Raw genomic sequence first — 57671 nt, forward strand, 5'->3', positions numbered from 1 at the left:
ACTTCAGCATCGACCGCTTCTTCGGCCTGCTGCCGTTCTACGTGCTCGGCCTGCTGCTCAAGCCCGAGCACTTCGACCTGCTCAAGCCCCTCTGGGTCAAGATCACCTCAGCGGTCGTCCTCGTCGGCGCCGCCGGGGTGGCGATCGTCATCGCGCCCCGCGTCCCGCTCGACCCGATCTACTTCCGCTACAGCTTCAAGGCCATGGACATGTCCTGGTGGCTGGGCTTCGGCGTGCGCGGCGCCGTGCTGGTCGCGGCGCTGGTCATGACGGTCGCGGTGCTCGCGCTGGTGCCCCGGGGCGAGACCTGGTTCTCCGACCTCGGCACCCGGACCCTGTACGCCTACCTGCTCCACGGCGTCGTGGTGGTCATCGCCAAGGACCAGGGCTGGCTGAGCTTCCCCTGGCTGTACGGCCCGCTGGGCGTGGCGGCGATCGCGTGCAGCTCGCTCGCCCTGGCCATCGTGCTGTGCCTTCCGGAGACCCGCAGGCTCTTCAAGTGGATGCTCGAACCCCGCCTGGTGTGGCTCTACCGCCGGCCGTCCCCGACGCCCGCCGCCACCGCCGCTACCACCGCACCGGCCGACGCCGCACCCGCCGCCAAGGAGAGTTCAGCGTCAGTTACCCGGTAATTAACCCCACACATCCGGTGATGACGGAACGAACACTCAGCATCTGGATATGCGGGTATGCGTTGCGACGATCGCTCATCACCCAGAGGACGCCCGGATCATGCATCGGCAGATCCGGTCGCTCCTCGACGCCGGGCATGAGATCACCTATGTCGCCCCCTTCACCGACTGCAACGTCACCCCGGATCCCGGGATCCGGGCGGTCGACGTGCCCCGGGCGACCGCCGGGCGCCGCAGGCGGGCGCTGAAGGCCGCCAAGGGGGCTCTCAAGCGCGGGGTGGAGGGCGCCGACCTGCTGGTCGTGCACGACACGGAACTGCTGTTCCGCCTGCCCAGGCGCCGCCCCGTCACCGTCTGGGACGTGCGCGGGGACGCCGGGACCGCCTGGGGCGCGGCCACCGACCTCCCCGGCCACCTGCGCCGGGCCCTGCCCGCGCTGGTACGCCGGGTCGAGGCCCGCGCGGAGCGCCGGGAACACCGCCTGCACCTGATCCTGGCCGAGGACTCCTACCGGGAGCGGTTCTCCGGCCCCCACCCGGTGGTGCCCAACGCCGCCTACGTGCCCCCGCTCCCGCCCGCGTCGCCCGGCCGCGACCGGGTGGTCCACGTGGGCCACCTCTCCGAGGCCGGAGGCGTGGCCGAGCTGATCGAGTCGGCCCGGCTGCTGCTCCCGTACGGGATCAGGCTCGACCTGATCGGCTCCGCCGACGTCCGGGTCAGGCCGCTGCTGCGGGACGCGCAGCGGGAGGGCCTGCTCGACTGGTACGGCTACGTGCCCAACCGGCACGCGCTGCGGATGGCCGAGGGGGCGATCGCCGGCCTGTCTCTCCCGCGCGAGGCGGCCGGTCCCCGGCCCGTACCGGCCAAGATCATCGACTACATGTCCCGGGGAGTCCCGGTGGTCACCACCCCCCTGCCCGCCGCGGCGTCCATGGTCGAGGGGGCCGCGTGCGGCGTCGTCGTCCCCTTCGGGGACGCCCCCGCGGTGGTACGCGCGGTGCTGGGGCTACGCGAGGACCCCGAAGGGGCGGCCGGGATGGGCGCGCGCGGCCACGCCGAGGCCCTGGCCCGCCACAACTGGCCGGACCACGCGGGCGCGTTCGTCGGGCGGCTGGAGGAATGGGCGGGCAAACCAGTGACGTCCGGCCTGGAGATTGGTGTACTGGAGGCATGGCACGCCATCTGATCCAGGGGCGCGAGGTCACCATGCCGGTCCGCGTCCGCGACGTCATGGTCTGCAGCGCGTCCTACCTGGTCCGGGCGGACGCCGCGCGGGCGGTGATCGCCTACTCCCATCTGGACGTCGCCGAGGTGCTGCCCCGCAAGGCCCTGTGCACGCTGATGTTCGCCGACTACCTCGACGGCGACCTCGGCCCGTACCACGAGTTCGGCGTCGCCTTCCTGGCCAGGCCCCCCGGCTCCAGCCACGTCCCCGGCGGGGGGCTGCGCGCGAACCTGTCCGAGCTGCACCGCACCGGCGCCGGGGCGTTCGTCCACTGGCTCCCGGTCGACCAGGGCTTCACCCTGGAGGCGGGCCGCGCCATCTGGGGCTTCCCCAAGGAGCTGGCCGACATCGACCTGCGCATGTCCTCCCCGTACAAACGGTGCATCGTCCGCAAGGACGGCCGCCTGGTGCTGGACCTGCTGATCAAGTCCGGCGTCCCGGTGCCGAGCACCGGCATGGCGACCTCCCTCGACGCCTACACCCATCGGGACGGCGTCACCCGCCGCATCCCCTGGTCGCTGTCCCCCCGCGGGGTCCGCACGCGTCCCGGTGGCGCTCTCATCCGCCTGGGCAACCATCCGATCGCCAAGGAGCTGAGCGAGCTCGGCCTGCCCAAGCGCGCCCTGGTGACGAGCACGATCTCTCATCTGGCCATGACCCTGGGCGAGGCCAAGGAGCCCTGAGGCTCCCCGGAGCGGGATCAGCCGTCGAGCTCCAGGAGGGGCAGCTCGGCCCTCGTCGGCAGGCCCTGCCAGTCGCTGGGCCCCGACGAGGCGAAGGCGGCGAGCAGGCCGCCCCTGCGCAGCCGGTCGGCCGGGTGGAGACCTTCCAGCAGCGCGCTGAGATAGCCCGCGACGAAGGCGTCACCGGAGCCGCCGGGATCGACCACGGGCGCGGAGAGGCTGGCGGCGTCGTGGCGGACCCCGTCGACCCGCACGCTCGCCCCCCGGGCGCCGCGGGTCACGATGACCTCGCGATCCCCGGTGAGCGCGGGCTTGACCAGGTCGAGCTCGGTCTGCCGGACGAACAGCACGTCGGCCGAGCAGGCCAGCACGCTGAGGATCTCCTCGGCCTCGCGCAGGTCGGGCCAGAGCTGGTCGTGATAGTCGATCGCCACCGAGACCGCGACCCCGGCGGTCCGCGCGGCCCGTACGGCGGCGTGCATGGCGTCGCGCGCGCTCAGCGCGGCGGTGATCCCGCTGACGTGCAGGACGCGGGAGGCCGCGATCCGGTCCACCGGGACGTTCCCCTGGGCGAGCCTGACGCCGGTGCGGTAGTACGTGGTCCTGGACGCCTGGCCGAGCCGTGACTCCTTCAGGAGGATCCCGGTCGGGGAACCCTCGTCCACCCGGGCGTCGGAGACGTCCACGCCCTCGCCGCGCAGCGCCGTGAGGATCCTGGCCCCCAGCTCGTCACCGCCGACCTTGCCCAGCCAGCCCACCCGGTGGCCGAGCCGCGACAGCCCGACCGCGACGGTGAACTCGGCCCCGGCGACGTCCAGCCTGGCCTCGTGCTCGTGGCGGATCCGGCCGCTGGTGACGACGCCGAACGCCTCGCCGAGAGTGTAAACGTCCACCGCGGATCGCAGGATCAGACGATCGGCGGGCGGCCGAGGCGCAGCATGCGCCAGGCGGTGTTCCAGCCCATGGGACGGCGCTCGCCCGCGGGCTCGCGGAGCCCCTCGGTGAAGCCCTTGAACCAGGCGCGCAGGGCGGGCCTGGAGCGCTCGCGGACCAGGGTCAGCACGATCCAGTTGAGGAGGTAGAGGCCGGCCAGCACCCAGGGCAGGTTGCGGCGGGCCAGCCAGACCCGGTTGCGGGCGTTGAGGCGGTAGAAGTCGGTGTGGCGGGTCGGGGGGACCTGCGGGTGGTACATGACCGTCTGGGCGTCGTACTCGATGCGGTAGCCCTCGCCGAGGAGCCTCCACGCCAGGTCGGTCTCCTCGTGGGCGTAGAAGAAACGCTCGGGGAGACCGCCGACCTGGAGGAAGGCCGAGCGGCGGATGGCGCACGCGCCGCCCAGGAAGGTGGTGACCGGCGAGGACCGCTCGGGGTCGCCCGCGCGCAGGCGCGGGACGTGGCGGCGCTGGCCGATGCCGCCGTCGGGGTCCTTCACCCTGAAGGAGACGACCGCGAGGTCGTGCTCGGTGGAGAAGCGCTCCCGCAGGTGGGAGACGAGCCCCATGTCGGCGTACCAGCCGTCGTCGTCGAGGAAGAGGACGACGTCGCCCGAGCACTCCTCGACGCCGCGGTTGCGGCCCGCGGGGATGCCCGCGTTGTGGCTCAGCCGCACGCTCCTGATCGAGGCCGACGACCCCGGTGGCACGGTGGCCGACAGCTCGGGAACGTCCGTGCCGTTGCCGACGATGACGACCTCGACGTCACCGTCGAGCTGGTTCAGCGCGGACTCGACCGCCCGGTCCAGCTCGGGGACCCGGTTGCCCATGGTGAGGATGACGCACGAGATCTTCAACGGGTCATCGTCCTGACGCGTCGAGAGCACGTACGGAGCATACTTTCATGACCACCGAGTCTGCTGGGCCGGGAATTCTGGCGGGGCTGGAGTTTCCTGGTGTACCGGAGTTTCCTGGTATACCGGGGGACAAGCGTATCGGAACCGCTGGCGAACACCTGCCAAACAGCGAGGTGTTCGCACTTACGACGCGCCCGGACGCCATCCGGTTCCTCATGAGAGCCGCCTGGACGCCAGAATGCTGATCAGATGCAGGATCATCTGCAGCACGGCGACGACCACGCAGGCCACCACGAGGATCCTCGTCGCCGCCAGCCCCCCGTTGATCGCGTCCCAGATCGCGGCGACCACGATGAGCAGGGACAGCTCGACCGCCTGCACGATCCGGTGGAACTTCAGCGCGGCGGCCGCCTTGCGTGCCAGGCCCAGCCCGCGCGACCGGAAGTGCTCGGCCGAGGCCTCACTCGCCGCGACCAGCCCGGAGCGGGCCCTGGCCACGTCGACCAGGTCGGTCTCCGCCTTGATCAGGATCGCGCCGAGCGCGGCGGCGAACCCGATCACGGTGTACCAGTCGGGCAGGATCTCCGACGCGCGAAACCCCAGCCCGATGAGGATGGCGGCCTCGGCGAAGTAGTGGCCCACCCGGTCGAGGTAGACGCCGGTGATGGAGGTGCGGCCGGTCCAGCGGGCCAGCTCGCCGTCGGAACAGTCGAGCAGCAGGTAGAGCTGGACCAGCAGGGCCGCCAGGACGGCCGCCCAGAGCCCGGGCAGCGCGAGCACCGCTCCGGCCAGCAGGCCGGTGAGAATCATCAGCCAGGTGGTCTGGTTGGGCGTGATCGGCGTCTTGGCGAGGAACCAGGTGACGTAGATCGACAGCTTGCGCATGTAGAGCGCGCCGGCCCAGTGCTCGCCGCTGTTGCGGTCCATGGTCGAGTGCGGCTGGGCCACCGCACGGAGCTCAGCGACCGACGGCCCGGACATAATCCTCCACCCGATCGCGAATCTCCGGCTCTGACAGACGCAGGTGCTCAAGGATCGTGTAGCGGCCGGGGCGCGTGGCCGGGGCCAGCATGACCGCCTCGGTGAACTGGGCCGGCGACAGCCCCACGTCGGTGGGGGTGACCGGCAGCTCGTGCCCGCGCAGGAAGCCGACGACCTGGTCGAGCCTCCGCGAGTCCTCGCGGAGGAAGAAACAGAATGCGGCACCTATCCCGGCGAGCTCGCCGTGGTTGGAGGTGCCGGGAAAGAGCTGATCCACGGCATGAAGGATCTCATGGTCTCCGCCGCTCGAAGGACGGGAGGAGCCGGCGACCACCATCGCCATGCCCGACAGGATGAGCGCCTCGGCCAGCACGGTCAGGAACGCGTCGGACTCGATCGAGTCGGATCTGCCGATCACCGCCTCCGCCGCGGTCCGGGCCATCGCGCAGGCCAGGCCGTCGATCGGCTCCCCGCGCTCGCTCGCGCCGAGCTGCCAGTCCTCGATCGCCGAGAGGTTGCTGACCACGTCTCCCGCCCCGGAACGGACCAGCGAGGGAGGCGCGTCGTGCACGAAATCGAGATCCACCATGATGGCCAGCGGCATGGGCACACCGAAGGAGCCCTTGCCGCCGTCGTGCGTCAGCGAGGCCACCGGCGAGCAGATCCCGTCGTGCGACAGGTTGGTGGCCACCGCCACCATCGGGATCCCGGCCAGCGACGCGGCGTACTTGGTCACGTCGATGGTCTTGCCGCCGCCGATGCCCACGACGGCCTCGTACGCCCCCTTGCGCAGGTCGGCGCCGAGCGAGATCGCCGCGTCAACCGAGCCGTCGGGCACCCGGAAGACCTGGGCCTCGCCGAGCGAGGTGGTGATCACCGAGGCGATCCGGTCTCCCTGGCCCGCGCCCACGGCCACGGCCACCCGCCCCGAGGTCGCCACCCTGCTGTCGGCCAGCAACGAGCCCAGCTGGGCGACCGCGCCCCGGCGCACCTCCATCGACAGGGGGGCCGGGAGCATCCTGGCTAGTATCGGCACGCGATCTCCCGCGCCTTGGCGAGGTCGTCGTGGTTGTCTACCTCGACCCACGGGACGTCACCGATCGGGGCGACGGCGATCTTCTCGCCGCGGGCGACGAGCTCCTGGTAGCCGTCCTCGTAGTAGAGCTGCGGGTCGCGCTCGAAGGTGGCCTGCAGGGCGTCCGCGAGGCGGTCGCCGATGCCCGGGCGGATGAGCGTGGCGCCGATGTACTCGCCGGCGGCGTCGGCCGGGTCCATCAGCTTGGTGATCAGCCGCAGGTGGCGGTCGCCGTCGAGGGTGACCTTCATCTCCTCGTCGGCGAGCTTCTTGACGTCGTCGACCGCGAGCAGGATGTCGGTGGTCGCCGGGGCGGAGAGCAGCGTCTCCTCCACCGAGACGGGGTGCACCGTGTCACCGTTGACCAGCAGCACGCCCTGGTCGAAGTATTCGCGCGCGCACCACAGGGAGTAGGCGTTGTTCCACTCCTCGGCCTTGTCGTTGTGCACGAGGGTGAGCTTCACGCCGTGCCGCCGCTCCAGCTCGGCCTTGCGCTCGTGTACGGCCTGCGCCTGGTAGCCGACGATGACCACGACGTCACGGAGATCGGCCGCCGCGAGGTTGTGCAGCGAGATGTCCATGATCGTGGTCTCGCCGTCGACCGGCACGAGCGCCTTGGGCAGTGTGTCCGTGTATGGCCGCAGACGTCGTCCGGCCCCGGCGGCCAGCACCATTCCCAGCAACGTGCACTCCTCATTCGGGTGAGAGCCTCCCGGCGGGCACTCCTAGGCCCCAAAGATTAGTTGCCTTCGGGCCCTGATCGTGTAATCGAGGGTTCGCCGGGCGTTCTCAATCGTGTGCTCCGAGGTCTGCCGCGTCCACCCCGACCCGGGGGGCGGCGAGCCAGCAGGTGACGCTCTCCCAGGAGAAAAGGCACCACAGGTAGAGCGCGAGCAGGGCGAAGACCAGCGTGACCTGCCCGGCGAGCCCGCCGAGGGCGATCAGCAGCATCCGCCCGTCCCACCCGAGGCCGGATGTGGCCAGCCAGGACGGGGGGTAGACCCGCTGCCTCAGCCGGTAGACGACGTCGTAGTGGTGGAAGGCCATCGCGCCGAGCAGCATGAAGATCAGCCACGGCGGCACGTCGTGCGCGAAGCCCACCGAGGCCACGAAGCCGTACTCGGTGAGGCGCAGGATCGGCGGCACCAGCCAGTCGAGGCGGCCGTCGTGCGGGTGAGAGCTCCCGAGACCGGCCAGCAGCAGCGCCACCGCCGGGGCGAACACCGCGAACCCGTCGCTGCCGGCCACGCCGACCAGCAGCAGCACCCCGGTCACGAACATCCCGACGATCGCGGGCGGCAGCGGCGGGAGCTGCCCGGCCACCAGGGCGCCCATGCCCCTCGACAGCACCCCGTCGTCCCGGTAGGCGACCACGGCGCTCCGCGGCACCGGCGCCATGTGCACGGAAATCATCATCACATCTGTTCTCCCACTCGCCCGGCGGGAGATCCGTCCCGCCGGTCACGGACCCCGCCGTGGCTCACCGGCTGAGCGACCTGCCCATCCGGCCGAAGAGGATGTAGAGGGCGGCGATCCCGCCCCAGGTCAGCAGCGCGATGAAGGTCACCCGGGCGTTGAAGAGGGCGGCGGTCACCGCGATCAGGGCCATCCGCTCCCCGATGGGCAACACGATGATCTTCTTGAACCAGCGGGTGGGCGACGCCTTCTCCATGGTCCGCGAGAGCCGCACGATCGCGTTGCCCGCCCCGGGCCCGGTGCCGTCCCCGGCGGCCGCCCTTCCCGGGGAGCCCGCCCGGCCGGCTCCGGCATCCGTCATCCACTCGTTCTCGATTCCCGAAGACCCGATTCCCGAAGACCCGGTCCCCGAAGACCCGGTCCTCGAAGGCTCAGTCCCCGAAGGCTCGCCCCCGGCGCTCACCGGCCCCTCCCCGACACTCACCGGCCCGTCCCCGGCACCGGCGGTCCCGTTCTCGCCCGCGCCCGGCGCCCGGCCCGCGTCGGCGCCCGCGAACGCGGCCCGCCGCTCCGGCGGGTGCGTCGGCACCGGACGCCTCGCGTCGCCCACCGGGTCGGCCAGCGAACCCGCCGCCCTGGCCCAGGCCGCGCCCACCCGGCTCGCGTCGGCCCGCGCGCCCGCGTACGAGAAGTCGATCATGTGGCGGAGCATCTGCAGGATCATCGCGGACACCGCCAGCGCCCAGATGCCGTGCGGGCCGCCGCCCGCGATGTCGATCCCGGCCGCGTACCCGATGGCGAGGCCCAGGTAGACGACGTACTCCTTGACCCGGTCGAAGGTGGCGTCCAGCCACGCCCCGAGCGGCGAGAAGGCGCGGGTGTAGCGGGCGAGCTGGCCGTCGAGGCAGTCGAGCACGAACGACAGGTAGAGCAGGACCGCCCCGGCGATCAGACCGGGCCGGGTGCCCACGGAGAACCAGACCGCGGCGAGCGCGGCGAAGCCGACGGAGATGCCGGTGACCGCGTTCGGCGTCAGGCCGAACGCGGCGATCGGCCTGATGAGGTATCTGGACCAGGAGCTCACCCCGTACGTGGCGAAGAAGCCGTCGCCGGTCTTGACCGCGGCGTCCAGCCGGGCCTCGTCCTCGTCGACCTCGGCCAGCCGGGGCACGGCCACGTCGGCGTCCGCCTGCCCGGTCGTCCGGTCGGCGCGCAGGCGGCCGAGCCTGGCCGCGCGCACCTGGACGCCGGAGCGGACCAGGCCGACCAGGAGCAGGCCGGGGGCCTCGCCGCCGTCCATCGGGCCGAACACGCCCGTCTCGGCGAGCTCGGCGAGCGTCTCGGCGGTCTCGGCGAAGCCCGCGAGGTCGGGGACGCCGACCTGCAGCGCGCCCCTGAAGGTGGCGTTGGTCTCGCCGGCATCGTGGAAGGAGGTGCCCGCGGCCACCACGGACCTGCCGTCGACCCTGACCGGCGGGCGCGTCGGCCCCGGGGCCCCGTCCGCGCCGCCCGCCTCTCCCACCAGCGCGCCGGTGTCGCGGGCCGGGTGCTCCACGAGCATGGCCAGCGCCTCGGTGTGCGCCACCAGGTCGCCGGCGACCACCAGCACCGGGCCGATGGACGAGCGGGCCACCTTCGCGATCCTGCGCAGGTCGTCGGCGAGGCCCCTCGACCCCTCGGTCCCGATCATGTGGGTGCCGCCGGGCGCGTGGATGATGTCGCTGGAACGGGCCACCACGTGCACGTCCCGTACGGGAAGCGTGGCGAGCTGGCCGGCCAGCCTGTCGAGAAGCGTCCCGCCGGAACACCGGAGGCCGGACGCCTCGGTGGTGGCGAGCACGACCGCGACCGCCTGTGAGGCGCCGGACGAGGCGATGGCGTGAGAGTCAGGCAATCCGGGCTCCTTCGTATCCGACGGGATAACCGTACGAATCGGGGAGTGCGCACTCAGCGTAGCTAGATCTTGACGGGATAGCACGGGAGCACGCCGGGCGATCGGGTACGCACCCGTTACGCTCGCCATATCCGAACTGTCAAAGGAATCTGATCGTGGCCGAACGTGAACCGCGTCCCCGAACCGTCGGTGTGGTCCTGGCAGGCGGCGTCGGCCGGCGCGTCGGCCACGACACCCCCAAGCAACTGCTGGAGATAGCGGGCAGGACGATCCTCGAACACACCCTCGCCCTGTTCGAGGGGGCACCGGAGATCGACGAGATCATGGTCCTGATGGCGCCCGGCTTCACCGGGGAGGTGGAGCGGATCGTCGAGCGCAACGGTTTCACGAAGGTCGGCAGGATCCTGGAGGGCGGCGCGAGCCGCCCGGAGACCACCTGGCGGGCGCTGCGGGCCCTGGGGACGCGGGAGTGCCTCGTGCTGCTGCACGACGCCGTACGCCCGCTGGCGGAGCCCAGGATCATCACCGACTGCGTCGAGGCGCTGAGGACCTTCTCGGCGGTCGAGGTGGCGATCCCGAGCTCCGACACGATCGTGGTGACCGAGCGAGGGCCGCACGGGGAGATCGTCAGCGACGTCCCCGACCGGGCCGGCCTGCGCCGCGTCCAGACCCCGCAGTGCTTCCGGCTCTCGGTGATCCGCGAGGCGTACGAGCGCGCCTTCGCCGATCCCGGCTTCGGCGACCGGCCGCCCACCGACGACTGCGGGGTGGTGCTGCGCTACCTGCCCGACGTGCCGATCCACGTGGTGCCGGGCAGCGAGAGGAACATGAAGGTCACGCACCCGGTGGACCTCTTCGTCGCCGACAAGCTCCTCCGGCTCGCCGCGAGCGACGTCCCCGCCCGTTCCGGCGCCGCCCTGCGCGAGGCGCTGGAGGGCAGGACCGTGGTGGTCCTCGGCGCGGACGACGCCGCCGGCGCCGAGGTCGCGGAACTGGCCGGACACCACGGCGCCCGCGTGTTCCCCCTCTCGGGTTCACCGGGCCTTCCCGGCATGCCGGACGGGGTCCGCGTGGACGACTTCCGGGCGGTGGCCGACGCGCTCGCCCGGGTCGTCAAGGAGACGGGCGGGATCGACTACGTGGTCAGCGCCGGGGGTGCCCCCTCGGGAAGGATCGACGCGGTGGACGACACCGCGATCGCCGAGACCGTGCGCGTGAACCACCTGGGCCCCGTCACCGTCGCCAGGGCGGCCCTCCCCCATCTGCGCGAGACGCGGGGGCAGCTGCTGTTCCACGCCCCCTCCCGCGCCGGGGACGGGGAGGGAGACGGCCTGCGCTCCTTCGCGGGAGCCGCCGTGGCCGGCCTGACCCGGGCGCTGGCCGAGGAATGGGGTGGGTACGGGGTGCGGGTCAACTGCGTGGCTCCCGGGCGGGCCGAGGCCACGGCGCCGCCGGGCCCGCACACCCCGCACACCGTCGCCCGCACCTCGCTGGACGTGCTCGCCTCCGGCGTCACCGGCCAGGTGGTCGACGCCCGGCCCTGACCGCCGGCCGCCCGTCGGACGTCCGGCCCGGACGGGGGTCAGCCGCCCGCGCGGCCGGGCTTGCCGAGCTTTCTCGGGCTGGTCAGGAAGCCCCAGCCCCACGACATGTGCATGGTGACGTAGACCAGCGGAAGCCGGACGAGCGCCGGGGCGGGCAGGCCGCTGCCGGTGACCGCGGAACCGGCCAGGATCGCCGCCAGGTAGCCGCCCGGGATCAGCAGGCCCGGCCAGAAGAACGGGGAGACCAGCAGACCCGCGAGGATGGCCAGCACGGCCAGGGGGGGCGCCAGGTAGCGCAGGTTGATCGTGCCCTCGTGGGTGCGGGCGACCACCCTGCGCCAGCGGCCGTAGTGGAAGTACTGCTTGGCGAGCGCCTTGAGGTCGGGCCTCGGCCGGTAGGAGACGCGCATCCGGGGCTGGAACCAGACCAGGCCGCCCGTCTCGCGGATGCGGTGGTTCATCTCCCAGTCCTGGGCCCGCTGGAAGTGCTCGTCGTAGCCGCCGACCCGCTCCAGCGCGGAGCGGCGGAACACGCCGAGGTAGACCGTGTCGGCCGGGCCCGCGGTGCCGCCGGTGTGGAACCGGGCGCCGCCGACGCCGATCTTGGACGTCATCGCGCGGGCCACGGCCTGCTCGAACGGCGTGACGCCCTCGGCCGCCATGACGCCGCCCACGTTGTCGGCGCCGGTCTCCTCGAGGGTCTCCACCGCGACCTGGAGGTAGTCGTCGGGGAGCATCGCGTGGCCGTCCACCCTGGCGATGATCGCGTTGCCCGACGCGGCGATGGCCGCGTTGAGGGCGTTGGGGGTGCGGCCGGTGGGGTTGGGCACGACGACCACGCGGGGGTCGTCGGCGGCGATCTCGTCGGCGACCTCCTGGGTACGGTCACGGGAGGGGCCGATCGCGAGCACGACCTCGATCGGTCCCGCGTACCGCTGCGAGAGCACCTGACGCACCGCCTCCCGCAGATGGCGCTCCTCGTTCAGCACCGGGATGACGATGGAGATGGGGGGCCAGACACGTGTCTCGGAAGACGACGCCGGCGCGGGCGAGTCGGGGAACTGCTTCATGGCGTCGCTCACGCTACTGTACGAACGGGTACCTCATCGACCCAGCTGGAGCCTAGGGGGCCATGCATGCGCGACCCGGAGGAGGATTCGGGTGTGCACGTGGGCGGCGACGCCTACGGAAGCGTTCGGGTGACCCCGAGGCGTGATCGCAGGTCGGCGAGGGGTGCCCGCACCAGGCGGCGCGGTCTCGTGATCGCCGGCGCGCTCTCGTGCCTGGTCCTGGGCAGCTCCGGGGTGACGTGGGCGCTGACCAACTACGCCACGACGAAGATCGAGTCCGTCGACGCGGGGGTTCCGGGGTCGCGGTCGAGCACCGGCGCCATGAACATCCTGGTGGTCGGCGTCGACAAGCGCGACAACCTCACCCGCAAGCAGCAGAACCAGCTCAAGCTGGGCCGCGAGACCGGCGAGCGCACCGACACCATGATGGTGATCCACGTGTCGGAGGACCACCGCAAGGTCACCGTGGTCAGCCTCCCCCGCGACACCTGGACGACGGTCCCCGGCAAGGGCCTGCACAAGATCAACGCCGCCTACCAGCTCGGCGGGCCGAAGCTCGCGACGCGCACGGTGCAGACCGCCACGGGCCTGACCCTCCACCACTACGTCGAGGTCAACGTGCTGGGCTTCATCGAGGTGGTCGACGCCCTCGGGGGCATCTCGGTCTGCACCCCGGTCCCGATCAGGGACCCGAAGACCGCGCTCGACCTGGATCCGGGCACCTACTCCTTCGGCGGCGTCGAGGCCCTCGCCTACGCCCGCACCCGCGCCACCGCCCGCTCCGACCTCGACCGCATCGACCGCCAGCAGCAGGTGATCTCCGCGCTGCTGAACCAGGCGCTCAGCGGCGAGACGCTGACCAACCCGATCAGGCTCGCGTCGTTCGTCGACACCACGCTCGACACGATCCGGGTGGACGACGCGCTCCGCGGGGACCTGCTCGGCCTGGCCGACCAGCTCAAGGACGTCTCCACCGACGACGTGGCCTTCGCCACGGTCCCGCTCGCGGACGTCGACTACAAGACGCCGACCGGCGAGTCCGCCGTGCTCTGGGACAAGGAGGCGGCCAAGGAGCTGTTCCGCAGGATCGCCGCCGACGAGACGCTGGTCAAGCCCGCCAAGTCCGCCAAGCCCGGCAAATCCACACCCACCCCGGCGGCCTCCCCCTCGGCTCCCGCGCTGACCGTCGCGCCCTCGCGGATCGCCCTCAGGGTGCTCAACGGCACCACGATCACGGGCCTGGGCGCGCAGACCAGGGCCGACCTGCAGAGAGTCGGCTTCCTGGTCCCCGAGACCCCGGGCAACACCCCGCAGAAGGACTTCGAGAAGACCGTCATCCGGTACGGCCCCGATCGCGAGGACTCGGCGCGCACCGTGGCCGCCGCGCTGCCCGGGGCGGAGCTGCGCCCGCTGGAGAGTCTCGGCGGCAGGATCGAGGTGGTCGTCGGCCGGAAACACGCTCCGGCGAAGAAGGTCACCGTGAAGGAGGCGCCCGCGTCGCCTACCCCGGTCGCCACCCCCACCGCAACTCCGACGGCAAGAACAGCAACGGACAACATCTGTAAAAAGTGAGTTATGCGCATAACAGCCTTCTGCCAGGGCAGCTAAAAAGGCACGGAGGTGATGATCGTGATCTCGACATTCGATGTTCAGACATGGCGCAGCGGCACCTGTGTGGTCGTGCAGGCGACGGGCGAGCTGGACATGGCCGTCGCTCCCCGCCTGCGCGCGGAGATCGACCGCGTCCTTCAGGAGGAGGGAACCCCGAACCTGGTGATGGACCTGACCGGGGTGCCGTTCTGCGACTCGGTGGGGCTGGGGGTCCTCGTGGGCACACTCACCCGCCTCAAGGAGGCCCACGGCCGCCTCATCCTGGTGGTGAGCCCCGGCATGATCACCCACCTGTTGACGATCACCAATCTCGACCGGCACTTCGAGACGCGGGACAGCCTGCGCGAGGCGCTCGACACCATGGCCCCGAGCCACTCCCCGGGCTGATTTCTCCCAGGTCAGACCGGTTTTCCCAGCCGGACCACGCCCCTCCGGCGTCACTCGGGAACCGGCTTTCCCACACGTTCGCCCCCCTGCGCGGGCGAGGCTACAAAGCTGTTTCCTTGAATAGCTGGCACATATACAGGTTGGCATCTACACTTCGCTTCGAAGCTATACGATCACGGAAAGCGATGATTCGCACCGTTAGGGAGTATCGTGGCTTCAGGTCGTCAACCTCCTCCGCGCCCGCATGACGCGAACGGGGAGACGGCGATCTGAGGCCAGGCGTCCGAGCGACACCCCCTGGCCGGATACGTACATTCACGTGAGCCTGCAGGGAAGTGGGCGATGAACGCACTTCAACTCACGAGCGAGCACGCGCACGGCTTCGTGGTCATCACGGTGGCCGGCGAGCTCGACCTCGCCACCAGGCCGGACCTGTCGGCCTTCACCCAGCACGTCATCGACGTGCGCCCCGGAACGGTCATCATCGACCTGGCCGGCGTCACCTTCATCGACGCCTGCGGCCTGAGCGCGCTGATCGCCGTCAAGCGTTACGCACGCGACCACGAGACGCCCCTGCTCCTGGCCGGAGCCCCGCCGGTGGTCCTGAAGCTCCTGAAGCTGACCAACCTCGACGCGTCCTTCACCGTGATCTCCCGCACGGGGGCGATGTCCCCTCCCCCGGGCTGTTCCGAGGCCGCCTCACCCGCCCAGGCGGTCTTCCCCCTCGCCGAACGTTAGACGCCGGCCCCGCACCCACCGGAGCGGCCACACGGGCCGCTCCCGCCCCGCCCCTCGGCTCCCGGGAAGGCCCGAACCCCCGGGAGCCGTACGCGGGCGCCCCGCCCCGGTCAGGCCGACTCCCTGATCACCAGGGTCGGCTCGAAGATCCGTGAGGTCACCGGATGGCCGGGCCGCTCGATGTGGGCCAGCAGCAGCCGTCCCATCTCGGCGGCCATGTCCTCGACGGGGTGGCGGACGGTGGTGAGCGGCGGGCGGCAGGCCAGGGCCGCGCTGCTGTCGTCGAAGCCCACCATGGCCACGTCGTCCGGCACGCTGCGGCCGTGCTGGCGCAGCACCAGCAGGGCGCCCTGGGCCATCAGGTCGTTGGCCGCGAAGACGCCGTCGATGTCGGGGTGCTCGGCGAGCAGCCGTTCCATCGCCACCTCTCCGCTGTGGAGGGTGAAGTTGCCCTCGGCCCAGGGGATGTAGGGATGGCCGTGGACGGCCATCGCCTCCTGGAAGCCCGCCAGGCGGTCCTGGCTGGCCGGGACGTCGAGCGGGCCGGAGATGGTCGCCAGCCTGCGGCAGCCCCGGGCGACGAGATGGTCGGCGGCCAGCTTGCCCCCGGCCCGGTGCCCGACGTCGACGTAGCTGATCGGGATCGGCCTGGCCGGTCTGGCGAAGAGCACCGCGGGCAGCGAGGCGTCGGCGAGCAGCTTGGGCAACGTGTCCTCGGCGCTGATGGAGACCAGGATGGCCCCGTCGACGTTGCCCCGGCGCAGGTAGGCGATGACCTGGTCACGGGTCTCGGGGGTGTCGGCGAACATCAGGATCGGGTAGATGCCCAGCGGGCGCAGGAAACCGACGACACCCCCGGCCACGCGCCCGAAGAACGGGTCGGCGAAGACATGGCCGGGAAACGGGCTCTCCTCGCTGCTGCCCGCCCCGGAGACGATCAGGGCGATCGTCCCGGTGCGCCGGGTGACCAGCGAGCGCGCGGCCTGGTTGGGGACGTAGCCGGTGAGCGCGATCGCCTGCTTGACCTTCTCCTGGATCGCGAGATCGACATTGCGGATCCCGTTGATCACGCGAGAGACCGTGGCGCGGGAGACTCCCGCCGCCCGCGCCACATCCTCCAAGGTGGGGGGTGCCGACACTCGCGGTAGGCCTTCGCTCATAGGGCTTTTATAGCACAGCGAGAGAGCGCTCTCCCGAGGTCTCCCGCGGGGGCGGCGGCTCCGTGCCGAGGAGCACCTCGGCACGGAGCGGCAGGTCGGCGGCCGAGCGTCCGGCGAGCACCGTGAAGGCGCCCTCCTCCACCCGCCAGGCGTGGTGCTCGGCCGACCAGTGCCGGAACGCCCGCGCCGGGACGTCCACCGTGACCTCGACGACCTCGCCAGGACCCGCGTCGGCGAGGGCGTAGCCGGCCAGCCAGCGCGCGGGGCGGGCCACGCCCGTCTCCGGCCCGGACAGGTAGACCTGGACGACCTCGCGACCGGCGCGCTCGCCGGTGTTGCGCAGCCGTACCCGGACGGGCAGCGGGCTCTCCGGGAGAAGGTCCCAGGGCACGGAGACGTCCTCGTAGGACCAGGAGGTGTAACCGAGGCCGTGCCCGAACCAGTACGCGGGCGGCGCGGGCCGGCGCAGCCAGGCGCGGTACCCGATGTCGAGGCCCTCGGTGTAGGCGAGCGTCCCGTCCTCGGGGACGGTGGAGACGAGCGCCCTGTCGGCCCAGGTCGTGGGCAGCCTGCCGCCGGGCTCGGCCCGGCCGAACAGGACGTCGGCGAGACCGTGCCCCGCCTCCTGCCCGGGGAACCAGCTCAGGAGCACGGCCGGCACCTCCTCGCGCCACGGCAGGATCATGGGGCCGCCGGAGTTGACGACCACGACGGTCGCCGGGTTGGCCGCGGCCACCGCGCGGACCAGCTCGTCCTGGCGTCCGGGCAGCTCCAGGTGCGCACGGTCGGCGCCCTCGTTCTCGATCTCCTCCGTGGAGCCGACCACCACGACGACGGCGTCGCAGGTACGGGCGAGCTCGACCGCGGCGGCCAGTTCCTCCTCGTCGGCGCGCCGGGGCGGGTCCGCGGCCAGGACGGAGGCGATCCCGCTGCCGGGGTCGAGCCGCCGCCGGGAGACGAGCTCCACGTCCCGGCCCGCCGTCACGGGGAACCGGGCGCGCCGGTACGGCGGGGACAGGTGCACGGTGGCCGGGTCGTCGGTGTCACGCTCCACCTCCTCGTCGACCAGGACGTGGCCGTCCGCCTCCAGCAGGACGTGCCCCCAGCCGGCGACGGCCAGCTCCCACGGCCCGTCCACCTCCGGGCGCAGCAGGGCGCGGATCTCGACGGTGACGGCGGCGTCGATCCGCGCGGGCTCCAGGATGCGTCCGGTCAGCCGGTGCTCGGCGTGGATCTCCGCTCCGGCGCCGTCCAGCAGCCGGACCAGGACGCCGGGCTCGCCGGTGAGGGGGTCGCGGGCGTTGTCCGTGCCCAGCGGGGTCGGCCGGTCGTCGAGGTGCGGGCCGGGGCGGTGGAGCACCTCGGCCGTACCGGACAGCGCCTCGCGGATGCCGTCGAGGGGGGAGACGACGGACTCGGGGTAGACGCCCGCGCTGCCGCCTCCCTGGATCCGGGGGACGGCGGCGTTCGGCCCGAGCACGGCGACCCTGCGCAGGCGCGCGGGGTCGAGGGGGAGCAGCGAGTCCTCGTTGCGCAGCAGGACGGTGCTCGCGGCGACGGCCCGGCGCAGCAGCGCTCGGGCGAGGGCGCGTTCTCCCCGCTCACCGCCGTCCGCCACCGCTTCGACGCCGACGCCGATACCGCTGTCGACGCCGACGCCGATGTCGACGCCGATGTCGCTGTCGCTGTCGCTGTCGCTGTCGCCGGAGCCTCCCCGCCCGGCCGGGCTCTCCCGTTCGACCGGGCCTTCTCCCTCGGCCAGGGCTTCCCGTTCGATCTCGGTGGGGTCGCCCCGTCCGGCGGGGCCGGGGATGACGGGAGGGACGGCGGCGAGGTCCAGGGCGCCGACGCGGGAGGCCAGCCGGAGCAGGCGCCTGACCTTGTCGTCGATCGCGGCCTCCGGCACCTCTCCGGCGCGTACCGCGGCGACCAGCGCCTCCCCCCAGGTGCCCTGCGGCCCCGGCATCGCGAGGTCCTGCGCGGCGCGGGCGGCGGGAGCGGTGGAGCGGACGCCGCCCCAGTCCGACACGACCACCCCGTCGAACCCCCACGCCTCCTTGAGCGGGTCGGCCAGAAGAGGGTTCTCCGACATCGTGGTCCCGTTCACCCCGTTGTAGGCGGACATGACGACCCAGACGCCCGCCTCCACCGCGGCCTCGAACGGCGCCAGGTACAGCTCGCGCAGGGTCCGCTCGTCGACGCGGGCGTCGAGGGTGAGCCGTTCGGTCTCGGAGTCGTTGGCGACGTAGTGCTTGGCGGTGGCCGCCACCCCGCCCGCCTGGATGCCCCGGACGCAGGCGGCGCCGATCCTGCCGGTCAGCAGGGGGTCCTCGGAGTAGCACTCGAAGTGGCGCCCGCCGAGCGGTGAGCGGTGCAGGTTGAGCGTCGGGGCGAGCAGGACGTCCACGCCCTTGCGCCGCGCCTCGCCGGCGAGCAGCCCGCCCAGCAGCTCCACCAGCTCGTCGTCCCAGGTGGCGGCCAGTGCGGTCGCGGAGGGCAGGGTCAGGGAGGTGCTCCGCTCGTCCCAGCCCTCCCCGCGCACGCCGACCGGGCCGTCGGAGGTGACCATGGCCCGCAGCCCGATGCCCGGCTCCGCGTGGGTGGACCACACGGTCGCCCCGGTGAGCAGCCGCACCTTGCGTTCCAGGTCCAGCTTCTCAACCAGCCGGTCGAGCTCGTCGATGCTCACGTATGTTTCCCTTCGCTGTCGGAGAGCGCTCTCCAGTACGTCACGGCGGCCCCGTGCTGTCAATGTCCGGGAGACGGCCGGGAGGTGTCCGGGAGCGGACACGCCCGGGGCCTGCGTACCGGAGAAGACCCGTGTCGGGAAAAGCACGTGCCCGGCCCCGGCCCGCGGGTGCCGGAGTCCGGGGCACCCGAGGCCGGAGCCGGGCACGTGCGGTCAGGGGAAGGTCAGGGAAGCTCGAAGTTCTCCGTGAGGGCGGCGCCGCGGTGCGGCTTGTACAGGTCGTAGCCGCGCGGGTTGCACTGGAGGCCACCGTTGATGCAGTGGGTCACCAGGGCGTCCAGGATGGCGGGGTTGTCCCAGGCGTTGAAGAAGTCGTAGTGCCAGGTGTAACCGCGCCCGCTGGCCAGCCGCGCCTGTGACAGGTCACCACTGGCGGGGAAGGCGATCTTGAACTCCAGCATCGGCACCGCCACCGGGTGGCTGGGCGGGCAGTAGCCGGCGGCGGGGTAGGACATGTGGCTCTTGTGGTTGGCGCTGTCGAGGTTGACGCCGTCCCAGCAGCTCGGCGCCTGGTAGCGGACGTTCACCTGGCTGCCCGCCACGCAGGAGGTCGGGATGTCCCAGCTCTTGGAGATGTCGCCGCACTCGAAGCCCTCGACCGCGCCGGGGGAGTCGCGGAACTCGGCCAGCGTCGCGGTCGGGCTGCCGACGACGAAGCGCAGGCCCTGCGGGAAGGGCTGCACCTCCCAGTAGTTGAGGATGCCCGACTTGTAGTAGATGACCTGGTTGCCGGTCGGCTCGATCAGCTGGCTGCCCTTGTAGAAGCTCGGGAACCAGTAGGCCGACCTGTCGTGCGGGTTGGTGCACGAGGTGGCGCCGCCGAGGAGCGAGGACTGCGTGCTGCTCGCGTTGGTCGTCCTGTTGCCGACGAAGGTGTGCATGTGCGAGGCGCCGGGCAGGCCCGGGTAGATGATCGGGTCGTCCGGCCGGTTCGCCGTCGGGGAGCAGTTGGCCTGGAACTCGTGGTGCGTCACCTCGTCGGTGAACGTCGGCTTGGGCCTCGGGGTGACCGGGGAGCCGCCGGTGCCGTACACCTTGAACTCCCACAGCGAGTAGCCGTAGCCGGTGCCCCTGGCGGTGCCGTACATCCGCACGTACCGGCCCGAGCCCGAGACGTTGAGGGTCTGGGTGCCGCCGGTGCCGGTGGTGGTGGAGTAGACGTCGGTCCAGGAGGAGCCGTTCGCCGAGGTCTGGATCTTGAACGACCTGCCGTACGCGCCCTCCCAGCCGAGGACGACCTGGGAGATCGTCGCGGTGGCGCCCAGGTCGACCTGGAGCCACTGCGGGTCGGCGGCGGCGCTGGACCAGCGGGTCCCGTTGTTGCCGTCGAAGGCGGCGCCGGCGCCGTAGCCGCCTCCTTCCGAGGAGGAGGCGGTCGCGGGCCGGCTCTGGGAGATCAGGCCGTCCGCCGCGTTGGCGGGGGAGATGATCGCCAGACCGGCCGCGACCAGCGCGGTGAGGGTGGCGGCGACCAGTCCCAGGCGGAATCTGACGGGACTTCGGGATGGGCGCATTGCCTCTCCTTCAGTGGGGGGTGGCCGCGGGAACGGCACAGGGAGAGCGCTCTCCTACGAGGTTGATCCCCTCTGTCGGGAGTTGTCAAGACGCCGGACAACCCAATCCCGAAACTCGCCGTTCACATCACCGACACGGGGGCGCACCCGCCCTCTCGTCTCCGACGCGTCAGCGGACGTGCGAGAAGGTGGGCTTTGAAGGCATATGTCCATTGGGAAGAAGTTTCCGGTACGTGAGCAGCGCGTTTCGACCTCGCGAGAAGAAGGGCCTTGACACCGCTCGACCCCCGGGAGCACCCTCGGTTACGGAGAGCGCTCTCCCCCCTCGCCGTCCCCTGGCGGGCATCCCCCTTTCGAGGAGAGATCGTGTATCCAGCTCGTAGTTCGGGCCGCTTCCGGTTGGGCCTGGTCATCGCCGCCCTGGCGGCACTGGTCCTGTCCGGCCTGGCGTTCACCGGCCCCGCGGCGGCGGCCGACGGCCTGCTGTCGCAGGGCAAGACGGCGACGGCCTCGTCGTCCGAGGGCGCCGGTTACGTCGCGTCGCTGGCGGTCGACGGAAACCTGACGGGCACCCGCTGGGCCAGCGCGTTCAGCGACCCGCAGTGGCTCCAGGTCGACCTCGGCGAGACGGCCACGATCAGCCGGGTGGTGCTGACCTGGGAGGCCGCGTACGGCAGAGCCTTCAAGATCCAGACTTCGGCGAACGGCTCCTCCTGGACCGACGTCTACTCCACCACCACCGGCACCGGCGGCACCCAGACCCTCGACGTGACCGGCTCGGGCCGGTACGTGCGGATGCACGGCACCGCCAGGGGCACCGGCTACGGCTACTCGCTGTGGGAGTTCCAGGTCTACGGCAGCACGGGCGGCCCCCAGGAGCCGGAGGAGCCCGAGGAGCCCGGCACCTGGACCGAGGTGTGGCAGGACGACTTCAACGGCTCGGCCGGCACCTCCCCCTCGGCCGCGAACTGGATCCTGCGCACCGGCACCTCCTACCCCGGCGGCGCCGCGAACTGGGGCACCGGCGAGGTCGAGACCATGAGCGCCTCGACCGCCAACGTCTCCCTCGACGGCACCGGCAACCTGAACATCAAGGCGATCAAGGACGGCGCGGGCAACTGGACCTCCGGCCGGATCGAGACCCAGCGCACCGACTTCGCGCCGCAGCCGGGCGAGCTGCTCAGGTTCAGCGCCCGGCTCAAGCAGCCCGACGTCGCGAACGCCCTGGGCTACTGGCCCGGCTTCCGCGCGACCGGCGCCGCCTACCGGGGCAACTACAACAACTGGCCGTCCGTCGGCGAGACCGACATCATGACCGGCGTCAACGGCCGCAACCAGCTGGCCAACACCCTGCACTGCGGCACCGCGCCCGAGGGCGTGTGCAACGAGTACAACGGCCGCACCAGCGGTTTCGCCACCTGTGACGGCTGCCAGACCGGCTACCACGAGTACGCCCAGGTCATCGACCGCACCAAGACCGACGAGGAGATCCGCTTCTACCTCGACGGCAGGCAGACCTGGGTCGTGCGCCAGAGCCAGGTCGGCGTCACCGCGTGGCGGGCGGCCGTGCACCACGGCTTCTACCTCCGCCTCGACCTCGCCATCGGCGGCTCGCTGCCCAACGCCCTCGCCGGGACCACGACGCCGACCGCCGCCACCACCTCCGGCGGCGTGCTCAGCGTGGACCGGATCTCGGTCGCCAGGCAGGCCGGCACCGTCCCGGCCGCGATGACCGACCCGGCGACCCCGGCCGGGCCGAGCATCGTCAGGGTGACCGGCACGCAGGGCAACTGGCAGCTCCAGGTGAACGGCGCCCCGTACGTGGTCAAGGGCCTGACCTACGGCCCGCCGCAGGCCGCGGCCGACGGCTACATGCGCGACCTCAAGAACATGGGCGTCAACACGATCCGCACCTGGGGCGTCGACGACACCCACACCCCCGCGCTGCTGGACAGGGCGGCCCAGCAGGGCATCAAGGTCGTCGTCGGGCACTGGCTCAACCAGGGCGCCGACTACGTCAACGACACCGCGTACAAGAACAGCGTGAAGAACGAGATCGTCGCCAGGGTGAACGCCCTCAAGGGCCGCCAGGGCGTGCTCATGTGGGACGTCGGCAACGAGGTCATCCTCACCATGCAGGACCACGGCCTGCCGGCCGACGTGGTCGAGCAGCGGCGGGTGGCGTACGCGAAGTTCGTCAACGAGGTGGCGCAGGCGATCCACGCCGCCGACCCCAACCACCCGGTCACCTCCACCGACGCCTACACCCACGCCTGGACCTACTACAAGGCCCACTCCCCCGCCCTCGACCTGCTCGCGGTCAACTCCTACGGCGCCATCCACACCGTCAAGCCGGACTGGATCAGCGGCGGGTACACCAAGCCGTACATCGTCACCGAGGCCGGGCCCGACGGCGAGTGGGAGGTTCCCAACGACGTCAACGGCGTCCCCGACGAGCCGACCGACCTGCAGAAGCGGGACCAGTACACCGCCAGCTGGAACGCGATCAAGGGCCACCCGGGCGTCGCGCTCGGCGCGACCGAGTTCCACTACGGCCTGGAGAACGACTTCGGCGGGGTGTGGCTCAACACCACCACCGGCGGCTGGCGCAGGCACGGCTACCACTCGCTCAAGGCGGCCTACACCGGGCAGCCCTCGGCGAACACTCCCCCGGAGATCACCTCGATGACGGTCGGCTCGCAGACCGCCGTCCAGGCGGGGAAGACCTTCACCGTCGAGGTCGCCGCGACCGACCCGAACAGCGACCTGATCCGCTACAACCTGATGTTCAGCAACAAGCACGTCAACGGCAACCGCGGCTTCGACAACGTCAGGTTCGTCCAGACCGGCCCCGGCAGGTTCACGGTGACCGCGCCGGAGCAGATGGGCGTGTGGAAGGTGTACGTGTACGCCTTCGACGGGCACGGCAACGCGGGCATCGAGCAGCGCTCGTTCCGAGTCGTCCCGCCGACCGTCGCGGGCACCAACGTGGCGCTCGGCAAGCCGACCACCGCCTCCTCCTACCAGGCGACCGGCGACGGCGGCCCGTTCACCGCGAACCGGGCCACCGACGGCAGCTTCACCTCCCGGTGGGCCAGCGAGTGGGCCGACCCGCAGTGGATCCAGGTCGACCTCGGCGCGACCACCGCGATCAGGCACGTCCAGCTCGGCTGGGAGGGCGCCTACGGGAAGGCGTACCAGATCCAGACCTCGACCAACGGCTCGACCTGGACCACCGTCCACTCGACCACGACCGGCGACGGCGGGTTCGACTCCGTCGACCTCACCGCGTCGGCCAGGTACGTCCGGGTGAACCTCACCCAGCGCGGCACGGCGTACGGCTACTCGCTCTGGGAGTTCGGGGTCTACAGCTAGGCGCGCCGGTACGTCCGTGGGCAGGAGGCGGGGGCCTCCTGCCCACGGAGGCACGGTCTTTCCGAGATGCGTAGACGCGCGACCCTTCCGAGGTACACGAAGACCCGGCCCGGGAACCTGCTCCCGGGCCGGGTCTTCGCGCCTTCACCCGGTCGGCGGCCCTGCAGGGGCGTCTCAGGACGAGCTTCGCGAATCTACGGCCACTCACCAGCAGCCGCGCGGCGACGTCCGCGCCGTCGGTGCGCACCGCGCCGGAGAGGAACCGGGCATGGGCCGCCACGTCCGGCCGGAGGGTGCGGCCGAGAGCCTCGGTCAGTGATCCGTGGCCGGCGCGCCGGGCGCGTGCGCGGTCCCGGCTCCGGGCTCGGCGATCCGTCCCGCCCAGTAGTGCTGGGGAATGACGACCTGGGGCGCCCCGGCCCGCGCGTCACCGTGGTGCACGACCGCGGCGACCCGCCGGAAGAGCGCCTGCTGGTTCACCTCCCCGATGGGCAGGCAGTCGGGTTCGTCGTCCAGCGGCGCCAGGTCGGCTCACCCGCGCAGCACGACCGCGCGGCGGCCGAGCGCGCGGGCCGTCTCGATCATCGTCTTGCCGAGGTCCCGCGGAGCGCGGATGCTGCCGAAGCCGAGATGGACGTGGCGGACCGAGCCCTTGGCATCACGGCATTGCCGCCGACCGTGTCAGAGAGTGCTTTCCGCTGCCGGATAAAGCAGGACATATCAGGATAAAAACAGAAGCAACAATGGCGGCATGGCGTCGCGGAACACAACGACTCGAAACCTCCGGCACGTGGATCGATCTTGATAGTCACCCTTCCGTCAGGAGTTTCCCCGTTCGTCGATCAAGACAACAGCCACATCAACCTCAAACAGCGCTTATAGGGATGAAGAGGCGTGCGAGGGTAACGAACAAATCTCGTATCAGATCCCGGAAAGAAAGCGGGGCTTCACCTCGCACCGACCTATTACAGTCGACCACAGATATGCCGTCACGCCCCGCGCCGGGCTCCTCCCCCGTTCCCGCAGCACGAGGATGTCAATGATCGAGATTCCTCTCCCCACCCTCCAAGAACGGAAACTGAACCTCAGGTCCCTGGACGCGGTGCGATCCGAGGATTTCCCGTCCGCGCCCCGTGACCGAGACTCCCCGCCCCTCGGGGAGCGCCCTCCGCCCTCCAGGGAGCGCGTTCCGTCCCTCTCCGGCCGGATCAGCCTCGGCGGCCCCCTTGCGGTGCAGGTCACCCCCGACTACGTGGCCGACGATCCGGGCCTGCGCGCGTTCGTGGAGCAGGAGTACGAGCACGTCACCTACCACGTGGTGCACCTCTCGATCAGCTTCGCGGCTAAGCCCAGAACACCGCGCCTGTCCACCGCCGACGTCAAGCTGGCGCTGTCCTCGGCATCCGCCTCCGTCGAGCCGGTGGCGTGGTCGATGACGCCGCAGCAGGTGACCGACGTGGCCCAGGTGGAGCGCAGGTTCACGCTCGGGCCTCAGCTGAGCCTTCTGGGCGCCGACGTGAGCCTGGGCGAGATCGGGCGGACCACCTCCAGGCAGCGCACCGACGTCTTTCTCCAGGCACGGAACGAATTGCGCTCCGACCCGGAATGGACATTCACCAGCACCAAGACCATGTCACTGAGCGGTTCATACCGCCTCGTTTTGATCGTACGGGGAGCTCGGGAAAGCGCGACCGGTATCGACGTCACGATAAATGCCGCCACCGAGGGAAATCTGCTCCGCTGGTACGGGCGGACGCTTCCCGATCCCCTGCGGCTCGCGGCCGTTCTGTGATCACGGCGCGTCCGCGCCGGCCGGGGACGAGACCACCACGCTGAGAAAGAAGTGACCGGGTGAAGGACGAATTCACCTCAGAGGAGATCACCGAACTCGCCGGCGCGTTCTCGCTCGGTCCCAAAGCCCGGTGGCTGCTCAGCAGAGCCGGGTTCCCGCCCGCCCTGATCCCCTCGATGAGAGACGTCAACGGTGGCGACTTCTGGTGGGCGGGACCTCTCAGCACGCCCCGGGAACGGTTGAGGTGAGCCGTCACGGCAGGCTCACGCAGCTGCTGCACACCCAGCTCGCCCTGACCGAGGACCTGTTTCTATCCAGCACCTCGGCGACCAGCTCCTCTACCGGCGGCACACCGGCGAGGCCCCCCGGCCGGTGACCATGATCCTGGACACCACACCGCCCACGTACGGGGCACCCGAGCAGACCCTTCGCCTCGTCGCGCACCTCATCACCGTCACCCTTTGGGAGTACGGCGAGCAGCCGGTCCTGATCTCGCTGACCAGACCGGGGGCCGCGCTGAAACTCGCGGACCGCGCCCAGCTCGCGCACCTCTGGTCGACCAGGACCCTCGACCCGCCGGGTCCCGCGCTCCCCGTCGCCGTCGACCTCGCCCGGAGCACCGGCAATCCGATCGTCCTGCTGGCCCACCACCACAGCCCCGACCACACCTACGAGCCCGGACCGGACGAGCGGCTGATCACCACCCACCACCCCGCGGAGCCCGCGCCGCACGCGGCCACGCGCCCCGGCCACGTCCACCTGCCGCCGGACCCCACGGAAACCGAACTCGGCAGGGCCGTACGCCTCGCTCTCGCCCCCACCGCCCTGGACCGGTGAGAGCGGGCTCGCAGCGTCGCACGACACCGGTCTGCTCAGCTCATCTCCTCACTTCCGTACCGCACAGGAGCCGAACAACGGTTGTCCTCCGCCATTGCGCCATGCGGTTCTCACCAGATCCGATGCGCCCTTCTTGGTTCCGGAGTCCTTCGGGCCGCTGAAGGCGATCGCGTTTCTCAAGTCCGCCTCGGCCTTCTTTCGCTCGCCGAGGGCGACATACACCTTTCCCCGAACGAACAGGTAGTGCGGCTGCCTGGTGTTCAGCTGGAGTGCCTTGTCGATCAGCTCCAGCGCTCCGTCCCCCGTGTTCCGCGTGTAGATCCCCTGCATTGCCCTGGTGATCGCGAAGTTGTGGTAGGCGGGATCGAATCCTTTGTCCACGGCCAGCGCTTTACGGAAACTCACCGCCGCCTCATCGCAGTCACCCAGGTTGTTGTGGAGAATGCCGCGCTTCAGAAAGGCACCTCGCCGAATGCGCGTCTGCGACAGCGCTGCCAGAAGCAGGGACCGATCCAGGTCCTCGATCGCCCGGCGCTCCCGCCCGTTGGCGGCCTCGGCGTACCCGCGACCGAGATGATCGTCCGCGTTCGCGCAGAGTTCGATCGCCGCCGTGTGCTCGGCGATCGCGCGATTGGCCTGATCATCGTCCGTGTAGTCGTCGGCTTTCTGCGAGTGTTCACGGGCCAGCTCGCAGTTCCGCTGCTCAAGCGCCTTTTGGAACGTTCCAGTAACGACCGTCGCGCCGCTGCCGACGATCAGGACACTGAACAGTGCGACCCACCGCACGGGGGCCGGAAACCTCCGCACTACGTAGATCGTCCAGGTGAGAACGGCGGCGATCGCCGCCAGCGCGAGAAGCGCCCACGCAGTCCACCACTTGATCTGCGCCAGCCCCGCCGCTATTGCGAGAACCGATGTCATCACCGCCGCCACCGTGGCCGCGACAGCGAGTGCCCGCCCTCCGGGCGGCGCAGACTCCCTGGAGGGCCCCGGCTCAGGGCTCTCCTGCTTCGGGGCGGACTCCTTCGAGTTCCGGCGCGGTTTTCGAGGCATCGGGAAGAACGCATGCCCACCGGTGCGACCACATAACGGCATCCGTTGTCACCGCGGAGCGACAATCACGTTCGAACAGCCGAACCGGGCAGCCTGTGAAGTGCCCCGGCACACGTTCGTTCGTCCGGTGGGCTCATTCTCACGGCCGCTCTCATGCGCTGTCGCCGCCTCACCGGAACGTCACCGCCGTTAAAGCGCTCCGACGTACACCCAGTCGCCCCCGTGCCGGGCGAAGCGGCTGTGCTCCTCCAGGTGGCCCGCCTCGCCGCGCTCGACGTAGTGGGCGCGGAAGCGGACGGTGCCCTCGGTGTGGAAGGAACTGCCGCCGGTCGTCTCCAGCACCTCCAGCCGCGTCCACCGGAGCCCGCCGCCGAGGTCTAGGCCGGGCGGTCGCGTCGAGGGGTGCCAGCTGCGCAGGAGATATTCGGCGTCGCCGACGCTGAAGGCGCTGAACCTCGACCGCATCAGCGCCTCGGCCGTCGTCGCGGACGCCTCCCCGCGGTGCAGCCGCCCGCAGCAGTCCGCGTACGGCGCGGGCAGCCCGCACGGACACGAGGCGCCGGGCGCGGGCGCGGAACGGACTCGGGGCCGTGGATCACGTCGTGGCACGTCCCCCAGTATGCCCGCGCGCCTGAAGGTGAGGGGTGTCGAGCGCGGCACTACGAGATGTGTCCCTGACGCTCGCCGCCGGTGTCGAAGAAGGTGTCGAGATACTCCTCCGGTTCGAGGTCGCTGTCCCTGATGAGGGAGAAGACCTCCGTGCCCGGCTCGATCACGTCGTCCGGCAGCCGGTACGCCTGGGCCAGCCCCAGATACCGCATCGTCCCGTCCGAGCCGTACTCCGCCGCCTCGCGCTCCGCCATGACGATGGCCTGGTCGAACGAGGCGGCCCTCCACAGCGTGACCCGTTCCTCGTAGGCGTCACGTGGCGACTCCCAGCGGAAGACGCATCGGACGGAGTACCAGCCGGTGCCGGGGGAAGATCTCACGCCGCCATGATGCCGGACGACGGGCCCGTCCGGTCCGCGAAAACCGGCGCGGTTCGCCTTCGGACGGAGTCCCCGCCGTCGGCGGGGTGGGCCGCGGACGGTGCGCGTATGACCGTCCGCGGCCCGATGGAGGCCTCACGTCAGCTACGCAGGCTCCACTGCTGGTTCGTGCCGCCGTTGCACGCCCACAGGATGGCCCTCGTGCCGTTGGCGGTGCCGCCGCCGTAGGCGTCCAGGCACAACCCGGACTGCACACCGGTGATCGTGCCGTTGGAGTTGAGGTTCCACTGCTGGTTGGCCTGTCCGTTGCAGTCCCAGATCACCACCTGGGTGCCGTTCGAGGTGCCCTGGCCGGAGGCGTCCAGGCACTTGTTGCCGAACACCTGCAGCTGCTTGCCGGAGGTGTAGGTGAACCGCTGGTTGGTGCCGCCGCCGCAGTCCCACAGCTGCGCCTGGGCGCCGTTGGTCGCCGTGCCGCCGCTGACGTCCACGCACCGGCCCGACTGGCCGCCCACGATCGTGACGTTCTGCTGGCCGCCCCCGCTGTTCCCCTGCCTGACGAGCGACTTCGACTCGGCCGAGCGGTTGCCCTGGGCGTCCACGACGTAGAGGCGGTACTCACCGGCCGACGCCGGAACGGCGATGGAGGTCGCGGTTCCGCTCGCCCTGGTCATCGTGTTGCCGACGGCGAAGGAGGTCGTGCCCGAGGGAGCCAGCCAGATCGTCCTGCTCGCGTCGCCGGTGCTCCGGACGGGAATCGATGTCACACCGGCGCCGACGAACGTGCTGGCGGGCAGGGCGTAGTCCGGCAGGGAAAGATTGCTCTGGGGGATGATGTTCCGGTACGCGTCCTCAAGCCCGGAGTTCACCGCGATGGCGTAGGCCTGCGACGGCCAGACATAGTCGGAGGACACGAGGATGTCCTGGATCGTGCTGTTCGGCAGGTTCTTGTTGGAGACCTTGTTGATGGGGCCGTAGGTCTGCGTGATGCTCAGGTCGTGCTTGCGCCCGAAGTCGTCGGAGTTGATGAGCCACGTGATGTTCTTGTCCACGCTCAGGACGTTGTCGCGGAAAGTCATGTTCCCCGAGCCCTCGTCCGGGTGGAGCCCGTACTTGTGGCCGGACGGCACGCCCTGCATGTAGTTGTTGGTGATCGTGGTTCCCGGCTGGTTGCCCAGCGTGTAGACGGGGGCCGTGTCGCTCAGGCGCTGCACCGTGTCGATGAAGTGGTTGTGGCTGATGGTGTTGTTCTTCGCCGTGGTGGTCGGCCGGTTGGGCGCGATCGAGCCTGACGATCCGTCGAAGTTCCACCAGCCCCAGCCGAGCGTCACACCGGACCACGGGGTCTTCTCGATGCGGTTTCGCTGGATGGACAGGCCGTCGGCGAAGTACGCCGAGATGGGGCTGTGCCCGTTGAACAGCACGGCGCTGTCGTGGATGTAGTTGTTCCTTATCGTGATGTTCTTGGGCGCCCCTTCGACCTGGGCGGAGTACTTCTCGCGATTCGTCGAGGTGTGGTCCCCGATGTAGACGTGCTGGGGATGGCCCACCGCGATGGCGGATCCGGCGATGTCGTTGGTGTAGTTGCCGATCAGCTGCGTGTTCACCACGTCGTTGACCATGTTGATTCCGTCGACGCCGGTGTGCTGCACCCGGTTGTTCTGCAGGACGAGCCCGTCGGCGTTGTCGATCTGGATGATGCCGGGCGCCATGTCGACGTTGCGGTAGTAGTAGACGTGGAAGTTCTGCTTGGCATACGCCTGCGCGCCGAGGTTGCCCTGCTGGGCCTGCTTGAACGCCGAGCCGGCCACGTTGAACAGGTTCCAGTCGGAGTGCTGGACCGTGAGGCCGGAGAACGTGATGTTCCGGGCGCGGGCGCTCGTGGAGGTGCCGGCGACCCTGAGAACGGTGGACACGTTGTTCGGTGCGAAAACCGTCGCGGTCGCCATGTTCTCGGAGCTTGATTTGTAGTAGTAAACCGTCCGGCTCGTCTTGTCGAAGAAGAACTCGCCCGGCGTGTCCAGGAACTCGTAGGCGTTCATCACCTTGTGGGTGCCGCCGACCTGGGCGTTCCCGTTGAAGGCGCCCTGGGCGATGGCCGCTCCCGGCTGCTGGAACTGGGCTATGCGGTTCGTGCCGTCGGAGGTGACCTGCCGGACTCCCACGATGGCCGTGGTCCAGGTCGTCCCCGTCTCTATTTCGATGTCGTCCTGATTGCCGGCGATGGCCGGGAAATCACTCAGGCTGTACTTCGATCCCGCGCACTGTGAACCCGACTCCCACGCCCAGGACGCCTGCCCCGCCGTGATGTTGTAGGTTCCGGTGCACCCCGCCGAACCTATTGTCTTGGAGGCCATGTACGCCCGCTTGTCGTTGACATAGAGCGCACGGAGCTTGTTGCCGCGATTCAGCGGGGCTTTCCAGATGTTCCCGCTGTGCTGCGTCCATCCCGTTACCTGAACGCCTCCGTTGAGGACCGGCGTCTCGTTCTGGTACGCGGCGTATATGACCCGGTGACCGTTCGTGCCGGAGTCGGCCTGCGTGAAGTCGATCGTGCTGCCGACCGGATAGTTCCCCCCGCGGAGATACACCTGGATGTCGTCCGTCATGTTGGCGTTCACCGTGCGGACGACGTCCCTCGCGCGCTGCAGGGTTCTGAACGGCGACGTGATCGTTCCGGGGTTGTCGTCGTTGCCGTCGGGGGCGACGTAGTAGGTCGCCTGGGCCGCCGCCGAGGCCGGGGCACCACCCGCGAAGGCCGGCAGCGACACAGCGGCGACGAGCGCCGCGAGCGCCGCCGACACCTTCCCGGTGGTGGATAAGCCTGACTTCTTCCCGGTGGTGGATGAGCCTGACTTCACGCTCTGTTCCTTTCGCTGGTTCCGCGCGGAGTGTTCGCCGCGTGACCACCCCGCCGTGGCCGAACTCGCCGGGATGTGCCGTCGCGCGGATGTGACGCCTGTCTTGCGGTTGCGAACATCGATCGGGGTGCCGTACGCCTTCACGGGCCGGGGCCTGCCGCCCCGGCGCCGCGCTGACGAGGGTCACCGCCGCCGGGCGTGAGAGGTCGCCTCATGACACGCCCCAGGAATCCGTGGCAGACGCGGCGTTACCACCTTGTAACGTATGACGTATGCCGTCTGATGTCTGGGTGTAATGTCCCATTAACAAAGGGGTCTCGCAATAGTCGACGGCGCGGGAGACGGTGCGCCTTCGTCCGCTCCCGGGGCCGCGACACCGGGGACCTTCCGCTACCCGGTGGACGTCTCGCGGGTCGCGGCGGGATCCCGCCGGCCACGCGGGCGATGCGACCTGGCGGCCCGGGGCCCGATTCGCCAGGTCAAGGGCCGGCACCCCCGTCGCCGCGCCGATCGCCGGCGGCCCGGCGCGATCCTCCGCGCGGCGCTCGCGGCACACCGGCCCCCACCGGACCGGCCCGCGTCCCGAGCGGGCCGAGGGAGGAAACCGCTCACATCGGGCAGCGGTGAATCACCTCTGCCGTGTAACTTTCATCAGCGAATGTGATCACATTCGCCGGTTCGTCCAGTCGCCCCCGGTCATGGGGAACGAGCGGAGGAGGATCCACCCACCACATGCGAAACCCGGCCCGCGGGCATGGTCCGGACCGGGTCTCCGCTGGTCGGCGGCCTGTTCGAGGAGCTTCCCGTGATCGGCGGCCTACTTGAGAAGCTGGCGGGCCATCACCATGCGCTGGATCTGGTTCGTCCCCTCGTAGATTTGAGTGATCTTCGCGTCGCGCATCATGCGCTCGACCGGGTAGTCGCTGGTGTAGCCGTACCCGCCCAGCAACTGGACGGCGTCGGTGGTGATCTCCATGGCGGCGTCGGAGGCGGCGCACTTGGCGGCGCTGGAGAGGAAGGTGAGGTCCTTCTGCGGCTCGCCGTGCATGGCGAGCTCGGACCTGGCCGCGGCGGCGTAGGTGAGCTGGCGGGCGGCCTCCAGCTTCATGGCCATGTCGGCGACCATGAACTGCACACCCTGGAAGTCGGCGACGGCCTTGCCGAACTGCCTGCGCTCCTTGACGTAGCCGATCGCGTAGTCCAGCGCGCCCTGGGCGATGCCGAGGGCCTGGGCGGCGATGGTGATGCGGGTGTGGTCCAGGGTGGCCAGGGCGGTCTTGAAGCCGGTGCCCGGCTCGCCGATCATCCGGGACGCGGGGATCCGCACGTTCTCCAGGATGACCTGGCGGGTCGGGGAGCCCTTGATGCCGAGCTTGCGCTCCTTGGCCCCGAAGCTGACGCCCTCGTCGCCCTTCTCCACGACGAACGCGGAGATGCCCCTGGCTCCGGCGCCCGGCTCGGTGACGGCCATCACCGTGTAGTACTCCGACACCCCGGCGTTGGTGATCCACATCTTGGCGCCATCGAGCACGTAGTGGTCGCCGTCGAGAACCGCGCGGGTCTTCATCGCGGCGGCGTCGCTGCCCGCCTCGGCCTCCGAGAGGGCGTACGAGAACATCGCGTCACCCGCCGCGACCGGTGTGAGATATCTCCGCTTGAGCTCCTCGGAGGCCGAGAGCAGCAGCGGGACGGTGCCGAGCTTGTTGACGGCGGGGATCAGCGAGGACGAGGCGCAGGCCCGCGCCACCTCCTCGATGACGATCACCGTCGCGAGGGCGTCGGCACCGGCACCCCCGTACTCCTCGGGAACGTGCACGGCGTGCAGGTCCGCCGCGACGAGCGCCTTGTAGCTGTCCGCCGGGAACTCCGCGTTCTCGTCGGCCTCGGCGGCGCGGGGGGCGATCTTCTCGTCGGCGAGGGCTCGGACCGTCTCGCGGAGCATCTCGTGCTCCTCGGGCAGCGCGTAGAGAGGGTAGCTCATGGGCAAATACTAGGACGTCCAACAAAACGTGGAGCGCTCCACCCCATGTGATATGTACCCCGGCGTTTGCGCAGGTGGCAAAGTGGAAGCGCCAGATGCCGGTACCCTGTCGGCAAAGAATTGGGCAGAAGGAAGGGAGCACCAGTGGCCTACCGCCTCACGGTAGTGGGAACCGGATACCTCGGTGCGACGACGTCCGCGTGCATGGCCGAGCTGGGCTTCGAAGTCCTCAGCCTCGACGTGGACGCGGAGAAGATCGACCGCCTTCGGGCCGGTGATCTGCCCATCTACGAGCCCGGTCTGCAAGAGATACTGCGGCGCAACCTGGCCAACGGCCGATTGCGCTTCACCACCTCGTACGAGGAGGCCGCGGCCTTCGGTGACGTGCACTTCCTGTGCCTGGGCACCCCCCAGAAGCCGGGAGAGTACGCGGCGGACGTGTCCTACCTGGACGCCGCGATCGAGTCGCTCGCCCCCCACCTGGACCGCGAGTGCCTGATCGTCGGCAAGTCGACCGTCCCGGTCGGCACCGCGCAGCGCCTCGCCGACAAGCTGGCCCGGCTGGCACCCATCGGCGCGGGCGCCGAGCTGGCCTGGAACCCGGAGTTCCTCCGGGAGGGCTTCGCGGTGAAGGACACCCTGCACCCCGACCGGATCGTGCTCGGCGTCGCCTCCGACAGGGCCGAGAAGATCATGCGGGAGGTGTACGCCCCCATGCTGGAGACGGGCACCCCGATGGTCATCACCGACTACCCCACGGCCGAGCTGGTCAAGGTGGCCGCCAACGCCTTCCTCGCCACGAAGATCTCCTTCATCAACGCGATGGCCGAGGTCTGCGAGGCCGCCCACGCCGACGTCAAGCAGCTGTCCCTGGCGCTGTCCTTCGACGACCGCATCGGCGGCAAGTTCCTCAACCCCGGCCTCGGCTTCGGCGGCGGCTGCCTGCCCAAGGACATCCGCGCCTTCATGGCCCGGGCCGGCGAGCTCGGCGCCGACCAGGCGCTGACCTTCCTGCGGGAGGTCGACGCGATCAACATGCGCCGCCGCGCCCGCATGGTCGACCTGGCCCGCGAACTGGCCGGGGGCTCCTTCCGCGGTTGCACGGTCGCGGTGCTCGGCGCCGCGTTCAAGCCCAACTCCGACGACATCCGCGACTCGCCCGCCCTGGACGTCGCCGTCAAGATCAGCGAGCAGGGTGGCCGGGTCACCGTCTACGACCCCGTCGCCCAGGAGAACGCCCGCAAGGCCCACCCCGGGCTCTCCTACGGCGCCTCCGCCCTCGACGCGGCCAAGGGCGCCCACGTCGTGCTGCTGCTGACCGAGTGGCAGGAGTTCATCGCCATGGATCCCGAGGAGCTGGGTTCCGTGGTGGCCTCCCGCAAGATCGTCGACGGTCGCAACGCCCTCGACGCCGAGACCTGGCGGGCCTCCGGCTGGCACTACCGCGCCCTGGGCCGCCCCTGAGCCCGGCCCGCCTCCGCCGCGCCCTTCGCGTACGACCCCGGACACGACGACGGGTTCCCGGTTGGCACCGGGAACCCGTCAGGTAAGCGTCGACCTCTCAGAAGCACATCGGTCACCATGACCTTCTCGTGTCACCGGCTCCGGACATCACCAGTAGTCCCAGCGGTACCAGCGACGCCAGCGGCGACGACGGCGACGACGACGGCGCCAGTAAGGATCATGGGCGGGCCAGCCCCCTCCCGGGAACATCGTGATCCCCATGAGGACGCCCCCTTTCGCAGTAATCTCTCGGACATGACAATTACTACGATATGGGACATATCGCCGCAAAACGGGCAAGCCGCTTCTAGGTTGGCTATAGAACGTTTTTGATGGTTATTACGGTGAGAGCATTACCGTTGCGGCGAATGCGAGACCCTCGCGAAACCACTTCTTCCCGTACGTTCGACAAAAAGGCTTTTACCCCGAGAGAGGCCGGCTGCCGGGACGGGCAGGGGCCTTCCGGCCGGTTGACCTGGTGCGCGCCTCGATCGCGGCCGCCAGGTGAAACCTTCGGGAGACACACGGCGAGAGGCCCCGCATCGCCGACGAAGGCTCCCGCCCGTCCCGGTCCGCCCGGTCAGTTGTCGAACTCGCCGAGCTTCACGCCCCCGACGAAGGCGTCCCACTCCGAACGGGTGAAGAACAGCTTCGGCCCTTCGGGATTCCTGGAATCGCGCAATACGTAAAGAGACCCCGACCCGGCCTTGTGGCCCTCTTCCGGAGCCTCGATCACGGCCACCTCGACGTAGTTGCCGCCGTTGCCGCCGTTACCACCGTCGTCCCCCTCCGGGGCCGCCCTGCGCCAGACGGCCTTGCTGAGGTCTGCTTCCACGTCGTCTCACCTTCGCTGTCTCGGCGGTCGCCCAACGGGCGGAGTCTTCGAGCGGATCGCCCCGCGACACCGGCATGCCTGCGCCTCGTCCCGGGCGTGACCACCCGTGCCGTGCCCCATTGGCACCATTGCTCCCACTGCCCCTATAGGTGGCACCGGGCTCCACGCACGGCGACGGCTTCATGGACGGCGGCGGCTCCACGCACGGCCGCGGGCTCCACGAACACAGTATCCGGACCGCCCGCGACGTCCGCAACGGCGAAGACCGCGACTTCGGCGGTGTCGCCGAGGACTCCGCCCGGCCCGGGTGACCTGTTCCCCGGCGATCCCCGGGTTTCCCGGCGATCTCAGGGCGAGGGTGACGGAGTCAGCGCGTCGACACGGAGCTCACCGCGGAGTCGACGGGCTTCGGGCTCTCACCCGCGCCCACGGTTCCCCACACCGCCAGCACCGCCATCGTGAGTCCGAGGATGGCGCGGATAGCGTTCCTCATGGTTCTCGACCTCCAAGGTATTTGAAGATCTTCCCCTTCCCTCCGCGCCCCCTTCTATCCGCGATGCTGTCAAGCTATCGGTCAAAAGCGGTGATATCAGGCGCCGAGCTGGGCGGCCTCGGCCCGAAGTTTCTCGCCCTTGGCGTGGGCTTGATCCTTCAGAGCGACCTGGAACGCCTCCATCCTCGCCCGCAGGCCCTCGTCGGCGGCGGCGAGGATCCGCACGGCCAGCAGTCCCGCGTTGCGGGCGCCCCCGACGGCGACGGTCGCGACGGGGACCCCGGCGGGCATCTGGACGATCGACAGGAGCGAGTCGAGGCCGTCGAGATACTTCAGCGGGACGGGGACGCCGATCACCGGCAGCGGGGTCACCGACGCGAGCATGCCCGGCAGGTGGGCGGCTCCCCCGGCACCCGCGATGATCACCTTCAGCCCGCGCCCGGCCGCCCCCGCGCCGTACGCGATCATCTCCTCGGGCATGCGGTGCGCGGAGACCACGTCTGCCTCGAACGCCACCCCGAACTCGGCCAGCGCCTCGGCGGCGAGTTTCATCACCGGCCAGTCGGAGTCGCTGCCCATGACGATGCCGACGGTGGTCATTGCGTCTCCTTTGCCTCGCGGCCCGGGGGCCGCGCGCGTTCGCGGTGGTGCCGTGGTCACGCCGGTGCCGTGCTCCCGGCGGTACGGGGGCTCCGGACGGTCCGGCGCCCTTTCGGGGGCACGGTGACTCACGGGCTTACGGGGACTTTCGGTGGTCCCGGCGCCTTGGCGGGCCGGAGGGGCGAGCCGGTCGGCTCAGGTGTATCTTCCCTCGGTGAGGTAGACGGCGGCGTGCCGGGCACGCTCGCGGACCTCGTCCAGGTCGGTGCCCATCGCGGTGACGTGGCCGATCTTGCGCCCCGGCCGCACCTCCTTGCCGTAGAAGTGCACCTTGATGCCCGGGTCGTGGGCCATCACGTGCTCGTACCGGGAGAAGATGTCGGGGTCGTCGCCGCCCAGGAGGTTGGCCATCACCACGACGGGGGCGGTCGGCGCGGGCGACCCGAGCGGGAGGTCGAGGATCGCGCGCAGGTGCTGCTCGTACTGGGAGGTGCGGGCCCCGTCGATCGTCCAGTGGCCGCTGTTGTGCGGGCGCATGGCCAGCTCGTTCACCACCAGCCCCGAGGAGGTGGCGAACATCTCCACGGCCAGCAGCCCGGTCACGCCCAGCTCCTTGGCGATGGTCAGGGCGATCCGCTGGGCCACCGCGGCCCACTCGGGGTCGAGGCCGGGGGCCGGGGCGAGCACCTCGACGCAGATGCCGTCACGCTGGACGGTCTCCACGACCGGATAGCTGACCCCCTGCCCGTGCGGCGACCTGGCGACCAGCACGGCGAGCTCCCGCTCGAACGGCACGAACCCCTCGGCCATCAGCGGCACGCCGGAGGCCAGGACCTCTGCCGCGTCGTCCGTGGAGCGGCAGACCCAGACCCCGCGCCCGTCGTAGCCGCCCCGGACCGCCTTGAGCACGACCGGCCAGCCGTTCTCCGCGGCGAACTCCTCGACGTCGGCGGCCGTCTCGATCCGCCGCCAGGGCGGGCAGGGAACGCCGATCGCGGTCAGCCGCTCGCGCATCACCGCCTTGTCCTGGGCGTGGATCAGCGCGTCGGCCCCGGGGTGCACGGCGAAGCCGTCCTCGGCCAGGGCCCGGACGTGCTCGGTGGGCACGTGCTCGTGGTCGAAGGTGACCGCGTCACACCCCTTGGCGAGGTCGCGCAGGTCGGCCAGGGAACGGTAGTCGCCCAGACGCACGTCGGCGATCACGCGGGCGGCGCTCTCGTCCGGCGAGTTGGCCAGGACCCTCAGCTCGACACCGAGGGCGATGGCCGCCTGCTGTGTCATCCGGGCCAGCTGGCCCGCTCCGATCATGCCGACGACGGGGCCGATGGGACCGGCCAAAGAAGGGCTGCTCACAGGGGTCAAGTTTACTGTCACGCGGTACGGGACCAGGCGGTGGGCGGATGGCGGGCCGTTGGGAGGCCTCTGGGAGGCCGTTTGAAGGCCGTTGGAAGGCGCCGCCCGGGGACGCTCAGTCCGCCGTGAGGGTGGCGAGGCCGCGGCGCATGCCGGTCGTGGCGAGTTTGGAACCGCTCCCGATGATCTCGGTGGCGACGAGCACGACCTCGGTCCCGGTCAGCTTCGCGGTCCTGGTCCTGCCGGTGAAGCCGCGCAGGTCGGCCCTGCCGTAGATGGGACGGGCCAGCGAGGGGCGGCCCGGACGGGCCCTCTGCCGGTATTCGATCTCCAGGGCGTGGATGACCAGGGAGCCGCCGGTGGGCAGCATCAGCGCGCGCTGGGGGCCGACGAGCAGGCGGACGTCGGCGGTGAGGCGGTCGGGCCGCACGCGCGACGGGCGTCCGAACAGGTCGTCGAAGAGACCCCGGACCGGGTCGCCCCTGGGGAAGGTCACCCCGCTCACCCCCGCCGGGTCGGTCAGGTAGGCCAGGTAGCGCTGCGGCACGAGACGGACCTTGACCCCCGCCACGGGGTCGTCGGTGGCCACCGCGCCCTCGGTCGGCTCGCGGACCTCACCCTGGATCGGGATGGGGCCGGCGCCGAGCCGCCACTCGCCGTCCTCCTGGAGGAACAGGAAGTAGGCAGGGTCGGGCTCGCGGGCCAGGGCGACGAACCAGCGGTCCTGGTCGGCGGCGCCGGGCAGGTACAGCTCCACGTCGGTGTAGGACTTCCTGGCGGGGGCCGGGCGGCCGTTCCGGGTCGCCTCACAGGCACGACCGCCCAGCGCTCTCTCCGCCCAGGTGGTGAGCTTCTCGACGGTCGCGCAGTCCCGGTCGCGCCAGGCGTCGTCGAGCCTTCCCAGCAGCTCGAAGGCCCTGGAGGCCTCGGCGAGCTCCACCCCGGCGGACGCCTCGCGCGAGGGGCCGGTCCCGGGGGCGGTGCCCGGCGTGTCGCTCCGCGCGCCGCAGCCGGTCGTCATCGACAGACACAGGATCAGGGCGAGGAGTCGGCGGCGCAAGGGTTGATCCCCGGGGTAGTGGCCGTCGCGTGCGGCAGTCCGTCTGGACCGATCACGGAAAGTGAAAGTTTCAGGGGCTTCCCGTGGTCAGAGGGATCAGCGTAACGCCAGTTTCCCTATTTATCCGGTGCTATGCGACATTTGCTGAAAAAGCCCCCAGTGGCAGCTATGGACATCAACGGGTCAACCTCGCGCGGATCACGTCCCCCCACCGGTAGCCTGGCCCGAAGAGTGTTCGAGGTCCTCCGACGCGGCGGATCAGCAGCCGACCCCCGAAAGGACCGTGCAGGAAACGTGGAGTTTCTCCGACACGCCTACCGGCGGCTCGCCGAGCTGGCGCGAGAGCTGGCGAAGTTCGGGACGATCGGCGCGGTCGCCTTCGTGATCGACACCGGCGGCACCAACCTGCTCAGGTTCGGCCTCGACTGGGGACCACTCACCTCCAAGGTCATCGCCACGATCGTCGCGGCCACCTTCGCCTACCTCGGCAACCGCTACTGGACGTTCAGGCACCGCGAGCAGAGCGGCCTGGCCCGCGAGTACTTCCTGTTCTTCGTCCTCAACGCCATCGGCCTGCTGATCTCGCTGCTGGTGATCGGTTTCGTGACCTACACCCTGGGCCTGCAGGACGCGCTGAGTTACAACATCGCCCTGCTCACCGGCACCGCCCTCGGGACCCTGTTCAGGTTCTGGTCGTACAAGAAGTGGGTCTTCCTGCCCGGTGCGCCGCCCGAAGCCGTCCCCGACACGCCGGCGAGCCCGTCGACGGCGCCGAACAGCCAGGTCAACGGCCACATGTATCTCCTGAACAAGAACTCGGAGGAGAACGCGCCGCCCTCCGGCCCGCGCTGACCCTCCCGCCTCGCGCCGCCCCTTCCCGCCGGCGAAAGCGCCGCTCAGGCGGGCCCGCGCACGACGCGGTTCCTGCCCGGCTCGCCCACCTGGCGCAGGAAGAACGCGAACGCCGCCGGACGCGACCGTACGAGCTCCAGGCGCCCCCCGTCGGCGGCGGCCAGCGCCCTGGCGAGCGGCAGGCCGAGACCCGTGCTGCCGCGCCCGCTCACGTTCCGCTCGAAGACCCTGGGGGCCAGCTCGTCGGGAATGCCGCTCCCCTGGTCCGCGACCTCGATCACGATGGACCTGTCCCTGGCACTGGTGGTGACCGTCACCGTGCCGCCGCCGTGCTCCAGTGAGTTCTCCAGCAGGGTGGAGATCACCTGGCCGATGCCGCCGCCGGTACCCAGCGCCTGGAGGCCGCGCGTGCCGACCAGGCTCAGCCGCCGCCCGGCCCTGCGGAACGCCGGACCCCACTCGATGAACTGCTGATCGAGCAGCACGTCGAGCTCAACGATCTCGGACTGCGCCTGACGCTGCCGTCTGGCGGTGGCCAGCAGCTCGTCGATCACGGCGGTGAGCCGCTCGGCCTGCACGATGGCGGCCTCGCCCTCCTCCTTGACGATCCCCGGCTCGTCGGCGGCGGCGACGATCTCCTCAAGTCTCATGGTCAGGCCGGTGAGCGGGGTACGGAGCTGGTGGGAGGCGTCGGTCGCGAACTCCCGCTCCCTGGCCAGGAGGTCGGAGATGCGGGTCGCGCTGCGGTCGAGCACCTCGGCCACCCGATCGAGCTCCTGGATGCCGTAACGGTGCTTGCTCGGTCTGGCGTCACCGGACCCGAGCCGCTCAGCGATCATCGCAAGGTCGCTGAGCGGTAACGTCAGGCGGCGCGACTGCACTATGGCGAGCCCGACCGCGACCGCGAGGGCAGCCGCGGCGAGTCCCAGGATGAGGAACAACCACGCGCGGACCTCACGCTCCACTCCCGTCTTGTCCCGGCTGACCGCGACGTACACGCCGTTCTCCGACTGCGCGTCCTCGGTCATCTTCTGGCTCTCGGGGGGCTCGGTGCCCACCGTTATCACCTGGGGGGGCGTCCCCTTCGCGTAGATCTGGATGTAGAGATCGGAATACTTGCGTTCCAGCTGTTGCTCGTCGACGGGCTGGTCCTGGATCCGGGCGTACTCGACCTCCCCCAGCAGGCTTTTGGCATGGGAGGACAGTTCCTGGGTCGCCTCCTCCTCGATGAGCCGGTTGACCGCCACACCAAGAGGAATACCGAGCAGCAACACCCCGATGACCGCGACGAGGAGAGTTGAGGAGAGCAGGCGGCGGCGCATCTCCTACTCGCGCTCGAACCTGAAGCCGACTCCTCGAACGGTTGTGATGTATCGGGGCTTGGCGGCGTCGTCACCGAGTTTGCGGCGTAGCCACGAGATGTGCATGTCCAGGGTCTTGGTCGAACCCCACCAGTTGGTGTCCCACACCTCGCGCATGATCTGCTCTCGGGTGACCACCTTTCCGGCGTCGCGGACCAGGACCCTGAGCAGGTCGAATTCCTTTGTGGTCAGATGAAGCTCCTTGTCTCCCATCCACGCGCGGCGGGAGTCGGCGTCGATGCGCACGCCCTGGACAACGGGCGTCTCGGACGTGCCGCGCCGCAGCAGCGCGCGGACGCGCGCCAGCAGCTCGGCAAGGCGGAACGGCTTGGTGACGTAGTCGTCGGCCCCCGCGTCGAGGCCCACCACCGTGTCGACCTCGTCGACGCGGGCGGTGAGGATCAGCACGGGAGTTCCGTGGCCCTCGGCGCGGATGCGCCGGGCCACTTCCAGGCCGTCCATCTCGGGCAGGCCCAGGTCGAGAACGATCAGGTCGATGCCACCTGACAGAGCCCGCTCCAGAGCCTGCGGGCCGTCAGGGCTCACCTCTACTTGATAACCCTCTCGGCGCAGGGCTCGCGCCAGTGGCTCGGAAATCGAGGTGTCATCCTCGGCGAGTAGTACACAGGTCATGTTGCGATCGTAGGACCTTAGGGGATCGTTTCCCGGGTACAGCGCGCGGTTTGACTCGTCGTTGACCTATCCATTGACCTGGGCAAACACTGATAAATCCCGGATAGTCATCCCGCAACGGCCGGAGGCCACGGAGTAGGTCTCCCGCATTGGAAGTCCCTGGAAAGCACAGGCTCACCAAAGGTTGGACCGACAAAGCAGAACACGCCCTACCGGAAGGGATCCGATGGGCGTGTTCTGCTCGATTCACCTCAAGACGCCGACGGCGGCTCGGTATACCGGGCGAGGTAGAGCTGCTCCCCGAGGCTCCCGATGAGACCCAGTTCGGTCTCCAGGTAGTCGATGTGGTGCTCCTCGTCGGCGAGGATCTCCTCGAAGAGGCGGGCCGAGGTGGCGTCGCCCTTCTCCCGCATCAGGGTGATGGCCGGCTTCAGCCGGGTGACCACCTCCAGCTCGACGTCCAGGTCGGCGCGGAGCTGCTCGGCGACGGTCTGGCCGATGTGCAGGGTGCCCAGCTTCTGGTAGTTGGGCAGGCCCTCGAGGAAGAGGATGCGGTCGGTCAGCTTCTCCGCGTGGCGCATCTCGTCGATGGACTCTTCGCGGGTGTATTTGGCCAGCCTCGTATATCCCCAGTTCTCCTGCATCTTGGCGTGCAGGAAGTACTGGTTGATCGCGGTCAGCTCCGCGGTCAGCTGCTCGTTGAGCAGTTCGATGATTTTCTTGTCGCCCTGCATGGCGGGCTCCTCGTGCTATGCGGTCGGCATCAAATCTTCGGACCGCTTTAGGATCGCACAGATTTTTCGCACGCAAGAAGCGCAGTCGCCGCCGGCACCCGTCGCATCGCGGATCTGGCGCGCGCTCCTGGCACCTGCCGAGATGCAGTCGTGCACCTCGTTCTCGGTGACCGCGCGGCAGACGCATACGTACACGGGAGCGTGACCTCTCTGGAGACTACCATAGGTTAGGCACACCTAAATTAGCTCATTTGGTAAGGCTTGCCTATGTGAACTACGACACAGAGTCTTAATTTTGGCGTCATGCGCATGAAGTGTTCGTCTGGGAAATTTCTCCTCGAACACACGAAAACGCCCCGGCCGAGGCCGGGGCGCGTGATCGGGTGAGGCGCGGGTCAGTGGCCTCTGGCCAGCCATTCCTCCAGGTGGCCCGCCTCGGCGCCGATGGAGGTGGAATCGCCGTGACCGGTGTGCACGGCCGTCCCCGGCGTCAGGGCCAGCAGCTTCCCCTTGATCGACTCGATGATCGTGTCGAAGGAGGAGAAGGACCTTCCCGTCGCGCCGGGACCGCCGTTGAACAGGGTGTCGCCGGTGAAGACCGCGCCGATGTCCGCCCCGTACAGGCAGACCGCGCCCGGAGCGTGGCCGGGCGTGTGCAGCACGGTCAGCTCGATCCCCCCGGCCGAGAGCACCTGCCCGTCCTCGATCGGGGTGTACGGCAGGTCGCTGTAGACCATCTCCCACAGCACCTGGTCGGCCGGGTGGAGCAGGATCGGCGCGCCCGTCCGCGCGGCGAGGTCGGCCGCCGCGTCGATGTGGTCGTTGTGCGCGTGGGTGCAGACGATCGCCTTGACCTCGCGGTCGCCGACCCGCTCGGCGATCGCGGCGGCGTCGTGCGCGGCGTCGACGACCAGGACCTCGCTGGCCGAGCCGACGATCCAGACGTTGTTGTCGACGTCCCACGTCCCGCCGTCCAGCGAGAACGTGCCGGAGGTGACGACCTTGTCGATCACAGGATCACCACCGAGCGCAGGACCTCGCCGCGGTGCATCTTGGCGAAGGCGTCCTCGACGTCGCCGAGGCCGATCGTCTCGGAGACGAAGCGGTCGAGGTCGAGCCGTCCCTGCAGGTAGAGGTCGATGAGCATGGGGAAGTCGCGGCTGGGCAGGCAGTCGCCGTACCAGGAGGACTTCAGCGAGCCGCCGCGGCCGAAGACGTCCAGCAGCGGCAGCTGCAGCTTCATCTCCGGGGTGGGCACCCCGACCAGGACCACGGTCCCGGCCAGGTCGCGGGCGTAGAAGGCCTGCTCGTAGGTCTCGGGACGGCCGACCGCCTCGATGACCACGTCGGCGCCGTTGCCGCCGGTGAGCTCCTTGACCGTCTCGACCACGTCGGAGGTGCGGGAGTTGACCGTGTGGGTGGCGCCGAAGTCCTTGGCCCAGCCGAGCTTGCGGTCGTCCACGTCCACCGCGATGATCTTCGAGGCGCCCGCCAGCCGGGCCCCCAGGATGGCCGCGTCGCCGACGCCGCCGCACCCGATGACCGCCACGCTGTCGCCGCGACTCACCCCGCCGGTGTTGATCGCGGCGCCGATGCCGGCCATCACGCCGCAGCCCAGCAGCCCGGCCACCTGCGCAGGCGCCGACGGGTCGACCTTGGTGCACTGCCCGGCCGCGACCAGGGTCTTCTCGATGAAGGCGCCGATGCCCAGGGCCGGGCTGAGCGGCGTGCCGTCCTCCAAGGTCATCTTCTGGGCGGCGTTGTGGGTGTTGAAGCAGTACCACGGGCGGCCCCGCAGACACGCCCGGCACTCGCCGCACACGGCCCGCCAGTTCAGGATCACGAAGTCGCCGGGCGCCACCTCGGTGACGCCCTCGCCGACGGCCTCGACCACCCCGGCCGCCTCGTGGCCGAGCAGGAACGGGAACTCGTCGTTGATGCCGCCCTCGCGATAATGCAGGTCCGTATGGCAGACGCCACAGGCCTGAACCGTCACCACGGCCTCGCCAGGGCCCGGATCGGGCACGATAACGGTCTCCAGCGAGACGGGCTCGCCCTTGCCACGCGCGACCACGCCTTGCACGGTGTACGGCATGTCCTGCACCTCATCTGTCATGGTTTCGACCCTCGCGGGCCCGCTTACCGGTTGAACGGTCCTGGGGCGCCCGGCCTCAATGATTACCAGCCCGGCGCAACACGTACGGCTGCACCACCCCCAGGCCCCGGGCCGGGCGCTGGCGGATGCGGCCGACCTCGACGCCGGGCGCGTCCTTCAGCGCCTCGGCCAGCCTGTCGTCGGCGACGACGGTGCCGGGACGGGCGATGGCCGTGAGCCTGGCCGCCAGGTTCACCGTGGTGCCGAAGACATCGCCCATGATCGGCAGCACCGGACCGTACGCCAGCCCGATCCGCACGTCGGGCCCGTACCGGCGGATCGCGCCGACCAGGTCCAGGGCGATCGTCGCGGCCGTCCGCGGGTCGGCCGCGGTGAAGAACACCTCGTCGCCGAGGGTCTTGACCATCCGTCCCCCGTGCTCGGCGACGACGTCGGAGGCCCGCGACTCGAAGCCCTCGACCAGCTCGGCCAGGCCCCGTTCGTCCAGCTCGCGGGAGACCCGGGTGAAGGAGACCATGTCGGCGAAGCCCACCGCGAGGGTGATCCGGTCGGGCGCGAGGTCGTCGGTGATGTCGGCGAGCGTCAGCAGGCGGGTCCCGGCGGCGGCGAGCTGGGCGCGCCAGACGTGGAGCAGCATCTGCTCGAAGTCGGGGAGCAGCCGGCCCGAGGTCTCCATGACCGCCGCCAGGTCCTCGTCGGTGGGCCGGCGGCCGGGGTCGAGCATGGCGCCGATCATGATCTCGGCCTGCCACTGGGCGAGCCGCGCCGTCGTCTGACCGAGCGCCCTCGCCATCCGGATGACGGTCTGGTCGTCCAGCAGGCCGCCCTCCATCATCGCCCGGACCCGTTCCAGCACGGCCACGTCCGCGTCGGTGAAGGCCACGGTGTCGTCGGGGAGCGTGGCGAAGCCCAGCGCGCGCCAGATCCGCTCGGTGAGCTCCTGCGGCAGCCGGGCGAGGCTCGCCACCTGGATACGGGTGTGGCGGGGCGAGGCCCCGACGAAGAGGCGCTCGATCTGCGCGGCCGTCGGGCGCCCGGCGGGGACCTCCGCCTCGTCCCCGCCCTCCCCCAGGCCAAGGAGGTCAGGCCCCATGGGTCACCGCCCGCCGGGTTCCGAGGGCTCCCCGTCCGCCGCGTCGTCGAGCGCGCGGAACAGCTCGGCCCGCACCTCCTGGATCCGGGGAATGTCGCGCAGCGTGATCCGGCCCTGGTCGCCCGCCGACTCGACGACCAGCGTGCCGCAGCCGAACAGCCTCTCCATGAGAGTCTGGTCGGCGCTGACCGTGTTCACCTTGGTCATCGGGATGTCGTCGATGGACTTGTTCAGCACCCCCGTGCCGATGGTGAACCGGTGCGAGGTGAGGACGTAGGAGGTGTTCTTCCAGCGCAGGTACGGGATGAACGACCACACGGTCAGCAGGCCGACGGCGACCACGGCCACCGCGACGAGCGCGTAGAACCGGTACTCGAAGTCGGGCATGAAGAAAAGGGCGGCGCCGGAGCCCACGATGATCAGGATCAACGCGAGGAACGGGCCGATAAGTCGCTTCCAGTGAGGGTGGAACGACCTGATCCGTCGCTCCCCCTCCGTCATGTGGTGATCGGGTAGACCCATGGGGCAAATCGTGGCACGCCTTCATGCCCCACGTCATGAGCTGTGAGGTCGAACATGCACGACGTCGCCCGCGCTGAGGGTGTGCTCCTCCCCCTTGGCGTCGACGACCAGGCGCCCGGCGCGGTCGACACCGGTGGCGGTGCCGGTGAGCACCCGCTCGCCGGGCAGCTCCACCCGGACCTCCCGCCCGACCGTGGCGCTGACCGCGAGGTAGGCGGCCCGCAGGCCGCAGGCCTCGACGTCGCCGTTCGCCTCCGACCACTCGCGGTAGTGGGTCTCGATCTCCCGCAGCACCGCGCGCAGGATCGGGTCGCGGTCGAGGCAGGCGGCCTCCTCGATGGCCAGGGAGGTGGCGGTCTCCACCGGCAGCTCCTCGGGGCGCACGCTCACGTTGAGCCCGACACCCACGATCACCGCGCTGTCGATCCGCTCGGCGAGCACCCCGGCGAGCTTGCGCTCGCCGATCAGCAGGTCGTTGGGCCACTTGAGCCGTACGTCGACCTCGGCGGCCTTCCGCACGGCCGACGCGACCGCCAGGCCGACGAGCAGGGGCAGCCACCCCTGCTCGGACAGGGGCGGGTCGGGACGCAAAAGGATCGAGAACGTCAGGCTCGAACGCGGCGGAGCGCTCCAGACACGGCCGAGCCTGCCACGTCCGGCGAACTGGGACTCGGCGACGACGACGGCTCCCTGCCGCGCGCCGTCGCGGACGACGTGCGCGAGATCGGCGTTGGTCGAGCCGGTCCTGTCGACCACGGAGATGCCGGACCAGAGTCCACCGGGACGGACCAGCGCGCGGGTGAGCGCCGCCTGGGAGAGCGGCGGGCGGTCGAGATCAGTGAAGGGCGAGTCGAGCACTTAGCCATCTTGCCTCCACTAACGACCCCCTGTTACCGAATTAATCCAATGACCAGGGAATACTGTTGTCGAAGTCTGGGGTGGAGGGCAAGGAACGGCTCTCGGGCGGGGTGGTGAACCGTTCAGACGGCCGCGAAAAGAGATGTTGACATCCTCCTCCTCGTGAACGAAGGGGATTCCCGCGGTCGCCCGCGAGGGTTCCTGCTTCATCGCCGGTCGCCCGCCAAAGAGGACTCTTTGTGAGGTCTTACACCAGCTCCACAGGCGTTTCAGCTCTCCGCCAGCCCGGCGGCGAGTACGTTCTTCGCGGCGTTCACATCACGGTCGTGGACCGCGCCGCAGGCACATGTCCACTCCCGGACGTTCAGCGGCATCTTCTCCTGCAGCGTTCCGCAGGCCGAGCACAGCTTGCTCGAGGGGAACCAGCGGTCCACGGCCACCACGGTGCGTCCGTACCACTGGGCCTTGTACTCCAGCATGGAGCGCATCTCCCGCCAAGAGGCGTCCGAGATCGCCCGTGCCAGACTCCGATTCCTTACCATGTTGCGGACGGTCAGGTCTTCCACGGCGATCACTTGGTTCTCGCGAACAAGCCGTGTGGTGACCTTGTGCAGATGATCGCGGCGGCGATCGGCGATGCGGGCGTGAACGCGGGCGACCGCGAGTTTGGCCTTCTGCCGGTTCGCCGAACCCTTCTCCTTGCGGGCGAGGTCGCGCTGAGCTTTGGCCAGCTTGCGCCGGTCGCGGCGTTCATGACACGGGTTGACGATCTTCTCTCCGGTGGAGAGCGTGGCCAGCGCGGTGACACCCACGTCCACGCCCACGTTCCGCTTCACGGGCGGGAGAGGGTTGATCTTCTCCTCCACCAGCATGGAGGCGAACCAGCGGCCCGCCGCGTCCTTCGACACGGTGACCGTAGACGGCTCCGCCCCCTCGGGCAGCGGGCGCGACCACACGATCGCAAGCGGCTGATCCATCTTCGCCAGCGTCAACCGGCCCTCGCGCCAGCGAAATGCCGACCGGGTGTACTCAGCGCTCAACCGCGACTTCTTGCGGGACTTGAACGTCGGGTACTTCGCACGCTTGGCGAAGAAGCTCGCGAACGCCGTCTGAAGGTGGCGCAGTGCCTGCTGCAACGGGACCGACGACACCTCGGACAAAAAGTCGTAGTCGCCGCCACGCTTCCACTCGGTCAGCTTGGCCGACGACTCCACGTAGGAAACGCGACGGCCGTCCAGGGTGTAGGCGCGGGTGCGCTCTTCGAGGGCCTTGTTGTAGACCAGGCGGACGCAGCCGAACGTCCGGGCAAGCTCTTCGGCCTGCTCGGAGGTCGGATAGAAGCGGAACCTGTAGGCCCGCTTCACTGCCTGCGCCATTCTCACATTTTATCGCACGATCAGCTAAGAATCATGCGTACGTTCGATACAGCGGTTCACCTGACGGCGAATCGCCCACCCCTGTCCTGCTCCGCAGGAGTCCGATTCCTCCCCGCCTGAAGGCGGGGGCTTCCTCGGAGGTAACTGATGATGAGCAGACATCTCCCCGCCCGGAACGACGCCGACGCGGATGACGCTCCGGGCTCAGAGGCGGACCCGGGCTTCGAGGTCGTGGAGGCCGTCCGGAGGCCGGGGCCGACCACCAGGGCGCGGGTCGGGCAGATGCGGGCGGGGACGATCCACGAGCGCCGGGACGACCTGGCCACCGAGGAGCCGCTGGAGATCCGCGTCCAGGCAGGCGAGGAGCGCCGCACGGTCGCGATCACCATGCGCACCCCCGGCCACGACTTCGAGCTGGCCGCCGGGTTCCTGTACGGCGAGGGCGTCGCGGCCCCGGCGGACATCGCCTCCATCGCCTACTGCACCGACGAGGACGTGCCCCCCGAGGCGCGCTACAACACGGTGACCGTGCGGCTGCGCGGCCCGCTGCCCGACCTGCCCTCGCTCGACCGGCACTTCGTGACGTCGAGCGCGTGCGGCGTCTGCGGCGCCGCCGGCCTCGACGCCCTGCGCGGCCGCTGCTCGCCGCTGCCCGCCCAGGAGGACGTGCTGGTCTCCCCCGAGGTCCTGTACGGCCTTCCCGGCAGGCTGAGAAGCGCCCAGGGGATCTTCGGCAAGACCGGCGGGCTGCACGCGGCCGGCCTGTTCACCGCCGGGGGTGAGCCCCTCGCGGTCCGCGAGGACGTCGGGCGGCACAACGCGCTGGACAAGCTGGTCGGCTGGGCCATGATGGCCGGGCGGCTGCCGCTGGGCGGGCACGTGCTCATGGTCAGCGGGCGGACCAGCTACGAGATCATGCAGAAGGCCCTCACCGCGGGCCTGCCGGTCGTCTGCGCGGTCTCGGCGCCGTCATCCCTCGCCGTCGACCTCGCCAGGGAGTTCGGGATGACGCTGGTGGGGTTTCTGCGCGAGGAGCGCTTCAACGTCTACGCGGGGGCGCACCGCATCGGCCGCTGAGCCACCCGCACCGCTTCTCGAACGCCCCTGTCCCGGCCGCACCGCTTCTCGAACGATCCCGCCCCGGACGCCCCGCCCGAGACACCCCGTAGCGGCCCCCTGAGCCGCCCGCTCCGGCCCCCGGACGTCCACCTCGACCCTTAAGTCCACTTCCATTGAGAATCACCCATATTGGATCCTGGGGAGCCGTCTCCGTCAGCCGGGGAGCCGTTTGGCCATGAAGACGACATCACGCGGGCCGGACTCGCGGCGCTCGGTGATCTCGTACCCGAGGCGCCGGTAGAGGGCGATGTTCGGCTCCATGCGGGCGTGGGTGTACAGGCGCAGGGCGTCGAGGCCCGCGGCGCGGGCCCGTTCCTCGGCGAAGGACAGCAGGCGCCTGCCGAACCCCCGGCCGTGCAGGCCGGGAGCCACCGCCACGTTGTCCACCAGCAGCACGCCCTCTTCGGGAACCAGCACGATCAGCCCGACGATCCCCGCGTGCCCGTCCTGTCCGGGAGGGCCGCCCGGAAGGTCCAGCACGTGCAGACGGCCGGCCGCCACGTGGGCGGCGTAGTCGTCGTCCATCGGCTTGGGGCGAACCCCGATGAGGTCCGCCCACGGCCGGTAGGCCGCCTGGACCAGGCTCTCCACGGCCGGGAGGTCCCCGGCCCTCGCCTCGCGGATCATCCGGTGTTCTGCAGGCCCGCCGCGACGCCGTTGACCGACAGCAGCAGCAGCGTGGACAGGCGCTCGCGCTCGTCCTCCGACAGCCCCTCGTCGGCGCGGAGGGTGGACAGGGCGCGCAGCTGCAGGTGGGAGAGCGCGTCCACGTAGGGGTCGCGGAGCTGCACCGCGCGGGACAGTACCCTGCGGTCCTCCAGCAGGCGGGTGTGGCCGGTGATCTCCAGGACCAGGCGGCGCGTCAGGTCGTACTCGGCCAGGACCTGCTCGACGAAGTCGTCCCTGGCGCCGAGCGCGAGGTAGCGGGCGGCGATGTCGCGGTCGGTCTTGGCCAGCGACATCTCCACGTTGTCCAGCAGCGAGGCGAACAGCGGCCACTCGCGGTAGGCGGCGCGCAGCTCGTCCAGGCCCGCCTCGGAGATGACCGCCTCCAGGCCGCTGCCCAGGCCGTACCAGCCCGGCAGGTTGACCCGGGTCTGGGCCCAGGCGAACACCCACGGGATGGCCCGCAGGTCGTCCAGGGAGCGGGGCGCGCCGAGGCCGCGCCGGGCGGGGCGGGAGCCCAGGCGGAGCGAGCCGATCTCCTCCAGCGGGCTGACCAGGGAGAACCACTCGGGGAAGCCGGGCGCCTCGGTCAGCCGCCGGTAGGCCTTCTCCGAGGCGGAGGCGACCCGCTCGGCCACCCCGCGGAAGCGCCCCGCCGCCTCGGCCGTGCGGGCCTCGATGGAGGGGGTGGAGGCGAGCAGCACCGCCGAGGTGACCTGCTCCATGTGGCGGCGGGCGATGGCGTCGTGGCCGTAGCGGGCGAAGATGACCTCGCCCTGCTCGGTGACCTTGAACCTGCCGCCGACCGAGCCGGGGGCCTGCGCGAGCACGGCCCGGTTGGCCGGGCCGCCGCCCCGGCCCAGGGCGCCGCCCCGGCCGTGGAACAGCGTCAGCGGCACGTCGTGCTCGGCCGACCAGGCGGCCAGCGCCTCCTGGGCCTCGTACAGCTTCAGGGTCGCGGCGGCCGGGCCGAGCTCCTTGGCGGAGTCGGAGTAGCCGAGCATGACCTCCAGGCGCCGGTCGGCGGCGAGCCTGGCCCGCACCGCCGGGATCTCCAGCATCCCCGACAGGACGGTCGGCGCGGCGGCCAGGTCGGCGCCCGACTCGAACAGCGGGACCACGTCGAGCAGCGGCGCCCGCTCGCCCATCGCGTGCGCGGCCAGCGCGTGGACCGCGGCGATGTCGTCGGCCGAGCGGGTGAAGGAGACGACGTAGCGGCGGCAGGCGGTCACCCCGAACCGCTCCTGGATCCAGGCGATCGTGCGGATCGTGGCCAGGACCTCCTCGGTCCGCTCGGAGGTGCGCCCGGCGGCGATCTCCTCCAGCGCGGCGGCGTGGACCTGCGAGTGCTGGCGGACCTCCAGCTCGGCCAGGTGGAAGCCGAACGTCTCCACCTGCCAGATGAGGTGCTGCAGCTCCCCGTACGCCTGCCGGTTCGCCCCCGCCTCGACCAGCGAGTCCTGGGCCGTGCGCAGGTCGGCCAGGAGCTGCTCCGGCGAGCGGTAGGCCAGGTCGAGGCCGCGCTGGCGGGTGGCCGCGATGCGGGCGGCGACGAACATCAGCCACTGCCGGTGCGGCTCCCTCGGGGAGCGGGTGGCCATCTCCGAGACCACGTCGGGGTGGTCGTTCACCGCGCTCGACAGCGCGGCCCGCAGCCCCGCGGAGGCGGAGGTGTAGTCGGCGGTGAGGGTGAGCGAGCGGCCGATCCTGAGCGTGGCGTTCTCCAGGGCGATCAGCACGTGCTCGGCCTGGATGAGCACGGCGTCCCTGGTCACCTTGGAGGTGACGTTGGGGTTGCCGTCGCGGTCGCCGCCGATCCAGCTGCCGTACCTGATGAAGGCGCGGGCCCGCGGCTTCCCGGTGCCGGCCCCTCCGCCGAGCGCGGCGTCCAGGGCGCGGTAGACCTGCGGGACCACCCGGAAGAGGGTCTCGTCGAAGGCCGCCATCGCGGTGCGCACCTCGTCCAGCGGGTCGAGCTTGGTGGACCGCAGCTGGGCGGTCCGCCACAGCAGGTCGATCTCCTCAAGCAGCCGCCGCCGGGTCTCGGCCCGCTCGGCCGCGCCCCTGTCGGAGCTGTTGTACGCGGCGAGCTGGCCGCTGATGCGCTGGATCGCGGTGACCACGGCGCGCCTGCGGGCCTCGGTGGGGTGCGCGGTCAGCACGGGGTGCAGCCGCAGTCCCTCGACCAGGTCGGCGACCTTGTCGTCGCCGAGCTCCTGGACGGCCTGCGCCAGGGACTCGGGCAGCGGCTCCTCGCCGGTGTCCCTGACCCGCAGGGTGCGGATCCTGAAGTGCTCCTCGGCCAGGTTCGCCAGGTGGAAGTAGCAGGTGAACGCGCGGGCGATCTGCACCGCCCGGTCGATCGGCCACTCGGCCACCATCGCGGTGATCTCGTCGACCGACACCTGCTTCCTGCGGGCCCCGATGACGGCCTTGCGCAGCCGTTCGACATCGGCGAGCAGGTCATCGCCGCCATGCTCGGCGATGACCTGCCCCAGGAGCTCACCGAGCAGTCGCACGTCCGCGCGCAGCTCGTCGGGCATCTCGGTGACAGCGGAGGAACGCTCTGCCTGATGGGACACGGTGGCGGGCATGCCCGCCAGCGTACCCAGTCCGTTTTGTCGAACGGAGACCGGTCTCACCCATTGGACTAGACCACTCCGAACGCCGTTCACGAGCTGTTCGGACTGTGCCCGGCGGGCCCTTCCGACGATCCGCCGGGGGAGCGTCAGGTCGCCACGGAGGTCGCCTTCAGGAGCGCCGGATACCTGGCGAAGGCGATCTTCCCCGCGACCCTGCGGCCGCCCCAGGAGAGCAGCAGCCCGTACGCCACCGCCGGCACGCTGACCCAGTTGAGGCCGAACAGGACCGGCAGGACGATCGGCAATGCGACCAGGCCGGTGCCGATCAGCGCGCCGAACGACCCCGCGAAGGCGATGCCGCCCTGCCCGGGGGCCGCGCCGGTGAAGGCGTTCAGGCGCTCGGGCACGGTGTACGGCATCAGCACGCTGGTCAGCGCGCCCACGCCGAGCCCGGCCCCGAGGACCCCCCAGGCGGTGAGCGTGGCCGGGACCGCCCAGGCGACGTTCCCGGCCAGCAGTGCCGCGACCGTGGCGAGCACGAGCAGCAGCGGGACCGCGATCGTCGCCACGGCCAGGTGCCGCCCGGCGATGTCGGTGCGCCAGTCGCGGTCGGTGCCGTAGGCGACGGCGTTCGTCCACAGGGAGCGGCCGTCGATGCCGAAGGCGTTGCACCCCTGGATGCTGATCATCAGCGCGCCGATGCAGGCGGGCAGGATCGCCAGGAAGCTCCCGGCCGCGCCGTCGCCCTCCCCGTACATCGAGAAGGCCATGATGCCGGTGACCGCGACGGCGGCGAACCAGCCGACCCTGCCCCGCGGGTCGCGGCGGGCGTACTTGAGCTCCTTGCCCGCGACCGCGGCGAGCTGGCCGTCGGGCAGGATCCTGGCCAGCAGCCCCTGGGAGTTGCGCACCGACGCGCCCTGGGTGGAGGCGTCGGAGGAGACCAGGGCGCGGCGCAGCGCGGCGATCCACAGCCATCCGGCCCCGGCGACCAGGGCGGCGAGCAGGGCCGCCCCCGCGACCGCCGTGAGGCCGCCGTCGGCGACGGAGCGGGCCGCGACGCCGGAGGGGGTCCAGCTCAGCACCGAGGCGAGACCGTGCAGCAAGGCCATGGGGTCGGCCGCCAGGCCGCCGTTGAGCAGCAGGTTGGGCAGCTGGGCCGCCAGGATGAAGAAGATCACGGAGACGGCCAGCACGTCGCGGCCCCTGCGGGTGCGCAGGATCCCCGACAGCGACGTGGTGACCAGCCGGGAGAGCACGACGCAGAGCGAGAAGTGGAGCAGCACCGCGACCAGGCCCAGGATCACCCCGCCGACCCCGGTGGCCAGGCCGACGACGACCCCGGCCATCACGGCCAGCGAGGCGAACGGCCACACGCCGGTGACCGAGGCGGCGAACATGCCGGCGGCCAGCTGGCCGGTCCTCAGCGGGAACAGGGCCAGGCGCGACGGGTCGAGCGTGTCGTCCAGCCCGAACGCCAGCAGCGGCACGACCGCCCAGCCCACCAGGAAGACGGTGAACACCACGATCGCGACGTCCAGGGCGACGTCGGCGGGCGCGAAGCGCAGCGCGGCCGTCAGCAGGAAACCGATGGCGCCGAAGACGAACGCGGCGATCGCCGTGAAGACGAACCCCAGCAGGCGCTCGGTGCTGCCGCTCAGGTTCCCGGCGACGAGCCGCAGCTTGAGCCGTACGAACACCATGGGCCCCACCCGCACGGCACCCGCGCCCGCGGCGCCTCCCACGACGATATCTCCCCGGTCTCCCCGCGTGCCCGCGCCTTCCGCGCCTTCCACGCCTCCCGCGGCGGCGTCTCCCCGCACGTCCGCGCCTCCCGTGCCTTCCGCGCCGGTGTCTCCCCGTAAGTCCGCGCTCACCCCGTCGACCCTTCCGTCGCCCTGCCGCCCAATCCCGTCCGGCGCGCTCACGAGGGGGTCGCGCCCAGCCACGACAGGCCCTCCCGTCCCTCGGGGCCGTCGCCCCGGGCGCCGACCAGGCCGAGAAACGCCTCGTTGAGGCCGCGGCCCGCCCTGACCTCGTCCAGCGGCCCCTGGGCGACGATCAGCCCGCGGTCCATCACCGAGACCCAGTCGCACAGGCGCTCGACGAGCTCCATGACGTGACTGGAGAAGACCACCGTCGACCCGGAGGCGGTGTAGCGCCTGAGCACCTCGACGAGCGTGTTGGCGCTGACCGGGTCGACGCCCTCGAAGGGCTCGTCGAGGAAGAGCACCGCGGGGTTGTGCAGCAGCGCGGCGGCCAGGCCGATCTTCTTCCGCATGCCGGTGGAGTAGTCGACGACGAGCTTGTCGGCCGACTCGGTCAGGTCCATGACCTTCAGCAGCTCCTCCGCCCGCCGCCCCACCTCGTCCCTGGGGATGCCGCGGAGCTGGCCGTTGTAGGAGAGGAGCTCCCGGCCCGACAGCCGCTCGAACAGGCGCAGCCCCTCGGGGAGCACGCCGATGCGTCCCTTGACCGCGACCTGGTCGCGCCACACGTCGGCGCCGCCGATGTGGGCCGTGCCCCCGTCGGGACGCAGGAGGCCGGTGACCATGCTGAGCGTGGTGGTCTTCCCGGCGCCGTTGGGGCCGACCAGCCCGGCGAAACCACCCTGCGGCACCACCAGGTCGACACCTCCCACGGCCACCTGCTGCCCGAATCTCTTGAGCAGCCCCCTCGTCCTTACCGCCTCCGTGACCTCCGGCATGGCGCCTCCCCTTCCGCGGCCCGCGCGATCGGCCGCCTCGCACGGGAAACGAACGATCGCCCCCGATAGTTCGCGATGTCAGGGGACGGTTACCCTGCTGGGATGAGCGAGTCCCTGAGCGCCGAACCACTGGATTCCGGACCCGACATCCACACCACGGCCGGGAAACTGGCCGACCTGGAGCGCCGCCTGGGCGAGGCCGCCCACGCGGGTTCGACGCGTGCCGTCGAGAAGCAGCACGCCGCGGGGAAGATGACCGCCAGGGAGCGGGTGCTCGCCCTCCTCGACGAGGGCAGCTTCGTGGAGTTCGACAAGCTCGCCAGGCACCGGTCCACGAGCTTCGGCCTGGAGCGCGACCGGCCGTACGGCGACGGGGTCGTGACCGGCCACGGCACGGTCGACGGCCGCCCGGTCGCGGTGTTCGCCCAGGACTTCACCGTCTTCGGCGGCTCCCTGGGCGAGGTCTTCGGAGAGAAGATCGTCAAGGTCATGGACCACGCGCTGAAGACCGGCTGCCCGGTGATCGGGATCAACGACTCCGGGGGCGCGCGCATCCAGGAGGGCGTCGTCTCCCTGGGCCTGTACGCCGAGATCTTCAAGCGGAACGTGCACGCCTCCGGGGTGATCCCGCAGATCTCGCTGGTCATGGGCCCCTGCGCGGGCGGCGCCGTCTACTCCCCCGCGCTCACCGACTTCGTGCTGATGGTGTCGGAGAAGTCGCACATGTTCATCACCGGCCCCGACGTGATCAGGACGGTCACCGGCGAGGAGGTGACGTTCGAGGAGCTCGGCGGGGCGCACACGCACAACTCCCGCTCGGGCGTGGCCCACTACGAGGCGTCCGACGAGGCCGACTGCCTGGAGTTCGCCAGGGCGCTGCTGTCCTACCTGCCGTCCAACAACATGGACGACCCCCCGGCGTTCGACGCCGACCCGCCGCTGGAGACCACCGGCGAGGACCTCGAGCTCGACACGCTGATCCCCGACTCGGCGAACCAGCCCTACGACATGCACACGGTCCTCGAACACGTCCTGGACGACGGCGAATTCCTGGAGGTGCACGCGCAATTCGCGCCGAACATCCTCGTGGGTTTCGGCCGGGTCGAGGGACGCTCGGTGGGGATCGTCGCCAACCAGCCGATGAGTTTCGCCGGCACGCTGGACATCTCGGCCTCGGAGAAAGCCGCGCGATTCGTCCGTACGTGCGACGCCTTTAACATTCCCGTCCTGACATTCGTCGACGTCCCGGGATTCCTGCCGGGCACCGACCAGGAATGGAACGGGATCATCCGGCGCGGCGCCAAACTGCTCTACGCCTACGCGGAGGCGACCGTCCCGCTGGTCACGGTCATCACCCGCAAGGCCTACGGCGGGGCGTACGACGTCATGGGGTCCAAGCACCTGGGCGCCGACGTCAACCTGGCCTGGCCGACCGCGCAGATCGCGGTGATGGGCGCGCAGGGCGCGGTCAACATCCTCTACCGGCGCGAGCTCGCCGCGGCCGAGGATCCGGACGCCCAGCGGGCCAGGTTCGTCGCCGAGTACGAGGACACCCTCGCCAACCCGTATCTCGCGGCCGAACGTGGGTATGTGGACGCGGTGATCCGCCCTTCCGACACCCGGGTCCAGATCGTCAAGGCGCTGCGGACCCTGCGCAACAAGCGCGCGACCCTGCCCCCGAAGAAGCACGGGAACATCCCGCTATGAGACATTTGAAGATCATTAAAGGGGACGCGACACCCGAGGAGATCGCCGCGGTGGTGATCGCCCTCTCGACGCGTGCCGCACCGGCGAGCCTGGCGCCAAAAGCCCCGCAGACGTCGAAATCCTGGAGCAATCACTCACATCGCAT

At 70.5% G+C, this 57671-nt stretch carries 52 protein-coding genes and 1 pseudogene (2 of these 53 only partly in view); 17 read left to right on the forward strand and 36 right to left on the reverse strand.

The window, feature by feature from the left end; genetic code table 11:
- The 3 genes from AC5L38_RS11075 to AC5L38_RS11085 form a co-directional block, all read left to right on the forward strand.
- On the forward strand, positions 1-632 hold the end of the coding sequence (locus AC5L38_RS11075; protein ID WP_495242660.1) for an acyltransferase family protein. 1492 nt of this gene lie to the left of the window's left edge; the window shows 632 of its 2124 coding nt (coding positions 1493-2124); its start codon lies beyond the left edge, outside the window; it ends in the stop codon at positions 630-632.
- Between the two features lie 100 nt (positions 633-732).
- A complete protein-coding gene (locus tag AC5L38_RS11080) occupies positions 733-1818 on the forward strand; it encodes a glycosyltransferase (protein WP_495242661.1) in 1086 nt (361 codons plus the stop codon).
- Positions 1803-2540, forward strand: coding sequence for an acetoacetate decarboxylase family protein (locus AC5L38_RS11085; protein WP_495242662.1), 738 nt, complete (start codon positions 1803-1805; stop codon positions 2538-2540). The genes AC5L38_RS11080 and AC5L38_RS11085 overlap by 16 nt, the downstream gene beginning before the upstream one ends.
- A 17-nt stretch (positions 2541-2557) precedes the next feature.
- On the opposite strand, the gene AC5L38_RS11090 is transcribed toward AC5L38_RS11085, so the two are convergent.
- The 7 genes from AC5L38_RS11090 to AC5L38_RS11120 form a co-directional block, all read right to left on the reverse strand.
- Complete coding sequence (locus AC5L38_RS11090; protein WP_495242663.1) at positions 2558-3433, reverse strand: sugar kinase; 876 nt, start codon at positions 3431-3433, stop codon at positions 2558-2560.
- Between the two features lie 14 nt (positions 3434-3447).
- Positions 3448-4329: a glycosyltransferase family 2 protein gene (locus tag AC5L38_RS11095; protein WP_495242790.1), complete on the reverse strand. Its 882-nt coding sequence runs from the start codon at positions 4327-4329 to the stop codon at positions 3448-3450.
- 213 nt (positions 4330-4542) lie between these two features.
- Entirely contained in the window at positions 4543-5310 is a 768-nt protein-coding gene (locus tag AC5L38_RS11100; RefSeq protein WP_495242664.1) for a CDP-alcohol phosphatidyltransferase family protein, read from the reverse strand.
- On the reverse strand, positions 5288-6328 hold the full coding sequence (locus tag AC5L38_RS11105) for an iron-containing alcohol dehydrogenase family protein (protein WP_495242791.1): 1041 nt from the start codon (positions 6326-6328) through the stop codon (positions 5288-5290). Before AC5L38_RS11105 ends, AC5L38_RS11100 begins: the two co-directional genes overlap by 23 nt.
- 5 nt (positions 6329-6333) lie before the next feature.
- On the reverse strand, positions 6334-7068 hold the full coding sequence (locus AC5L38_RS11110; protein WP_495242665.1) for a phosphocholine cytidylyltransferase family protein: 735 nt from the start codon (positions 7066-7068) through the stop codon (positions 6334-6336).
- 106 nt (positions 7069-7174) lie between these two features.
- Positions 7175-7801 carry a DUF5941 domain-containing protein gene (locus AC5L38_RS11115; RefSeq protein ID WP_495242666.1) on the reverse strand — a complete coding sequence of 209 codons (627 nt, stop codon included), beginning with the start codon at positions 7799-7801 and terminating at the stop codon, positions 7175-7177.
- Between the two features lie 64 nt (positions 7802-7865).
- Positions 7866-9695: a CDP-alcohol phosphatidyltransferase family protein gene (locus tag AC5L38_RS11120; RefSeq protein ID WP_495242667.1), complete on the reverse strand. Its 1830-nt coding sequence runs from the start codon at positions 9693-9695 to the stop codon at positions 7866-7868.
- Positions 9696-9850: 155 nt separating this feature from the next.
- Between AC5L38_RS11120 and AC5L38_RS11125 the strand changes: the two genes are divergently transcribed.
- Positions 9851-11239 (forward strand): SDR family oxidoreductase, encoded by a 1389-nt coding sequence (locus tag AC5L38_RS11125; RefSeq protein WP_495242668.1) that lies wholly within the window; start codon positions 9851-9853, stop codon positions 11237-11239.
- Between the two features lie 38 nt (positions 11240-11277).
- Here the strand turns inward: AC5L38_RS11125 and AC5L38_RS11130 are convergent, their stop codons facing one another.
- Positions 11278-12309 carry a glycosyltransferase family 2 protein gene (locus tag AC5L38_RS11130; protein ID WP_495242792.1) on the reverse strand — a complete coding sequence of 344 codons (1032 nt, stop codon included), beginning with the start codon at positions 12307-12309 and terminating at the stop codon, positions 11278-11280.
- Between the two features lie 66 nt (positions 12310-12375).
- Here AC5L38_RS11130 and AC5L38_RS11135 point away from each other — a divergent pair, with 66 nt between their 5' ends.
- The 3 genes from AC5L38_RS11135 (at position 12376) to AC5L38_RS11145 (ending at position 15045) form a co-directional block, all read left to right on the forward strand.
- Positions 12376-13881, forward strand: coding sequence for an LCP family protein (locus tag AC5L38_RS11135; RefSeq protein WP_495242669.1), 1506 nt, complete (start codon positions 12376-12378; stop codon positions 13879-13881).
- A 57-nt stretch (positions 13882-13938) separates the two neighbouring features.
- Complete coding sequence (locus AC5L38_RS11140; protein ID WP_495242670.1) at positions 13939-14307, forward strand: STAS domain-containing protein; 369 nt, start codon at positions 13939-13941, stop codon at positions 14305-14307.
- Positions 14308-14649: 342 nt separating this feature from the next.
- On the forward strand, positions 14650-15045 hold the full coding sequence (locus tag AC5L38_RS11145) for an STAS domain-containing protein (protein WP_495242671.1): 396 nt from the start codon (positions 14650-14652) through the stop codon (positions 15043-15045).
- Positions 15046-15155: 110 nt separating this feature from the next.
- Here AC5L38_RS11145 and AC5L38_RS11150 read toward each other — a convergent pair whose 3' ends face one another.
- From AC5L38_RS11150 to AC5L38_RS11160, 3 genes are all read right to left on the reverse strand, one after another.
- A complete protein-coding gene (locus AC5L38_RS11150; protein ID WP_495242672.1) occupies positions 15156-16205 on the reverse strand; it encodes a LacI family DNA-binding transcriptional regulator in 1050 nt (349 codons plus the stop codon).
- A gap of 7 nt (positions 16206-16212) precedes the next feature.
- The gene (locus AC5L38_RS11155) at positions 16213-18774 is read right to left on the reverse strand and encodes a glycoside hydrolase family 3 C-terminal domain-containing protein (protein ID WP_495242793.1); all 2562 of its coding nucleotides are present in this window, start codon (positions 18772-18774) and stop codon (positions 16213-16215) included.
- A 344-nt stretch (positions 18775-19118) separates the two neighbouring features.
- Entirely contained in the window at positions 19119-20468 is a 1350-nt protein-coding gene (locus tag AC5L38_RS11160; protein ID WP_495242673.1) for a DUF1996 domain-containing protein, read from the reverse strand.
- Between the two features lie 366 nt (positions 20469-20834).
- On the opposite strand from AC5L38_RS11160, the gene AC5L38_RS11165 reads away from it, so the two are divergent.
- On the forward strand, positions 20835-23843 hold the full coding sequence (locus tag AC5L38_RS11165) for a galactose-binding domain-containing protein (RefSeq protein WP_495242674.1): 3009 nt from the start codon (positions 20835-20837) through the stop codon (positions 23841-23843).
- 312 nt (positions 23844-24155) lie between these two features.
- Here the strand turns inward: AC5L38_RS11165 and AC5L38_RS11170 are convergent, their stop codons facing one another.
- On the reverse strand, positions 24156-24323 hold the full coding sequence (locus AC5L38_RS11170) for a hypothetical protein (RefSeq protein ID WP_495242675.1): 168 nt from the start codon (positions 24321-24323) through the stop codon (positions 24156-24158).
- Positions 24324-24882: 559 nt separating this feature from the next.
- Between AC5L38_RS11170 and AC5L38_RS11175 the strand changes: the two genes are divergently transcribed.
- From AC5L38_RS11175 to AC5L38_RS11190, 4 genes are read left to right on the forward strand one after another with little or no spacing between them, the layout of a single operon-like run.
- On the forward strand, positions 24883-25635 hold the full coding sequence (locus AC5L38_RS11175) for a hypothetical protein (protein WP_495242676.1): 753 nt from the start codon (positions 24883-24885) through the stop codon (positions 25633-25635).
- Positions 25636-25694: 59 nt separating this feature from the next.
- Complete coding sequence (locus AC5L38_RS11180) at positions 25695-25883, forward strand: hypothetical protein (protein WP_495242677.1); 189 nt, start codon at positions 25695-25697, stop codon at positions 25881-25883.
- A complete protein-coding gene (locus AC5L38_RS11185) occupies positions 25880-26011 on the forward strand; it encodes a hypothetical protein (RefSeq protein WP_495242678.1) in 132 nt (43 codons plus the stop codon). Before AC5L38_RS11180 ends, AC5L38_RS11185 begins: the two co-directional genes overlap by 4 nt.
- A complete protein-coding gene (locus AC5L38_RS11190; protein WP_495242679.1) occupies positions 26008-26472 on the forward strand; it encodes a hypothetical protein in 465 nt (154 codons plus the stop codon). The genes AC5L38_RS11185 and AC5L38_RS11190 overlap by 4 nt, the downstream gene beginning before the upstream one ends.
- Positions 26473-26520: 48 nt before the next feature.
- On the opposite strand, the gene AC5L38_RS11195 is transcribed toward AC5L38_RS11190, so the two are convergent.
- From AC5L38_RS11195 to AC5L38_RS11215, 5 genes are all read right to left on the reverse strand, one after another.
- Positions 26521-27393 (reverse strand): tetratricopeptide repeat protein, encoded by an 873-nt coding sequence (locus AC5L38_RS11195; RefSeq protein WP_495242680.1) that lies wholly within the window; start codon positions 27391-27393, stop codon positions 26521-26523.
- 321 nt (positions 27394-27714) lie between these two features.
- A complete protein-coding gene (locus AC5L38_RS11200; RefSeq protein ID WP_495242681.1) occupies positions 27715-28134 on the reverse strand; it encodes a YchJ family protein in 420 nt (139 codons plus the stop codon).
- 50 nt (positions 28135-28184) lie between these two features.
- The gene (locus AC5L38_RS11205) at positions 28185-28514 is read right to left on the reverse strand and encodes a hypothetical protein (RefSeq protein ID WP_495242682.1); all 330 of its coding nucleotides are present in this window, start codon (positions 28512-28514) and stop codon (positions 28185-28187) included.
- 140 nt (positions 28515-28654) lie between these two features.
- The gene (locus tag AC5L38_RS11210; RefSeq protein ID WP_495242683.1) at positions 28655-31318 is read right to left on the reverse strand and encodes a lectin; all 2664 of its coding nucleotides are present in this window, start codon (positions 31316-31318) and stop codon (positions 28655-28657) included.
- A gap of 874 nt (positions 31319-32192) precedes the next feature.
- Positions 32193-33356 carry an acyl-CoA dehydrogenase family protein gene (locus tag AC5L38_RS11215; protein WP_495242684.1) on the reverse strand — a complete coding sequence of 388 codons (1164 nt, stop codon included), beginning with the start codon at positions 33354-33356 and terminating at the stop codon, positions 32193-32195.
- Between the two features lie 144 nt (positions 33357-33500).
- Here AC5L38_RS11215 and AC5L38_RS11220 point away from each other — a divergent pair, with 144 nt between their 5' ends.
- Positions 33501-34820, forward strand: a complete 1320-nt coding sequence (locus tag AC5L38_RS11220; RefSeq protein ID WP_495242685.1) for a UDP-glucose dehydrogenase family protein — start codon at positions 33501-33503, stop codon at positions 34818-34820.
- A gap of 619 nt (positions 34821-35439) precedes the next feature.
- On the opposite strand, the gene AC5L38_RS11225 is transcribed toward AC5L38_RS11220, so the two are convergent.
- The 5 genes from AC5L38_RS11225 to AC5L38_RS11245 all read right to left on the reverse strand — a co-directional run bounded on the left by AC5L38_RS11225 (position 35440) and on the right by AC5L38_RS11245 (position 39200).
- Complete coding sequence (locus AC5L38_RS11225) at positions 35440-35694, reverse strand: DUF397 domain-containing protein (RefSeq protein ID WP_495242686.1); 255 nt, start codon at positions 35692-35694, stop codon at positions 35440-35442.
- Between the two features lie 367 nt (positions 35695-36061).
- Complete coding sequence (locus AC5L38_RS11230) at positions 36062-36187, reverse strand: hypothetical protein (RefSeq protein ID WP_495242687.1); 126 nt, start codon at positions 36185-36187, stop codon at positions 36062-36064.
- A 96-nt stretch (positions 36188-36283) separates the two neighbouring features.
- A complete protein-coding gene (gene purE / locus AC5L38_RS11235; protein WP_495242688.1) occupies positions 36284-36787 on the reverse strand; it encodes a 5-(carboxyamino)imidazole ribonucleotide mutase in 504 nt (167 codons plus the stop codon).
- 195 nt (positions 36788-36982) lie between these two features.
- A complete protein-coding gene (locus AC5L38_RS11240; protein WP_495242794.1) occupies positions 36983-38095 on the reverse strand; it encodes a 5-(carboxyamino)imidazole ribonucleotide synthase in 1113 nt (370 codons plus the stop codon).
- A 160-nt stretch (positions 38096-38255) separates the two neighbouring features.
- A complete protein-coding gene (locus AC5L38_RS11245; protein ID WP_495242689.1) occupies positions 38256-39200 on the reverse strand; it encodes a hypothetical protein in 945 nt (314 codons plus the stop codon).
- Between the two features lie 294 nt (positions 39201-39494).
- Between AC5L38_RS11245 and AC5L38_RS11250 the strand changes: the two genes are divergently transcribed.
- Entirely contained in the window at positions 39495-40052 is a 558-nt protein-coding gene (locus AC5L38_RS11250; protein WP_495242690.1) for a GtrA family protein, read from the forward strand.
- A gap of 44 nt (positions 40053-40096) precedes the next feature.
- Here the strand turns inward: AC5L38_RS11250 and AC5L38_RS11255 are convergent, their stop codons facing one another.
- The 10 genes and pseudogenes from AC5L38_RS11255 to AC5L38_RS11300 all read right to left on the reverse strand — a co-directional run.
- Positions 40097-41374 (reverse strand): ATP-binding protein, encoded by a 1278-nt coding sequence (locus tag AC5L38_RS11255; protein ID WP_389916273.1) that lies wholly within the window; start codon positions 41372-41374, stop codon positions 40097-40099.
- A 3-nt stretch (positions 41375-41377) separates the two neighbouring features.
- Positions 41378-42046, reverse strand: coding sequence for a response regulator transcription factor (locus AC5L38_RS11260; protein ID WP_012888073.1), 669 nt, complete (start codon positions 42044-42046; stop codon positions 41378-41380).
- A gap of 251 nt (positions 42047-42297) precedes the next feature.
- Positions 42298-42780, reverse strand: coding sequence for a bacterioferritin (bfr, locus tag AC5L38_RS11265; protein WP_350975370.1), 483 nt, complete (start codon positions 42778-42780; stop codon positions 42298-42300).
- A gap of 15 nt (positions 42781-42795) precedes the next feature.
- A complete protein-coding gene (locus AC5L38_RS11270; RefSeq protein WP_495242691.1) occupies positions 42796-43017 on the reverse strand; it encodes a (2Fe-2S)-binding protein in 222 nt (73 codons plus the stop codon).
- Positions 43018-43175: 158 nt separating this feature from the next.
- Positions 43176-43793, reverse strand: coding sequence for an MBL fold metallo-hydrolase (locus AC5L38_RS11275; protein WP_495242692.1), 618 nt, complete (start codon positions 43791-43793; stop codon positions 43176-43178).
- Positions 43790-44875: an S-(hydroxymethyl)mycothiol dehydrogenase gene (locus AC5L38_RS11280; protein ID WP_495242795.1), complete on the reverse strand. Its 1086-nt coding sequence runs from the start codon at positions 44873-44875 to the stop codon at positions 43790-43792. Before AC5L38_RS11280 ends, AC5L38_RS11275 begins: the two co-directional genes overlap by 4 nt.
- 76 nt (positions 44876-44951) lie before the next feature.
- A complete protein-coding gene (locus AC5L38_RS11285; protein WP_495242693.1) occupies positions 44952-45989 on the reverse strand; it encodes an adenylate/guanylate cyclase domain-containing protein in 1038 nt (345 codons plus the stop codon).
- 3 nt (positions 45990-45992) lie between these two features.
- Positions 45993-46511, reverse strand: a complete 519-nt coding sequence (locus tag AC5L38_RS11290) for a PH domain-containing protein (protein WP_495242694.1) — start codon at positions 46509-46511, stop codon at positions 45993-45995.
- Positions 46512-46544: 33 nt separating this feature from the next.
- Positions 46545-47369, reverse strand: a complete 825-nt coding sequence (locus AC5L38_RS11295; protein WP_495242695.1) for a biotin--[acetyl-CoA-carboxylase] ligase — start codon at positions 47367-47369, stop codon at positions 46545-46547.
- Between the two features lie 183 nt (positions 47370-47552).
- Positions 47553-48745: pseudogene (locus AC5L38_RS11300) on the reverse strand (RNA-guided endonuclease InsQ/TnpB family protein); the annotation flags it as partial.
- Positions 48746-48895: 150 nt separating this feature from the next.
- Here AC5L38_RS11300 and fdhD point away from each other — a divergent pair.
- Positions 48896-49822, forward strand: a complete 927-nt coding sequence (gene fdhD / locus AC5L38_RS11305) for a formate dehydrogenase accessory sulfurtransferase FdhD (RefSeq protein ID WP_495242696.1) — start codon at positions 48896-48898, stop codon at positions 49820-49822.
- Between the two features lie 195 nt (positions 49823-50017).
- Here the strand turns inward: fdhD and AC5L38_RS11310 are convergent, their stop codons facing one another.
- The 4 genes from AC5L38_RS11310 to AC5L38_RS11325 all read right to left on the reverse strand — a co-directional run bounded on the left by AC5L38_RS11310 (position 50018) and on the right by AC5L38_RS11325 (position 55819).
- On the reverse strand, positions 50018-50491 hold the full coding sequence (locus tag AC5L38_RS11310) for a GNAT family N-acetyltransferase (protein ID WP_495242697.1): 474 nt from the start codon (positions 50489-50491) through the stop codon (positions 50018-50020).
- Complete coding sequence (locus AC5L38_RS11315; protein WP_495242698.1) at positions 50488-53124, reverse strand: phosphoenolpyruvate carboxylase; 2637 nt, start codon at positions 53122-53124, stop codon at positions 50488-50490. The genes AC5L38_RS11310 and AC5L38_RS11315 overlap by 4 nt, the downstream gene beginning before the upstream one ends.
- Before the next feature lie 134 nt (positions 53125-53258).
- Complete coding sequence (locus tag AC5L38_RS11320; RefSeq protein WP_495242699.1) at positions 53259-54857, reverse strand: hypothetical protein; 1599 nt, start codon at positions 54855-54857, stop codon at positions 53259-53261.
- Between the two features lie 179 nt (positions 54858-55036).
- Entirely contained in the window at positions 55037-55819 is a 783-nt protein-coding gene (locus AC5L38_RS11325; RefSeq protein ID WP_495242700.1) for an ABC transporter ATP-binding protein, read from the reverse strand.
- Between the two features lie 102 nt (positions 55820-55921).
- On the opposite strand from AC5L38_RS11325, the gene AC5L38_RS11330 reads away from it, so the two are divergent.
- Both AC5L38_RS11330 and AC5L38_RS11335 read left to right on the forward strand, forming a co-directional pair.
- A complete protein-coding gene (locus AC5L38_RS11330; RefSeq protein WP_495242701.1) occupies positions 55922-57526 on the forward strand; it encodes an acyl-CoA carboxylase subunit beta in 1605 nt (534 codons plus the stop codon).
- Positions 57523-57671, forward strand: partial view of an acyl-CoA carboxylase subunit epsilon gene (locus tag AC5L38_RS11335; RefSeq protein ID WP_495242702.1) — the 5' portion only. The gene runs 58 nt beyond the window's last position; only the first 149 of its 207 coding nucleotides appear in the window; its start codon is at positions 57523-57525; its stop codon lies off the right edge, out of view. The genes AC5L38_RS11330 and AC5L38_RS11335 overlap by 4 nt, the downstream gene beginning before the upstream one ends.

Source organism: Streptosporangium nanhuense (genome assembly GCF_059358815.1).

Excerpts from the sequence above, each read along its gene's own strand:
- AC5L38_RS11080 (WP_495242661.1), top strand. The coding sequence starts at position 733 with ATGCATCGGCAGATCCGGTCGCTCCTCGACGCCGGGCATGAGATCACC.
- AC5L38_RS11085 (WP_495242662.1), top strand. The coding sequence starts at position 1,803 with ATGGCACGCCATCTGATCCAGGGGCGCGAGGTCACCATGCCGGTCCGC.
- AC5L38_RS11100 (WP_495242664.1), bottom strand. The coding sequence starts at position 5,310 with ATGTCCGGGCCGTCGGTCGCTGAGCTCCGTGCGGTGGCCCAGCCGCAC.
- AC5L38_RS11105 (WP_495242791.1), bottom strand. The coding sequence starts at position 6,328 with ATGCTCCCGGCCCCCCTGTCGATGGAGGTGCGCCGGGGCGCGGTCGCC.
- AC5L38_RS11115 (WP_495242666.1), bottom strand. The coding sequence starts at position 7,801 with ATGATGATTTCCGTGCACATGGCGCCGGTGCCGCGGAGCGCCGTGGTC.
- AC5L38_RS11130 (WP_495242792.1), bottom strand. The coding sequence starts at position 12,309 with ATGAAGCAGTTCCCCGACTCGCCCGCGCCGGCGTCGTCTTCCGAGACA.
- AC5L38_RS11135 (WP_495242669.1), top strand. The coding sequence starts at position 12,376 with ATGCGCGACCCGGAGGAGGATTCGGGTGTGCACGTGGGCGGCGACGCC.
- AC5L38_RS11145 (WP_495242671.1), top strand. The coding sequence starts at position 14,650 with ATGAACGCACTTCAACTCACGAGCGAGCACGCGCACGGCTTCGTGGTC.
- AC5L38_RS11150 (WP_495242672.1), bottom strand. The coding sequence starts at position 16,205 with ATGAGCGAAGGCCTACCGCGAGTGTCGGCACCCCCCACCTTGGAGGAT.
- AC5L38_RS11155 (WP_495242793.1), bottom strand. The coding sequence starts at position 18,774 with ATGGTCACCTCCGACGGCCCGGTCGGCGTGCGCGGGGAGGGCTGGGAC.
- AC5L38_RS11160 (WP_495242673.1), bottom strand. The coding sequence starts at position 20,468 with ATGCGCCCATCCCGAAGTCCCGTCAGATTCCGCCTGGGACTGGTCGCC.
- AC5L38_RS11175 (WP_495242676.1), top strand. The coding sequence starts at position 24,883 with ATGATCGAGATTCCTCTCCCCACCCTCCAAGAACGGAAACTGAACCTC.
- AC5L38_RS11195 (WP_495242680.1), bottom strand. The coding sequence starts at position 27,393 with ATGACATCGGTTCTCGCAATAGCGGCGGGGCTGGCGCAGATCAAGTGG.
- AC5L38_RS11215 (WP_495242684.1), bottom strand. The coding sequence starts at position 33,356 with ATGAGCTACCCTCTCTACGCGCTGCCCGAGGAGCACGAGATGCTCCGC.
- AC5L38_RS11230 (WP_495242687.1), bottom strand. The coding sequence starts at position 36,187 with ATGAGGAACGCTATCCGCGCCATCCTCGGACTCACGATGGCGGTGCTG.
- purE (WP_495242688.1), bottom strand. The coding sequence starts at position 36,787 with ATGACCACCGTCGGCATCGTCATGGGCAGCGACTCCGACTGGCCGGTG.
- AC5L38_RS11240 (WP_495242794.1), bottom strand. The coding sequence starts at position 38,095 with ATGATCGGAGCGGGCCAGCTGGCCCGGATGACACAGCAGGCGGCCATC.
- AC5L38_RS11255 (WP_389916273.1), bottom strand. The coding sequence starts at position 41,374 with ATGCGCCGCCGCCTGCTCTCCTCAACTCTCCTCGTCGCGGTCATCGGG.
- AC5L38_RS11260 (WP_012888073.1), bottom strand. The coding sequence starts at position 42,046 with ATGACCTGTGTACTACTCGCCGAGGATGACACCTCGATTTCCGAGCCA.
- bfr (WP_350975370.1), bottom strand. The coding sequence starts at position 42,780 with ATGCAGGGCGACAAGAAAATCATCGAACTGCTCAACGAGCAGCTGACC.
- AC5L38_RS11280 (WP_495242795.1), bottom strand. The coding sequence starts at position 44,875 with ATGCCGTACACCGTGCAAGGCGTGGTCGCGCGTGGCAAGGGCGAGCCC.
- AC5L38_RS11285 (WP_495242693.1), bottom strand. The coding sequence starts at position 45,989 with ATGGGGCCTGACCTCCTTGGCCTGGGGGAGGGCGGGGACGAGGCGGAG.
- AC5L38_RS11290 (WP_495242694.1), bottom strand. The coding sequence starts at position 46,511 with ATGGGTCTACCCGATCACCACATGACGGAGGGGGAGCGACGGATCAGG.
- fdhD (WP_495242696.1), top strand. The coding sequence starts at position 48,896 with ATGAGCAGACATCTCCCCGCCCGGAACGACGCCGACGCGGATGACGCT.
- AC5L38_RS11310 (WP_495242697.1), bottom strand. The coding sequence starts at position 50,491 with ATGATCCGCGAGGCGAGGGCCGGGGACCTCCCGGCCGTGGAGAGCCTG.
- AC5L38_RS11315 (WP_495242698.1), bottom strand. The coding sequence starts at position 53,124 with ATGCCCGCCACCGTGTCCCATCAGGCAGAGCGTTCCTCCGCTGTCACC.
- AC5L38_RS11325 (WP_495242700.1), bottom strand. The coding sequence starts at position 55,819 with ATGCCGGAGGTCACGGAGGCGGTAAGGACGAGGGGGCTGCTCAAGAGA.
- AC5L38_RS11330 (WP_495242701.1), top strand. The coding sequence starts at position 55,922 with ATGAGCGAGTCCCTGAGCGCCGAACCACTGGATTCCGGACCCGACATC.